Origin of the sequence: Roseococcus pinisoli, assembly GCF_018413645.1 — a bacterium.
GTDB lineage: Bacteria > Pseudomonadota > Alphaproteobacteria > Acetobacterales > Acetobacteraceae > Roseococcus > Roseococcus pinisoli.
In genome coordinates this window covers 663,264-719,675 of sequence record NZ_JAHCDA010000001.1, presented here as the reverse complement: position 1 = coordinate 719,675, position 56,412 = coordinate 663,264, and the positions used below count along the sequence as shown (strand labels likewise).

At 69.6% G+C, this 56,412-nt stretch carries 50 protein-coding genes (1 of these 50 cut by a window edge); 38 read left to right on the top strand and 12 right to left on the bottom strand.

Going from position 1 to position 56,412, the window contains the following annotated elements; all coding sequences use genetic code 11:
• Positions 1–136 precede the first annotated feature (136 nt).
• From pstS to KHU32_RS03375, 13 genes are all read left to right on the top strand, one after another.
• Complete coding sequence (gene pstS / locus KHU32_RS03435; RefSeq protein WP_213668626.1) at positions 137–1,198, top strand: phosphate ABC transporter substrate-binding protein PstS; 1,062 nt, start codon at positions 137–139, stop codon at positions 1,196–1,198.
• 58 nt (positions 1,199–1,256) lie between these two features.
• The gene (gene pstC / locus KHU32_RS03430; protein WP_314074023.1) at positions 1,257–2,216 is read left to right on the top strand and encodes a phosphate ABC transporter permease subunit PstC; all 960 of its coding nucleotides are present in this window, start codon (positions 1,257–1,259) and stop codon (positions 2,214–2,216) included.
• Between the two features lie 10 nt (positions 2,217–2,226).
• Entirely contained in the window at positions 2,227–3,147 is a 921-nt protein-coding gene (gene pstA / locus KHU32_RS03425) for a phosphate ABC transporter permease PstA (RefSeq protein ID WP_213668624.1), read from the top strand.
• A gap of 65 nt (positions 3,148–3,212) precedes the next feature.
• Positions 3,213–4,004 carry a phosphate ABC transporter ATP-binding protein PstB gene (gene pstB, locus KHU32_RS03420; RefSeq protein ID WP_213669650.1) on the top strand — a complete coding sequence of 264 codons (792 nt, stop codon included), beginning with the start codon at positions 3,213–3,215 and terminating at the stop codon, positions 4,002–4,004.
• An 11-nt stretch (positions 4,005–4,015) separates the two neighbouring features.
• On the top strand, positions 4,016–4,738 hold the full coding sequence (gene phoU, locus KHU32_RS03415; RefSeq protein ID WP_213668623.1) for a phosphate signaling complex protein PhoU: 723 nt from the start codon (positions 4,016–4,018) through the stop codon (positions 4,736–4,738).
• A 12-nt stretch (positions 4,739–4,750) separates the two neighbouring features.
• Positions 4,751–5,467, top strand: a complete 717-nt coding sequence (phoB, locus tag KHU32_RS03410; RefSeq protein WP_213668622.1) for a phosphate regulon transcriptional regulator PhoB — start codon at positions 4,751–4,753, stop codon at positions 5,465–5,467.
• Positions 5,468–5,823: 356 nt separating this feature from the next.
• Positions 5,824–7,908, top strand: a complete 2,085-nt coding sequence (locus tag KHU32_RS03405; protein WP_213668621.1) for a 3-hydroxyacyl-CoA dehydrogenase NAD-binding domain-containing protein — start codon at positions 5,824–5,826, stop codon at positions 7,906–7,908.
• Between the two features lie 11 nt (positions 7,909–7,919).
• The gene (locus KHU32_RS03400; RefSeq protein WP_213668620.1) at positions 7,920–9,122 is read left to right on the top strand and encodes an acyl-CoA dehydrogenase family protein; all 1,203 of its coding nucleotides are present in this window, start codon (positions 7,920–7,922) and stop codon (positions 9,120–9,122) included.
• Positions 9,123–9,128: 6 nt separating this feature from the next.
• Entirely contained in the window at positions 9,129–10,274 is a 1,146-nt protein-coding gene (locus KHU32_RS03395; protein WP_213668619.1) for an acyl-CoA dehydrogenase family protein, read from the top strand.
• A gap of 240 nt (positions 10,275–10,514) precedes the next feature.
• Positions 10,515–11,729, top strand: coding sequence for an ABC transporter substrate-binding protein (locus KHU32_RS03390; RefSeq protein WP_213668618.1), 1,215 nt, complete (start codon positions 10,515–10,517; stop codon positions 11,727–11,729).
• Positions 11,730–11,743: 14 nt separating this feature from the next.
• Positions 11,744–13,576 carry an ABC transporter permease gene (locus KHU32_RS03385; RefSeq protein ID WP_213668617.1) on the top strand — a complete coding sequence of 611 codons (1,833 nt, stop codon included), beginning with the start codon at positions 11,744–11,746 and terminating at the stop codon, positions 13,574–13,576.
• Entirely contained in the window at positions 13,573–14,328 is a 756-nt protein-coding gene (locus KHU32_RS03380; RefSeq protein ID WP_213668616.1) for an ABC transporter ATP-binding protein, read from the top strand. Before KHU32_RS03385 ends, KHU32_RS03380 begins: the two co-directional genes overlap by 4 nt.
• Complete coding sequence (locus KHU32_RS03375) at positions 14,328–15,029, top strand: ABC transporter ATP-binding protein (RefSeq protein WP_213668615.1); 702 nt, start codon at positions 14,328–14,330, stop codon at positions 15,027–15,029. Before KHU32_RS03380 ends, KHU32_RS03375 begins: the two co-directional genes overlap by 1 nt.
• A gap of 4 nt (positions 15,030–15,033) precedes the next feature.
• Here KHU32_RS03375 and KHU32_RS03370 read toward each other — a convergent pair whose 3' ends face one another.
• Both KHU32_RS03370 and KHU32_RS03365 read right to left on the bottom strand, forming a co-directional pair.
• Positions 15,034–16,203, bottom strand: coding sequence for a hypothetical protein (locus KHU32_RS03370; protein ID WP_213668614.1), 1,170 nt, complete (start codon positions 16,201–16,203; stop codon positions 15,034–15,036).
• Entirely contained in the window at positions 16,200–17,105 is a 906-nt protein-coding gene (locus tag KHU32_RS03365; protein ID WP_213668613.1) for a hypothetical protein, read from the bottom strand. Before KHU32_RS03365 ends, KHU32_RS03370 begins: the two co-directional genes overlap by 4 nt.
• A gap of 246 nt (positions 17,106–17,351) precedes the next feature.
• Here KHU32_RS03365 and KHU32_RS03360 point away from each other — a divergent pair, with 246 nt between their 5' ends.
• Positions 17,352–18,677 carry a bifunctional heptose 7-phosphate kinase/heptose 1-phosphate adenyltransferase gene (locus KHU32_RS03360; protein ID WP_408887835.1) on the top strand — a complete coding sequence of 442 codons (1,326 nt, stop codon included), beginning with the start codon at positions 17,352–17,354 and terminating at the stop codon, positions 18,675–18,677.
• Between the two features lie 50 nt (positions 18,678–18,727).
• On the opposite strand, the gene KHU32_RS03355 is transcribed toward KHU32_RS03360, so the two are convergent.
• On the bottom strand, positions 18,728–19,366 hold the full coding sequence (locus KHU32_RS03355) for a glutathione S-transferase family protein (RefSeq protein WP_213668611.1): 639 nt from the start codon (positions 19,364–19,366) through the stop codon (positions 18,728–18,730).
• 113 nt (positions 19,367–19,479) lie between these two features.
• On the opposite strand from KHU32_RS03355, the gene KHU32_RS03350 reads away from it, so the two are divergent.
• Positions 19,480–20,040: a lipid-binding SYLF domain-containing protein gene (locus KHU32_RS03350; RefSeq protein ID WP_213668610.1), complete on the top strand. Its 561-nt coding sequence runs from the start codon at positions 19,480–19,482 to the stop codon at positions 20,038–20,040.
• A 46-nt stretch (positions 20,041–20,086) separates the two neighbouring features.
• Here KHU32_RS03350 and KHU32_RS03345 read toward each other — a convergent pair whose 3' ends face one another.
• From KHU32_RS03345 to KHU32_RS03335, 3 genes are read right to left on the bottom strand one after another with little or no spacing between them, the layout of a single operon-like run.
• Positions 20,087–20,710 (bottom strand): DUF1345 domain-containing protein, encoded by a 624-nt coding sequence (locus KHU32_RS03345; RefSeq protein ID WP_213668609.1) that lies wholly within the window; start codon positions 20,708–20,710, stop codon positions 20,087–20,089.
• A gap of 5 nt (positions 20,711–20,715) precedes the next feature.
• Positions 20,716–21,690, bottom strand: a complete 975-nt coding sequence (locus tag KHU32_RS03340; RefSeq protein ID WP_213668608.1) for a threonine ammonia-lyase — start codon at positions 21,688–21,690, stop codon at positions 20,716–20,718.
• Positions 21,687–22,793, bottom strand: coding sequence for an NAD(P)/FAD-dependent oxidoreductase (locus KHU32_RS03335; RefSeq protein ID WP_213668607.1), 1,107 nt, complete (start codon positions 22,791–22,793; stop codon positions 21,687–21,689). The genes KHU32_RS03340 and KHU32_RS03335 overlap by 4 nt, the downstream gene beginning before the upstream one ends.
• A gap of 131 nt (positions 22,794–22,924) precedes the next feature.
• Here KHU32_RS03335 and KHU32_RS03330 point away from each other — a divergent pair, with 131 nt between their 5' ends.
• The 10 genes from KHU32_RS03330 to KHU32_RS03285 all read left to right on the top strand — a co-directional run bounded on the left by KHU32_RS03330 (position 22,925) and on the right by KHU32_RS03285 (position 33,041).
• The gene (locus tag KHU32_RS03330) at positions 22,925–24,268 is read left to right on the top strand and encodes an ABC transporter substrate-binding protein (protein WP_249680522.1); all 1,344 of its coding nucleotides are present in this window, start codon (positions 22,925–22,927) and stop codon (positions 24,266–24,268) included.
• Between the two features lie 64 nt (positions 24,269–24,332).
• Positions 24,333–25,268 (top strand): carbohydrate ABC transporter permease, encoded by a 936-nt coding sequence (locus KHU32_RS03325; protein ID WP_213668605.1) that lies wholly within the window; start codon positions 24,333–24,335, stop codon positions 25,266–25,268.
• Positions 25,268–26,173, top strand: a complete 906-nt coding sequence (locus KHU32_RS03320) for a carbohydrate ABC transporter permease (RefSeq protein ID WP_213668604.1) — start codon at positions 25,268–25,270, stop codon at positions 26,171–26,173. Before KHU32_RS03325 ends, KHU32_RS03320 begins: the two co-directional genes overlap by 1 nt.
• A 70-nt stretch (positions 26,174–26,243) precedes the next feature.
• Positions 26,244–27,332, top strand: a complete 1,089-nt coding sequence (locus KHU32_RS03315; protein ID WP_213668603.1) for an ABC transporter ATP-binding protein — start codon at positions 26,244–26,246, stop codon at positions 27,330–27,332.
• A gap of 130 nt (positions 27,333–27,462) precedes the next feature.
• Positions 27,463–28,548 (top strand): malate/lactate/ureidoglycolate dehydrogenase, encoded by a 1,086-nt coding sequence (locus KHU32_RS03310; protein WP_213668602.1) that lies wholly within the window; start codon positions 27,463–27,465, stop codon positions 28,546–28,548.
• Entirely contained in the window at positions 28,545–29,222 is a 678-nt protein-coding gene (locus KHU32_RS03305; RefSeq protein WP_213668601.1) for a hypothetical protein, read from the top strand. The genes KHU32_RS03310 and KHU32_RS03305 overlap by 4 nt, the downstream gene beginning before the upstream one ends.
• Before the next feature lie 69 nt (positions 29,223–29,291).
• The gene (locus KHU32_RS03300; protein WP_213668600.1) at positions 29,292–30,248 is read left to right on the top strand and encodes a Bug family tripartite tricarboxylate transporter substrate binding protein; all 957 of its coding nucleotides are present in this window, start codon (positions 29,292–29,294) and stop codon (positions 30,246–30,248) included.
• A 140-nt stretch (positions 30,249–30,388) separates the two neighbouring features.
• On the top strand, positions 30,389–31,378 hold the full coding sequence (locus tag KHU32_RS03295; protein ID WP_213668599.1) for a Bug family tripartite tricarboxylate transporter substrate binding protein: 990 nt from the start codon (positions 30,389–30,391) through the stop codon (positions 31,376–31,378).
• 80 nt (positions 31,379–31,458) lie between these two features.
• On the top strand, positions 31,459–32,667 hold the full coding sequence (locus KHU32_RS03290; RefSeq protein ID WP_213668598.1) for a pyridoxal-phosphate-dependent aminotransferase family protein: 1,209 nt from the start codon (positions 31,459–31,461) through the stop codon (positions 32,665–32,667).
• Between the two features lie 131 nt (positions 32,668–32,798).
• Positions 32,799–33,041 carry a DUF2171 domain-containing protein gene (locus tag KHU32_RS03285; RefSeq protein ID WP_213668597.1) on the top strand — a complete coding sequence of 81 codons (243 nt, stop codon included), beginning with the start codon at positions 32,799–32,801 and terminating at the stop codon, positions 33,039–33,041.
• 52 nt (positions 33,042–33,093) lie between these two features.
• On the opposite strand, the gene KHU32_RS03280 is transcribed toward KHU32_RS03285, so the two are convergent.
• Positions 33,094–34,638 (bottom strand): serine hydrolase domain-containing protein, encoded by a 1,545-nt coding sequence (locus KHU32_RS03280; RefSeq protein WP_249680520.1) that lies wholly within the window; start codon positions 34,636–34,638, stop codon positions 33,094–33,096.
• Between the two features lie 54 nt (positions 34,639–34,692).
• Here KHU32_RS03280 and KHU32_RS03275 point away from each other — a divergent pair, with 54 nt between their 5' ends.
• The 5 genes from KHU32_RS03275 to KHU32_RS03255 all read left to right on the top strand — a co-directional run bounded on the left by KHU32_RS03275 (position 34,693) and on the right by KHU32_RS03255 (position 38,786).
• Entirely contained in the window at positions 34,693–35,283 is a 591-nt protein-coding gene (locus tag KHU32_RS03275) for a NeuD/PglB/VioB family sugar acetyltransferase (protein WP_213668595.1), read from the top strand.
• Positions 35,284–35,464: 181 nt separating this feature from the next.
• Positions 35,465–36,847, top strand: coding sequence for a S41 family peptidase (locus KHU32_RS03270; protein WP_213668594.1), 1,383 nt, complete (start codon positions 35,465–35,467; stop codon positions 36,845–36,847).
• 12 nt (positions 36,848–36,859) lie between these two features.
• On the top strand, positions 36,860–37,906 hold the full coding sequence (locus tag KHU32_RS03265; RefSeq protein WP_213668593.1) for a divergent polysaccharide deacetylase family protein: 1,047 nt from the start codon (positions 36,860–36,862) through the stop codon (positions 37,904–37,906).
• Positions 37,903–38,382, top strand: coding sequence for an RNA pyrophosphohydrolase (locus KHU32_RS03260; protein ID WP_213668592.1), 480 nt, complete (start codon positions 37,903–37,905; stop codon positions 38,380–38,382). Before KHU32_RS03265 ends, KHU32_RS03260 begins: the two co-directional genes overlap by 4 nt.
• Before the next feature lie 20 nt (positions 38,383–38,402).
• Complete coding sequence (locus KHU32_RS03255; protein WP_213668591.1) at positions 38,403–38,786, top strand: DUF6157 family protein; 384 nt, start codon at positions 38,403–38,405, stop codon at positions 38,784–38,786.
• A 66-nt stretch (positions 38,787–38,852) separates the two neighbouring features.
• Here KHU32_RS03255 and KHU32_RS03250 read toward each other — a convergent pair whose 3' ends face one another.
• On the bottom strand, positions 38,853–39,185 hold the full coding sequence (locus tag KHU32_RS03250; protein ID WP_213668590.1) for a hypothetical protein: 333 nt from the start codon (positions 39,183–39,185) through the stop codon (positions 38,853–38,855).
• An 85-nt stretch (positions 39,186–39,270) separates the two neighbouring features.
• Between KHU32_RS03250 and KHU32_RS03245 the strand changes: the two genes are divergently transcribed.
• Both KHU32_RS03245 and KHU32_RS03240 read left to right on the top strand, forming a co-directional pair.
• On the top strand, positions 39,271–40,116 hold the full coding sequence (locus KHU32_RS03245; RefSeq protein WP_314075981.1) for an AAA family ATPase: 846 nt from the start codon (positions 39,271–39,273) through the stop codon (positions 40,114–40,116).
• A gap of 4 nt (positions 40,117–40,120) precedes the next feature.
• The gene (locus KHU32_RS03240) at positions 40,121–41,308 is read left to right on the top strand and encodes a vWA domain-containing protein (protein WP_213668588.1); all 1,188 of its coding nucleotides are present in this window, start codon (positions 40,121–40,123) and stop codon (positions 41,306–41,308) included.
• Positions 41,309–41,367: 59 nt separating this feature from the next.
• Here KHU32_RS03240 and KHU32_RS03235 read toward each other — a convergent pair whose 3' ends face one another.
• The 3 genes from KHU32_RS03235 to KHU32_RS03225 all read right to left on the bottom strand — a co-directional run bounded on the left by KHU32_RS03235 (position 41,368) and on the right by KHU32_RS03225 (position 45,036).
• Entirely contained in the window at positions 41,368–42,510 is a 1,143-nt protein-coding gene (locus KHU32_RS03235; RefSeq protein WP_213668587.1) for an extracellular solute-binding protein, read from the bottom strand.
• The gene (locus KHU32_RS03230) at positions 42,507–43,790 is read right to left on the bottom strand and encodes a glycosyl hydrolase family 8 (RefSeq protein ID WP_213668586.1); all 1,284 of its coding nucleotides are present in this window, start codon (positions 43,788–43,790) and stop codon (positions 42,507–42,509) included. Before KHU32_RS03230 ends, KHU32_RS03235 begins: the two co-directional genes overlap by 4 nt.
• Before the next feature lie 112 nt (positions 43,791–43,902).
• A complete protein-coding gene (locus tag KHU32_RS03225) occupies positions 43,903–45,036 on the bottom strand; it encodes a zinc-dependent alcohol dehydrogenase family protein (RefSeq protein ID WP_213668585.1) in 1,134 nt (377 codons plus the stop codon).
• Positions 45,037–45,116: 80 nt separating this feature from the next.
• Here KHU32_RS03225 and KHU32_RS03220 point away from each other — a divergent pair, with 80 nt between their 5' ends.
• Positions 45,117–45,902 carry an N-acyl homoserine lactonase family protein gene (locus KHU32_RS03220; RefSeq protein ID WP_213668584.1) on the top strand — a complete coding sequence of 262 codons (786 nt, stop codon included), beginning with the start codon at positions 45,117–45,119 and terminating at the stop codon, positions 45,900–45,902.
• Between the two features lie 54 nt (positions 45,903–45,956).
• Here the strand turns inward: KHU32_RS03220 and KHU32_RS03215 are convergent, their stop codons facing one another.
• The gene (locus tag KHU32_RS03215) at positions 45,957–46,847 is read right to left on the bottom strand and encodes a fumarylacetoacetate hydrolase family protein (RefSeq protein WP_213668583.1); all 891 of its coding nucleotides are present in this window, start codon (positions 46,845–46,847) and stop codon (positions 45,957–45,959) included.
• Positions 46,848–48,012: 1,165 nt separating this feature from the next.
• Between KHU32_RS03215 and KHU32_RS03210 the strand changes: the two genes are divergently transcribed.
• The 5 genes in view from KHU32_RS03210 to KHU32_RS03190 are tightly spaced (at most 40 nt apart) and all read left to right on the top strand, a layout consistent with a single transcriptional unit that may run on beyond the window.
• Complete coding sequence (locus tag KHU32_RS03210; protein ID WP_213668582.1) at positions 48,013–48,810, top strand: cellulose synthase operon protein YhjQ/BcsQ; 798 nt, start codon at positions 48,013–48,015, stop codon at positions 48,808–48,810.
• Positions 48,807–53,444: a UDP-forming cellulose synthase catalytic subunit gene (bcsA, locus tag KHU32_RS03205; protein ID WP_213668581.1), complete on the top strand. Its 4,638-nt coding sequence runs from the start codon at positions 48,807–48,809 to the stop codon at positions 53,442–53,444. Before KHU32_RS03210 ends, bcsA begins: the two co-directional genes overlap by 4 nt.
• Before the next feature lie 40 nt (positions 53,445–53,484).
• Entirely contained in the window at positions 53,485–54,471 is a 987-nt protein-coding gene (locus KHU32_RS03200; protein WP_213668580.1) for an alginate O-acetyltransferase AlgX-related protein, read from the top strand.
• Positions 54,468–55,160, top strand: a complete 693-nt coding sequence (locus KHU32_RS03195) for an ABC transporter permease (RefSeq protein ID WP_213668579.1) — start codon at positions 54,468–54,470, stop codon at positions 55,158–55,160. Before KHU32_RS03200 ends, KHU32_RS03195 begins: the two co-directional genes overlap by 4 nt.
• A gap of 28 nt (positions 55,161–55,188) precedes the next feature.
• Positions 55,189–56,412 carry the beginning of a cellulose biosynthesis protein BcsC gene (locus KHU32_RS03190; RefSeq protein WP_213668578.1) on the top strand. 2,679 nt of this gene lie beyond the right edge of the window, so the window shows 1,224 of its 3,903 coding nt (coding positions 1–1,224); it begins with the start codon at positions 55,189–55,191; its stop codon lies beyond the right edge, outside the window.

The following is a 56,412-nucleotide window of genomic DNA, read 5'->3' as shown; positions in this document are numbered from 1 at the left end:
TCGGAGGGCCTACAACTGGCCCCAAAGGTCTGTGTCACATAAGCTTCACAAATGTGAAACACCTTGGTCTTCCTGAGGGCATATCCGCTGGGCCCGAGAGGATGGGGGCCTATCGCCCCGCCTCGTTCCGATGGAGATGTCTGTGAACCGACGCAACCTTCTGGCTCTCGCCGCCGGCGTGGCGGCGACGCCCGTGCTGGCCCGCCCGAGCTTCGCCCAGCTCGCCCCCATCACCGGCGCCGGCGCCAGCTTCCCCCGTCCGGTCTATGAGCGCTGGGGCCAGGCCGCCCGCGAGGGCGCGGGCGTGCAGCTGAACTACCAGTCGATCGGCTCGGGCGGCGGCATCAACCAGATCACCAACCGCACCGTCGATTTCGGCGCCTCCGACGCCCCGCTCTCGGCCGACCAGCTCCGCGAGCGCAGCCTGCTGCAGTTCCCGACGGTCCTGGGCTCGGTCGTGCTGATCGTGAACCTGCCGGGCGTGGCCGACCAGACGCTGAAGCTGACGCCGGAAGTGCTTGCCGACATCTTCCTCGGCCGCATCACGCGCTGGAACGACGCCAAGATCGTCGAGCTCAACCGCGACCTGCGCCTGCCGAACCTGCCGGTCTCCCCGGCCTATCGCGCCGACGCCTCGGGCACGACCTTCGTGTTCACGACCTACCTCTCGCGCGTGTCCGACGCGTGGAAGTCCGGCCCCGGCGCCGCGACGAGCGTCCAGTGGCCGGTCGGCAACGGCGCGCGCGGCAATGAGGGCGTCTCCAACGCCGTCCGCAACACGCCGGGCGCCATCGGCTACACCGAGAATGCCTATGCGACCGTGAACCGCCTGGTCACGACGCAGCTGCGCAACAAGGCCGGCAACTTCGTCCGCCCGACGATGGAGGCCTTCCAGGCCGCCGCCGCCGCCGCCGACTGGACGGTGCCGAACTTCGCGGCCGACATGGTGGACCTGGCCGGTGCGACCGTGTGGCCGATCGTCTCGCCGACCTTCATCCTGCTGCCCACCAACCCGACCGCCGAGCGCGTCACGGGCAGCCTGAACTCGATGAAGTTCTTCGACTGGGCCTTCAAGAACGGTGGCGAGGCCGCCCGCCGGCTCGAATACATCGCGCTGCCGGACGCCGTGCACACGGCCATCCGCGCCAGCTGGAGCGCCGTGAAGAACCCGTCCGGCGCGTCGATCTGGACCGCCTGACGCTCTGAGGCATTGACCGGGGGTGGGCCCAGCCCGCCCCCCTGCAAGAGGTTCCCGCGTGCAGCAATCCGCCACTTCCTCCGTCCCGCGCGCCAGTGGCGCCGCCGGCGACAAGATCTTCGAATGGTTGTGCCGCGGCGCCGGCCTGCTGGTTCTGGCGCTCCTGGGCGCCATCATCCTGACGCTCTTCATCGGCGGCCTGCCGGCCTTCCGGGAATTCGGCGTCTCCTTCCTCTGGTCGACGGACTGGAACCCGGTCGAGGGCCGTGAGAGCTACGGCGCCGCCGTGGCCGTGCTGGGCACGGTGATCACCGCGATCCTGGCCATCCTCATCGCCGTGCCCGCCGCCTTCGGCATCGCCTTCTACCTGACGGAGCTCGCGCCCGAATGGATCCGCGGCCCCGTCGGCACCGCGATCGAGCTGCTGGCCGCCATCCCCTCGATCATCTTCGGCATGTGGGGCCTCTTCATCCTGGTGCCCATCATCCAGAACTACATCCAGCTGCCTTTCGGCGAGGTGCTGGGCGCGATCCCGGTGATCGGCGTGATTTTCGAGAGCAACAACTTCGCCGGCACCTCGCTCTTCGCCGCCGCGGTCGTCCTCGCGATCATGATCCTGCCCTTCATCGCGGCCACGATGCGCGACGTCTTCCTGACCGTGCCGGCCGTGTACAAGGAGAGCGCCTACGGCCTCGGCTGCACGCGCTGGGAAGTGATGAACAAGGTCGTCATCCCCTACACCCGCGTCTCGGTCGTCGGCGGCATCATGCTCGGCCTCGGCCGCGCGCTGGGCGAGACCATGGCGGTGACCTTCGTCATCGGCAACGCGAACCGCATCGCGACCTCGATCTTCGATCCCTCGACCACCATCGCCTCGGTGGTCGCCATGGAGTTTCCGGAGAGCCTGATGGGCAGCCTCAAGCAGTCCTCGCTGCTGGCGCTGGGCTTCCTGCTCTTCGTCATCTCCTTCATCGTGCTGGCGACCTCGCGCTGGCTCCTCCGTTCGCGGCTGAAGTGAGGCGCGCCCCATGAGCTCCACGACCAGCCTCACTGGCCTTCAGATGGCGGCCGCCCCCGCCAAGGACCAGGCGACCGCCCGTGCCCTCGGGCGCCGCCGCCGCGCGGTGGACGGGATCGTCCGCTGGGCCTGCATCGGCTCGACGATCATTGGCCTCATCTTCCTGGCCTCCATCCTTGCCACGCTGATCTATCGCGGCTTCGGGGCGCTCGACCTCACGGTGCTCACCCGCGAGTTCGAACCGACCACCTATGGCGATCCGGACGCCATCCGCGGCGGACTTTTCCACGCGATCGTCGGCTCGCTGATCCAGACGGCGATCGCCACCGTCGTCGGCACGCCGATCGGGCTGCTGGTAGGCACCTACCTCGCGGAATATGCGCGCGGCTCGAAGCTGGGCGAGGCCATCCGCTTCGTCTCGGACGTCCTGCTCTCCGCCCCGTCCATCCTCATCGGTCTCTTCATCTACCAGATGGTGGTGCTGCCGATGGGCGGCTTCTCGGGCCTTGCGGGCTCGCTGGCGCTGGCCATCATCGTCATCCCCGTCGTCGTCCGCACCACCGAGGACATGCTCACGCTGATCCCCAACACGCTGCGCGAGGCCGTGGTGGGCCTGGGCGCGCCGAAATGGAAGATGATCACGCTCGTGACCTGGCGCGCGGCCCTTTCGGGCATCGTGACCGGCGTGCTGCTGGCCTTCGCCCGCATCACCGGCGAGACGGCGCCGCTGCTGCTGACCAGCTTCGGCAACAGCGTGACCAGCTGGGATCTGGGCCGCTCGATGGCGAGCCTGCCCATCGCCATCTATCAGCAGGCCAATTCCGGCTTCCCGGACCTGGTCGACATCGCCTGGGCGGGCGCGCTGCTCGTCACGCTCGGCGTGCTCTCCATCAACGTCATCGCGCGGGTTCTCCTGCGCAAGCGCAAGTAAGCCAGGAGAAGATCATGAACTCCGAAACCCAGATGACCGTCGATCCGAATGGCAGCTTCGGCGGCATGCAGGTTCGCTCCGATGCCGTCATCAACGTCCGGAACCGGATCGAGATCCGCAACCTCGACTTCTACTACGGTGCCGGCCTTCCCAAGGCGCTGAAGGGGATCAACCTCAACTTCCCCGACCGCCAGGTGACCGGCATGATCGGCCCCTCGGGCTGCGGCAAGTCGACGCTGCTGCGCGTCATGAACCGCATGTACAGCCTCTACCCCGGCCAGCGCGCCGAGGGTGAGGTGCTGCTCGACGGCGAGAACCTGCTGGACGCCCGCGTGGACCTCAACGAGCTGCGCTCGAAGGTTGGCATGGTGTTCCAGAAGCCCACGCCGTTCCCGATGACCATCTACGAGAACATCGCCTTCGGCGTGCGCCTGCACGAGAAGCTCTCCAAGTCGGAGATGGACCAGCGGGTGGAATGGGCGCTGAGCCGCGCCGCCATCTGGAACGAGGTGAAGGACCGCCTGCAGGCCAGCGCCATGGGCCTCTCCGGCGGCCAGCAGCAGCGCCTCTGCATCGCGCGCACCATCGCGGTGCGGCCGGAGGTCATCCTCTTCGACGAGCCGACCTCGGCGCTCGACCCGATCTCGACCCTCAAGATCGAGGAGCTGATCGACGAGCTCAAGAACGAGTTCACCATCGCGATCGTGACGCACAACATGCAGCAGGCGGCGCGCTGCGCGGACCAGGTGGCCTTCTTCTACCTGGGCGAGCTGATCGAGGTGGCGCCGGCGGCCGCGATGTTCACCGCGCCCAAGCACCCCAAGACGCAAGAATACATCACCGGCCGGTTCGGCTGAGGAGAAGCGACATGCCGACCAACCCGCGGACCCACATCGTCACGAGCTACGGCGACGAGCTCCGGCGCCTGCGCGACATGATCGCCCGCATGGGCGGCCTCGCGGAACGCCAGGTGGCCGATTCCGTCGATGCGCTGATGCGGCGCGACAGCGTCCTCGCCGCCGAGGTCGTCGCCCGCGACGCGGCGCTCGACGGCATGGAGCGCGAGGTGGAGCAGTATTGCGTCCGCCTGCTCGCCCTCCGCCAGCCCATGGCCGCCGACCTGCGCCTGATCATCGCCTGCATGAAGATCAGCCAGGACCTCGAGCGCATCGGCGACTACGCCCGCAACGGTGCGAAGCGCGCGATCGTCGTCTCGCAGCAGCCCCGCATGGGCAGCCTGAACGGCTTCGGCCGCATGGCCGAGCTGGTGCAGGAGAACCTTAAGAGCGCGATCGACGCGCTGGTCGAGAACGACGCGGCGAAGGCCGATGCGGTCTGGGCCAATGACGAGCCGATCGACGGCATCTACAACGGCATCTTCCGCGAGATGCTGACCTTCATGATGGAGGATGCCCGCAACATCACGGCCGCGACGCACCTGCTCTTCATCGCGAAGAACCTGGAGCGGATCGGCGACCACGCCACCAATATCGCCGAGCGCGTGCATTTCGCGGTGCTGGGCGAGGCGTTGACGGATGAGCGCCCGAAGGCGGACATCTCCTCCTCCGCCGTGGTCAATCCTCCAGGCTAAGGAAGCATGCCGATGCCCGAAGGTTTCAACGGCGGGGGGAAGCCCACCATCCTGGTGGTCGAGGACGAAGCGCCGCTGCTCGCGCTGCTGCGCTACAATCTCGAGCGCCAGGGCTTCCATGTCGACGAGGCGACGGATGGACAGGAGGCGCTGCTGCGCATCTCCGAGGCCAAGCCGGACCTGGTGCTGCTCGACTGGATGCTGCCCGCCATGTCGGGGATCGAGGTCTGCCGGCAGATCCGCCGCCGCCCCGCGACGCGCGACCTGCCCGTGATCATGGTCACCGCCCGCACCGAGGACCAGGACGCCGTGCGCGCCCTGGACACCGGCGCGGACGACTACATCGCCAAGCCCTTCGCGGTGGAGGCGCTGCTCGCGCGGATCCGCGCCTTGCTGCGCCGGGCGTCCAACGTCTCGGCGAAGGGCAGCATCACCTATCTGGACCTGTCGATGGACCAGGATGCGCATCGCGTGACGCGGAACGGCCGCGCGCTGCACCTCGGCCCCACCGAATACCGGCTGCTGGAGTTTTTCCTCTCGCATCCGCGCCGCGTCTTCACGCGCGAGCAGCTGCTGGACGCCGTCTGGGGGCGCGACATCCATGTCGAGCTCCGCACGGTGGACGTCCACATCCGCCGCCTGCGCAAGGCGATCAATGCCGAGGGCGAGGTGGACCTGATCCGCACCGTTCGCTCGGCCGGCTACGCGCTGGACGCAGATAACGGCTGACCAGGAAGGGGGCTCTGCCCCCTTCGCCGGCTCCTGATGGCCGCGGGACGCCTCCAGGGCGTCCCTCTCGCCGATTCCCACCCCCTCTCCCACACGCAACCTGGTGCCCTCTTTCCGGCCGGGCGGCCCCGCCGGACGTCTCACGGCCGTCCGTATCGGTCCTAATGCCGGCGCGCCGGAGCGCTTTGCCGACCATCCGGTCGGTCGGGGGTCGAGGGGAATACGGCCTTTTCCCTTGGGTTCCGCGATATCGATGAAACTCGTTGCGTCGGCGCGGCCCGGCGGCCGTTGACAGGCACGACGCCTCGGAAGGAAAGTCCCGCAACGACCTATTCTTGGAACGAGGAAGCCAGTCCATGGCCGAAGAGCGCTTTGTCGAACACGCGCGCGATGGGGACATCCATGTCCTCCGCATTGCGAATCCCCCCGTCAACACGCTCCGGACCGGCGTCCGCGAGGGGCTTCACCTCGGCATCCGCGCCGCCGTGAAGGAAGGCGCCCGCGCCATCGTGCTGATCGGCGACGGCCGCATGTTCTCCGCCGGCGCGGAGATGACCGAATTCGGCAAGCCCCGGCAGCCGCCGAGCCTCCCCGAGGTCTTCGACGAGATCGAGAACTGCAAGGTGCCGGTCGTGGCCGCGATCCATGGCTCGGCGCTCGGCGGCGGGCTGGAGCTGGCGCTCGCCTGCCACGCGCGCGTGGCCCTGGCCTCGGCGCAGGTGGGCCTGCCCGAGGTGAAGCGCGGCTTCGTGCCCGGCGCCGGCGGCACGCAGCGCCTGCCGCGCATGATCGGTGGCGAAGCCGCCCTCAAGATCATCGTGACCGGTGAGCCGATTTCGGCCGGCGAGGCGGTGAAGCTCGGCTTCATCAATGCCATCGTGGACGAGCCGCTGGAGGCCTCGGCCGTGGCCTGGGCGCGTGCCCATGCCGGCGACACCTTCACCCTCGCGCGTCACCGCACGGACAAGATCAAGGGCGCCGACCTGGCCGCCTTCGACGCCGCCGCCGCCGCGCTGCTGAAGCGCTCGCGCGGGCAGGAGAGCCCGAAGGGCTGCGTGACCGCCGTCCGCGCCGCGCTGACCACCAGCTTCGACGAAGGCCTGGCGATCGAGCGCGAGCAGTTCCAGCGCCTCGTCTCCGGCGAGCAGAGCCAGGCGCTCCGCCACGTCTTCTTCGGCGAGCGCGAGGCGCAGCGCATCCCGGGCATGCCCGAGGGCACGAAGTCCCTGCCGGTGAAGAACGCGGTCGTGATCGGCGGCGGGACCATGGGTGGCGGCATCGCGATGAACTTCGCGAACAACTACATCCCCGTCACCATCGTCGAGACGACGCAGGAGGCGCTGGACAAGGGCCTCGCGCGCTGTGACGCCAACTGGCAGCGCACGCTGAAGAGCGGCCGCCTCAGCCAGGCCGAGTACGAGAAGCGCCGCTCCTTCCTGAAGGGCAGCACCACCCTCGACGTGGTCAAGGACGCGGACCTCGTGATCGAGGCCGTGTTCGAGAACATGGAAGTGAAGAAGGAGATCTTCGCGAAGCTGGACAAGCTCGCGCGGCCGGGCGTCGTGCTCGCCTCCAACACCTCCACGCTTTCGATCGACGAGATCGCCTCGGCCACCAGCCGCCCTGAGCTCGTCATCGGCATGCACTTCTTCTCGCCGGCGAATGTGATGCGCCTGCTGGAGAACGTCCGTGGCGCCGCGACCAATTTCGACGCCATCGCGACGGCGACGGAAGTGGGCAAGCGCATCGGCAAGCTGCCGGTGCTGGTCGGCAATTGCGACGGCTTCGTCGGCAACCGCATGACCGGCAAGCGCACCCCGCAGGTCGAGAAGCTGCTGCTGGAAGGCTGCCTGCCCCAGGACATCGACCGCGTGATGGAGACCTATGGCATGGCCATGGGCCCGCTCGCGACCGGTGACCTCGCCGGCCTCGACATCGGCGCGGCCGTCCGCAAGGCGCGCGGCACCGTGGCGCCGATCGCCGATGCGGTCGTGGCGCTCGGCCGCTTCGGCCAGAAGACCAGCAAGGGCTGGTACATGTACGACGAGAAGCGCACGCGCCTCGTCGATCCCGAGGTCGAGGCCATCATTCTCGACGTCGCGGAGAAGCTGCAGGTCCGCCGCCGCAAGATCGAGGATCAGGAGATTCTCGAGCGCATGCTGCTGCCGATGGTGAACGAGGGCGCGCGCATCCTCGAGGAAGGCGTGGCCTATCGCGCCGTCGACATCGACGTGGTGTTCTGCAACGGCTTCGGCTGGCCGGCCTGGCGCGGCGGCCCGATGTTCTGGGCGGACCGCATGGGCCTGAAGAACGTCCGCGACCGGCTCGAGCACTATGCCGAGCTGACCGGGGACGCCAACCTGAAGCCGGCCAAACTAATCGAGCAGCTCGCGGCTGAGGGCGGCAACTTCGCCTCCTTCGGCGTCAAGCGCGCGGCCTAGGAGACGCATCCATGGAACTTCGCTTCACTGATGCCGAGGTCGCTTTCCGCGAGGAGGTTCGCGCCTTCCTCGCGGCCGAGCTGCCGGACGCCACGCGCCAGCACCTGATCTCGGGCAAGTCGCCGACCAAGGAGATGGTCGTCGAATGGCAGCGCAAGCTGAACAAGAAGGGCTGGGCGGCGCCGGAATGGCCCGCCGAATACGGCGGCCCCGGCTGGTCGCCCGCGCAGAAGTACATCTTCCGCGAGGAGCTGCAGATGTGGCCGGCGCCCATGCCGCTCGGCTTCAACATCAACATGTGCGGCCCGGTCATCATCCAGTTCGGCACGAAGGAGCAGAAGGAGCGCTTCCTGCCCCGCATGCTCAACCTCGACGACTGGTGGTGCCAGGGCTTCTCCGAGCCCGGCGCCGGCTCCGACCTCGCGGGCCTCAAGACCAAGGCCGTCCTCGAGAACGGCGAATGGGTGATCAACGGCCAGAAGACCTGGACGACGCTCGCCCAGCACGCGGACTGGATCTTCGTGCTCGCCCGCACCGATCCCAACGCGAAGAAGCAGGAGGGCATCTCCTTCTTCCTCGTCGATATGAAGACCCCCGGCATCACGGTACGCCCGATCATCACGATCGAGGGCGGGCATGAGGTGAACGAGGTCTTCTTCGACGACGTGAAGGTCCCCGCGAACCTGCTGGTCGGCGAAGTCAACAAGGGCTGGGACTGCGGCAAGTTCCTGCTGGGCAACGAGCGCTTCGGCCAGGCCCGCGTCGGCGCCTCGCGCGAGCGCATCCGCCGGCTCAAGGCCATCGCCAAGGAGACGATGGATGGCGGCCGTCCCCTCATCGAGGATCCGGAGTTCCGGCGCCAGGTGACGGAGATGGAAGTCGAGCTCAAGGCGCTCGAGATGTCCGTCATGCGCGTCATCGCCAACGAGACCAAGCGCGCCGGCACCGGCAAGCCCGATCCCACGACCTCGGTCCTCAAGATCAAGGGCACGGAGATCCAGCAGGGCGTGTCGGAGCTTCTGATGAAGGCGGCCGGCCCCTATGCCTGGGTCGACGGCGATCCAGATGCCGAGGGCACCAACGAGTGGGATGTGGCGCCTGACTGGGCCTTCGGCCTTGCCGGGATCTACTTCAACTGGCGCAAGCAGAGCATCTACGGTGGATCCAACGAGATCCAGCGGAACATCATGGCCAAAGCGTTCCTGGGGCTCTGAAAACACATGGATTTTGATCTCAACGAGTCCCAGGCCCTCCTGCAGGACAGCATCCGCAAGAGCCTGACCGCGAAGTACGGCTTCGAGAATCGCAAGGCCTATATGGCCAGCGAGACCGGCTGGAGCCGCGAGATGTGGGCGCAGTATGCCGAGCTCGGCCTGCTGGGCCTGCCCTTCTCCGAAGAGGATGGCGGCTTCGGCGGCGGTCCCGAGGAGACGATGCTCGTCGCCGAGCAGATGGGCCGCCACATCACGCTGGAGCCCTGGTTCAGCACGGTCGTGCTGGGCGGCGGCTTCCTCCGCCACGGCGCCGACGCTGCGCTGCGCGGCGAGCTGGTGCCGGCCATCGCCGCGGGCGAGGCGCTGATCTCGCTCGCCCAGGTCGAGCGCCAGTCGCGCTATGACCTCTTCGACGTGACGACCACGGCGAAGAAGGACGGCGAGGGCTACGCCATCACCGGCCGCAAGGGCATGGTGCTGCACGGCGACACGGCCGATTGGTTCGTCGTCTCGGCCCGCGTTTCCGGCGGCCAGCGCGACAAGGGCGGTATCGGCCTGTTCCTCGTCTCGGCGAAGACGCCGGGCGTGGACGTTCGTGGCTTCCGCCTGGTCGATGGCGGCCGCGCGGCCGAGGTGGACTTCACCAATGCCCGCGCCCATGCCGTGCTCGGCGACGCCGAGGGCGGCCTGCCCATCCTCGACCGCGTGGTGGACGAGGCCATCGCGGCCCTCGCCGCCGAGGCGATCGGCGCGATGGAGGTCGTCCACAACATGACGCTGGACTACCTCAAGACCCGCCAGCAGTTCGGCAAGGTCATCGGCACCTTCCAGGCGCTGCAGCACCGCGCCGCCGACATGCTCGTGGCGCTCGAGCAGTCGCGCAGCATGGCCTATTTCGCGACCATGGCCGCGCAGGGCAGCGATGCCGTGGAGCGGCGGAAGAACATGCACGCGGTGAAGGCCCAGATCGGGCGTTCGCAGCGCTTCGTGGGCCAGCAGAGCATCCAGCTGCATGGCGGCATCGCCATGACGATGGAATACGGCGCGGGCCATTACTTCAAGCGCCTGACCGTGAACGAGGCGATGTTCGGCGACACCGACCATCACCTCCGCGCCCTGGCCGATGCCGGGGGCCTCGTCCAGGCGGCCTGACAGATCCGGCGCCCGGGCGCGGGGAGGTCTTCGGGCCTCCCTGCGTCGGGGCGCCAGATCGCCTTCCTCGCTCGGCCATTGCGGGCCGATCGCGCATCGGACTATCCCTCGCGCAAAGCGCCTGGTCGACCTTCCCTGATGGCAGGGGATAACCGCCTCTAAAGCGCTGATTTTCCGGATTTTGCATTGCGGCATTGCTCGCCGCTTGCTTGGATGCCGCCGTCATCCTGGAGCCTTGCCATGTCTTTCGTGCTTCCCCGCCGCACTGCGCTGCTGAGCGCCGCGGCCACGCTGGCCGCGCCCGCCGCGATCGCGCAGGAGGGGCCGATCCGGATTGGCGAGATCAATTCCTACTCGGCTCAGCCGGCCTTCCTCGCGCCCTACCGCAACGCCTGGGCGCTGATCCAGCATGAGGTCAACGCGGCCGGCGGCATCAACGGCCGGCGGATCGAGACCGTCTTCCGCGACGATGCCGGCAAGCCGGAGGATGCCGTCCGCCACGCGGGCGAGCTCCTGAACAACGAGCGCGTGCATATCCTCGCGGGCGGCTTCCTCTCCAATGTCGGCCTTGCGCTCAGCGATTTCGCGAACCAGAACCGCCGCCTCTTCGTCGCCTCCGAGCCGCTGACCGATGCGCTCGTCTGGTCGCGCGGCAATCGCTACACCTACCGCCTGCGCTGCAGCACCTACATGCAGGCCGCCATGCTGGTGGAGGAGGCGGCCAAGCTGCCGCCGATGCGCTGGGCCACCGTCGCGCCGAACTACGAGTACGGCCAGTCCGCCGTCCGCTGGTTCAAGGAGCTGCTGCTCCGCGCCAAGCCCGGCACGACCTTCGTGGCCGAGCAGTTCCCCGCGCAGGGCCGCATCGATGCCGGCGCCACGGTGCAGGCGCTGGCCAGCGCCAATCCGCAGGCTATCTTCAACGTGACCTTCGCCACCGACCTCACGAACTTCGTGCGGCAAGGGACCACGCGCGGCCTCTTCGAGGGTCGCACCGTCGTCTCCATGCTGACCGGCGAGCCGGAATATCTCGGCCCCCTGGGCGACGAGGCGCCGGAGGGCTGGATCGTCACCGGATATCCCGTGGCCGATATCCAGAATCCCGGCCACGTCCGCTTCCGCGATGCCTATCGCGCCCGCTTCAACGAATTGCCGAAGCTGGGCAGCATCGTGGGCGCCGATACCGTGACGGCCATCGCCGCCATGTTGCGCAAGACGGGCTCCACCGAGACCGAGCACATGGTGGACGGCATGTCGGGCCTCACCTACAGCGGCGCCTTCGGCGAGGCGGAGTCCGAATTCCGCGCCCTCGACCACCAGGCGACGATGGGGGCCTATGTCGGCAAGACCGGCCTGCGCGACGGCCGCGGCGTCATGCTGAACTGGCGCTATTGCGACGGGAAGAACTACCTGCCGACCGACGATGTCGTGCGGTCCATGCGTCCGCAGGGCTAGCCGGCGCCGCGTCCTTGGAGAACCTCCTGGTCCAGGGGCTGAGCGGGCTGGCCACCGCCTCCTCGCTCTTCCTTGTCGCCTCCGGCCTCACGGTGATCTTCGGCGTCACGCGCATCGTGAACTTCGCGCATGGCAGCCTCTACATGCTGGGCGCCTACCTGTCCTGGACGCTGGTCACCCAGCTTCCGCGCGGGCATCTGGGTTTCTGGGGCGGGGTGGCCCTCGCCGCGCTGATCGTGGGCGTCGTCGGCGTGCTGATCGAGGTGCTGCTGCTGCGCCGGATCTACAAGGCGCCGGAGCTGTTCCAGCTTCTCGCCACCTTCGGCGTCGTGCTCATCGTGCAGGATGTCGCGCTGCTGATCTGGGGGCCGCAGGACCTGCTGGGCCCCCGCGCGCCGGGGTTGCGCGGTGCCACCATGGTGCTGGGCGTGCGCTTCCCCCTCTACGAGCTCTTCCTGATCGCCGTGGGGCCGGTGGTGCTGGCGCTGCTCTGGCTGCTCTTCAACCGCACGCGCTGGGGCACGCTGGTGCGCGCCGCCACGGCCGACCGCGAGATGGTCGGCGCGCTCGGCGTGAACCAGCGCGCGCTCTTCACCACGGTCTTCTTCCTGGGCTCGGTCCTGGCCGGGCTGGGCGGCGCGCTGCAGATCCCGCGTGAGAGCGTGAACCTGCAGATGGACCTCGTCGTCATCGTCGAGGCCTTCGTGGTGGTGGTGGTCGGCGGGCTGGGCTCGCTGCCCGGCGCCTTCCTGGCCGCGCTGCTGATCGGCGAGCTCCAGGCCTTCGGCATCCTGATCTTTCCGCGCATCACGCTGGTCCTGGCCTTCCTGGTGATGGCCGTCGTGCTGGTGATCCGCCCGCACGGGCTGCTGGGCCGCGCGCCCTCCACCGCCCATGCCGCCGCGGCGCCGGAGCCGCCCTACCTCCCGGCCTCGCCCTGGCGACGGTGGGCGGGCCTCGGGCTTCTCCTCCTCGCGGTGATCGTGCCGCCCTTCCTCGGCGACTACGCGCTGATCGTCTTCACCGAGATCGCGATCATGATGCTCTTCGCCGCGAGCCTCCATTTCATCATGGGGCCGGGCGGCATGGCGAGCTTCGGCCACGCGGCCTATTTCGGCTTCGGCGCCTATGGGGCGGCCCTGCTGGTGCGGCACTTCGCCGCGCCGATGGAGCTCGGCCTGCTCGCTGCCCCCTTCATGGCGGGGCTCGGCGGCCTCGTCTTCGGCTTCTTCTGCGTGCGGCTTTCCGGCGTCTATGCGGCCATGCTCACCTTGGCCTTCGCGCAGATCGCCTGGTCCACCGCCTTCCAATGGGTGGAGATGACGGGCGGCGACAACGGCATCCTCGGCGTCTGGCCCAGCGCCTGGGCGCAGTCGAAGCTGGTCTTCTACTACCTTTCCCTGGCGCTCTGCGTGGGGGCGGTGATGCTGCTGCGGCGCGCCATCTTCGCGCCCTTCGGCTACGCCCTGCGCGCGGGGCGCGACAGTCCGCTGCGCGCCGAGGCCATCGGCATGGACGGCTTCCGGATCCGCTGGTTCGCCTTCATCCTCGCGGCCGTTGCGGCGGGCATCGCGGGCGGGCTCTTCGCCTATTCCAAGGGCAGCGTCTTCCCGACCTATATGAGCATCTCGCGCAGCGTGGATGGGCTGCTGATGGTGCTGCTCGGCGGCGTGAAGACGGTGAGCGGCCCGATCGCGGGCGCGCTGGCCTATACCTGGCTGCATGAGCAGCTCATGCGGGCCTTCGACCTGTGGCGCCTGTTCCTCGGGATCATCATCCTGGCGCTGGTGCTCTTCTTCCCGCAGGGCCTCGCCGGCGCGCTGGGGCGCCGGGAGGGGCGGTCGTGACGCTCGAGGTCCGCGACCTGCACAAGAGCTTCGGCGGCGTCCAGGCGGTCTCCGGCGTGTCGCTGAGCGTCGCGGCCGGCGAGCTTCTGGCGCTGATCGGCCCGAACGGCGCGGGGAAATCCACCTGCTTCAATATGCTGAACGGCCAGCTCCGTCCCGACCGCGGCTCGGTAAAGCTGCGCGGGCAGGAGATCACAGGCCTCGCCCCGCGCCGGATCTGGCGGATGGGCGTGGGCCGCACCTTCCAGATCACCGCGACCTTCGGTTCCATGACCGTGCTGGAGAACGTGCAGATGGCGCTGCTGAGCCACGCGCGCCGGCTCTACGACATCTGGAATCCGGTCTCGAAGCAGGATCCGGCGCGGGCCATGGCGCTGCTCGATCGGGTGGGCATGGCGGGCCAGGCGGCGCGGCCCTGCGGGGTGCTGGCCTATGGCGACCTCAAGCGGGTGGAGCTGGCGGTGGCGCTGGCCAATGACCCCTCCCTCCTGCTGATGGACGAGCCCACGGCGGGCATGGCGCCGGCCGAGCGCGTGGCGCTCATGGAACTCGCCGCCCGGATCGCGCGCGAGGGCGGCATCGCCGTCCTCTTCACGGAGCACGACATGGACGTCGTCTTCGCCCATGCGGACCGCATCCTGGTGCTCGACCGCGGCAAGCCCATCGCCGAAGGCCTACCCGCCGAGGTCCGCCGCGATGCGCGCGTGCGGGAGGTCTATCTCGGCACCGGCGCGACTCACGGCTACAGCTGATGCTCGACGTCACGGACCTCCACGCGCATTACGGCCGGGCGCATATCCTCCAGGGCGTGACGCTGCGCGCGGGCGAGGGCGAGGTTCTGGCGCTGCTCGGCCGCAATGGCGCGGGCAAGAGCACGACGATGAAGTCGATCATGGGCCTGCTGCGCCCCACCTCCGGCGCGGTGCGCTTCCGGGGCGAGGACATCGCCGGCCGCGAACCCTTCGAGATCGCGCGCCGCGGCATCGGCTATGTCCCCGAGGAGCGCCGCATCTTCACCGAGCTCTCCGTTCTGGAGAATCTGGAGGTCGGCCGCATGCCGGCGCGCGAGGGCCTCGCGCCCTGGACGGCGGAGCGCGTCTTCGCCCTCTTCCCCAGCCTCGGCGCCATGCGCAAGCGCCCGGGCGGCCGCATGAGCGGCGGCGAGCAGCAGATGCTCACCATCGGCCGCACGCTGATGGGCAATCCCCGTCTCATCCTGCTCGACGAGCCGAGCGAGGGCTTGGCCCCCGTCATCATCGAGCGCATGGCCGAGGCCATCCTCGCCCTCAAGCGCGAAGGGCTGACGGTGCTTTTGAGCGAGCAGAACCTGCATTTCGCGCGCCTCGTCTCCGACCGCGCCTGCGTGCTGGAAAAGGGCGCGATCCGCTGGGAAGGCCGCATGGAGGCGCTGATGGCCGACGAGGCCGCGCGCGCGCAGTACCTCACGGTCTAGGGGATCAAAGGCGCGCCTCCAGCACGCGTCCGCCGAAGAGCGTGATGCCGCGCTGCCAGGCCCAGGCGACGGCGACCGGCGCGTCGGCGCCGATCAGCACGATGCGCGAGCGATCGGCCGGCAGCGCCGCGTCCCAAGTCGCGCGCAGGGCGCCATCCCCGGAGACCAGTTGCGGCCGGAAGCGGAGCCGCAGCAGCGGGAGATCAAGGCGCGAGGCGGGAAGCAGCGGCAGCAATTCCGGCTCCATCTCGTCGAGGCCCAGCCGCCAGCCGCGCCGATCCGCCAGTTCGCGGGCGAGCGCGAAACCGGCCGGGTCCAGCAGCATCTCCTCGACCGGAATGCAGACCACGAGGTCGCGCCGGCCGCGCGGTCCGAGCACGGCTTCGAGCCGCAGGAACTCCGCTTCCGTCACCGTGCCGAGGCCAAGCGGCAGGCAGGCCGCGCCCAGCTTCCTCGCCTCTTCCGGCCGGGAGAGCTCGGCCAGGATCCGGCGCTCCGCGGCGTGGCGGAAGCGGCGCGCGAAAGCTGGATGGGCGGCGAGCGCCCGACCGGGAAGGAGCGCAGCGGCGATATCCGGCACATGCGGGCGGAGCTCGGTCCAGATCGGCTGGGGCTCCTCGTCGCCGGCCACCAGCCGCCAGATCGTCTGCCGGCGCAGATAGGCGGAGAGATTGGCCGTCGCCAGCGCGCGGAGCGCCGCGTCCATCTCGGCGGACGAGGGGATGGGCAGCGCTGCTGCGATTTCCTGCGCCGCGACTGGCAAGGCCTGCAGCCCCAGCGCCGCCTCCAGCAGGCTCAGCATCCGGGCCGATTCTGCCGGCAGCCGCAGGAGGGGCATGGCGCTGTCCCGCGCCATTTCGGGCAGCACGCGGCAGACGCTTTTTCGCACCTCGTCGAGATGCTCGCCGGGCGGGGGCGAAAGCACGACCAGGTCGCCGCCGGGAAGCTCGTAGAGCCGGGCCCGTGTCGGGCGCAGCACGGGCGCCAGCACCTCGCGCACCAGGCGGTGATGGCGCGGGTCGCGCAGCCGGGCGGGCAGCAGCGAGAGGCGCAGGTAGAGCGCCCGCCGCTCCACGCCGGAGGCCACGCATTCCCGGGCGAGCGTCACCAGGGCCATGGCGTCGCGCATGGGCGCGCTGCCCTCCCAGAACAGGTCGGGCGCGGCCTGGCTCATGGCGTCTGGACCTCGTGCAGCACGCCGGGCCTGCGGGCCCAGTCGGGCACGGGCTGGCCCAGGAGGATCAGCTGGGCCGGGAGCTGTCTGGGAGGCACCGCGGAGACCGGCACGGCCCAGGCGGCACCTGGCGCCTCCACCCAGTCCAGGGCGCGGGCATCCGTCGCTACCAGGCCCACCGCCCAGCCGGCGGCGCGAAGGCTTGCCTCGGTCGAGGCGAAGCGCGCGGGATCGGCGCGCGAGACCAGCGGCAGCAGGGCGAGGGCGCCGATCCCGCTCCCCGTCGCCGCCCCTTTCGAAAGGCCGCCCTGCGGCAGATCGAGGATCAGCCGGAGCTCGGGCCAGAGCGCGGGAAGGGCGCTTCGCTGGGCGGGATCGGCGAGCGCGGCCAGCAACCGGCGACAGATCCATTCGCGCGCCAACGCTTCCAGCCCGGGATCCGGCAGGCCCAGCGAGACGGGAGCCAGCCGCTGCGCGACGGGGCGTTCGCTGGTGCCCTCCGCGAAAAAGGTGAGACGGGACAGCTCCGTGACCGGCAGGGCGGCGCATCGCGCCTCCAGCGCCGCAAGGGTGGGTAGTTCCCCGGCGGGGGAGGCGTTGCGGCAACGCGCCTCGGCCTGCGCGCGTCCTTCGGGGAGGGGCCAGCTTTCGGGCATCTTCCCGGTCAGCTCCGCGATGAGCTGGCCGGCCCGGAGACCAGGCGCCGCCTGCGCCCCCACCAGCAGGTCGCCGCCCGGCAGATGCAGCACCTGCCCACCGCCCAGCACCGCGGCCTCCTCCAGCAGGGCGCGCGCCACTTGCCGTACTGCCAGGGGGCCGCGCGCGGGATTGAACAGGGCCAGGCCGCCGGCCGGCGCCGCGGCGAGGGCGGTTCGCCAATCCACCGAGACGGGAAAAAACATGAAATCCGCGGCCCTTCCTGCGCCACGGCCCATTTTCCGTCGGCAAAACTTAATGAATCGCTAGGCTGGCATTTCGGCAGACCTCGGCAAGAAAGAAGCGCACGACAAAAATCCGGATGAAACCGTTACGAGCTTTGTCACATTTTATTGCGGCCGTTCATGTCGTGCGCTAGGCCATCGCCAATGCCAGAGACTCCTTCTTCGCCCATTCATGACGCGGCGACACCCGCGCAGTTGTCGGAGGCGGTGCGAGGCTTGGCGCGTGGCACCGTCCTCGTCGTCGGGGACGCCATGGTGGACCGCTATGTCTACGGCACGGTCGATCGCGTCAGCCCCGAAGCCCCCGTGCCCATCCTCACCGTCGAGCGCGAGGTCGCGCTGCCCGGGGGCGCCGGCAATGTCGTGCGCAACCTCACCGCGCTGGGCGCGGCCGTGGCCTTCGTTTCCGTCGTGGGCGACGACCAGGCGGGAAGCGACCTCACCGGCCTGATCGGCGGCCAGCCGCGCGTCGAGCCCTGGCTGCTCGTGCAGGGCGGCCGCGCCACCACGATGAAGACGCGCTTCGTCGCCGGCGGCCAGCACCTGCTGCGCACCGATCGGGAGCAATCCGCTCCCATCCATCCCCGCCTGGCCGATCGCCTGGTCAAGATCGCGTCCGACGCGGTGGCCGCGACCACCACCCTCGTGCTCTCGGACTACCGGAAGGGCGTGCTGGCGGGCGATATCCCGGCGCGCCTGATCGCCTCCGCCAAGGCGGCCGGCCGCCGCATCGTGGTCGACCCGAAGGGCGGCGATCATGGGCGCTTCGCGGGCGCCGACCTCATCATCCCCGAACCGGCCGAGCTCGCCGGCGCGACGGGCATGCCCGTGCATGATGAGGCGAGCGTCGCCGCTGCCGCGAGCGCGCTGCGCCGGGCGCATTCCTTCGGCGCCGTGCTGGTGCCGCGAGCGCCGGAAGGCCTCACCCTGCTCGAGGTCGAGGCCGACGGCACCGAGACGATCCGCCATTTCCGCGCCGAGGCCTCCGAGGTGCATGACCCGGCGGGCGGCGGCGATGCCGTGGTCGCGGTCGTGGCGGCCGGCATGGCCACCGGCCTGTCGCTCGCCTCCGTGGCGCGGCTGGCCGCCCTCGCGCTGGGCATCGTTAGCCGCAAGTCGGGCATCGCGCCCGTCCGGGCGGAGGAACTGCTGGAAGGGCTGACGCCCGGCCGCGGCGCGGCGCGCAAGCTCGTCTCCCTGCCGCTCGCCGCCGAGGTGATCGAACGCTGGAAGCATCGCGGCTGGCGCATCGGCCTGCTGCAGGTGAATGGCGAGCCCTGTCCGCCGGCCCTGACCGAGCAGGCGCGCCGCTGGTGCGACCGGCTGCTGGTGGGCGTGGCGGGCGAAGGCGAGGCGGCGGACAGCCTTGCAGAGCGGCCGGAAGTCGATCTGGTCGCGATCGGTGCCGATAGCGGCGGCGAGGAACTGCTGCGCCTGCTGCGCCCGGACGTGCTGGTCGCCAGCCATGCCGGCGGCGGCGAACTGGCGGCCCTGCTGCGCGAATGGGGCGGCGAGGTCCGCGTGACCCCCTGATCGAGGGCCCGGTCCGGCACACCGTGCCGGACCGGGCGCCTCCTGCTACTTCAGAACAGCTCAGGCGCGACGAAGCGCTGGAAGCCCGGCCGCTCGCCGAGGCGGGCGAACCAGGTCTCGAGCTTCGGGAATTCCGGCATGTCCGAAACCCGCACCTCAGGCCCGAACCAGCGCCGCGCGTAGCAGCCGAGGATGATGTCGGCCAAGGTCAGCGTGTCGCCGTCGATGTAGCGGCGCCCATCGCCCAGGCGGTTCTCCAGGATGGCCCAGCACTTCGCGCTGCCCTCCACGGCGCGGCGCACGGCCTGCATGTCGCGCTTCTCGGCCGGCGTCCGCACCATGCCCCAGAAGAGATCCCGCTCGACCGGCGAGAGGGTGGAGAGCTGCCAGTCCAGCCAGCGGTCCACGCTGGCGCGGCGGCCCGGCTCCGTCGGGTAGAGGCCCTTGGCGTCGCCGCCGGCCACCAGGCAGAGGTAGCGGCAGATGGAATTGCTCTCCCACAGCTCCACCTCGCCATGCCGGAGGGAGGGCACGCGGCCATTGGGGTTCAGCGCCCGGTATTCGGGCGTGTCGACCACGCCGTGCTCCATACCGGCATCGCTGCGCTCGTAGGGGAGGCCGAGCTCCTCGAGCACCCACAGGGGCTTCCAGACGTTGGTGCTGTTCGCGCGGCCGAGAATCCGGATCAAGTCGCTTTCTCCCAAGGCAATGGCGCGCAAGGTCGCCCGGCCTCGGGGCGGGTGCAACCTCCCCCCCACGGGAGCGTTTGTGGTCCGTGCTATCCGAGCAACAGGAGTCTCCCATGCAACGCCGACAGCTGGCTCGTGCCGCCACCTTGCTTCCCTTCCTCGCCGCCGCGCCACTGGTCGTTCCCCGGCGCGCCGAGGCCGCCACCCGCAGCGAGATCAACGCCGATGTCAGCGCCTCGCTGGTGCGCCTGCATCGAATGGAGAATGCCGCGCCGCTCTTCCGCAGCGCGAAGGCCGTGCTGGTGTTTCCCCGCATCGTGAGCGGCGGCTTCATCGTCGGCGGCCAGTTCGGCGAAGGCGCGCTGATGCGCGGCGAAACCAATGCCGGCTACTTCAACATCGCGGGCCTGTCCTTCGGCCTGCTGGCCGGCGCCCAGGCCGCGGGCCTCGCCATGTTCTTCATGACGGACGAAGCCCTGCGCGCGCTGATGAACGCCGAGGGCTGGGAAATCGGCACCGGGCCGAGCGTCGTGGTGCTCGACCGCGGCGTGCAGGCCAATGCGACCTCCACGACGCTGACGGAGCCGGTCTATGCGATCACCTTCAACCAGCAGGGCCTGATGGCCGCGATCGCGCTCAACGGCACGAAGATCACGCGTATCAACCCGACCTGATTCGGGTATCCGGGCTGGGCGCGGCTTGCCGCTGCCCGGCCCTCGTTCAACCGGCCAGGCTCAGCACCGTGCTGACGGCGGAAGCCAGGATCACGGTGTTGAACCAGAAGGCCGTCATGCCGTGCAGCAGCACGATGCGCCGCATGCGCGGCGTATTGGTGGTGGCGTCGCTGACCTGGAAGGTGCAGCCGACCACGAAGGCGAAATAGAGAAATTCCCCAAAAGAAGGCTCGTCCTCGCCGCCCGGGAAGTCCAGCCCTTCGCCCGTCATCCAGAATTCGTGGGCATATTCCTGCGCGAAAAGCAGGTGCAGGTAGAACCACGCCGCGATGATGACGAAGATCGAGAGCACCTGCTCCGTCGCGCCCTGGTTGCGGGTGGCGAGCAGCAGGGCGACGATCAGGAGCGAGGCCGTCGCCACCAGCAGCGCAAGCGTGAGCACGACCGCGCGGCCCTCCGCCAGCTGTTGCGCCCGGCGGCGCATGGTGTCGGGGTCCGCATCACCGAGATAGGCGAAGAGCAGCGCGGCATAGGCGCCGACATTGGCGCACCAGCCCAGCATCCCCGCCTGCCGCAAAGGCAGGACGAGGGACAGGACACCAAAGACAAGCAGGCCCGCCGCCAGCGCCCGCAGCAGGAAGCTGTGCCGGAGCGTGGCGGCGAGCGGCATGGGGATCAGGCTGCCATGGCCTGGCCGAAGACGGCGGCGTCCACATTGCCGCCGCTGAGGATCAGCGCCGTCACCCGGTCCCGCGTCTCCAGCTTGCCGGCCAGCAGCGCGGCCAGCGAGACCGCGCCGCCCGGCTCCACCACCACCTTCAGATGCGTGAAGGCGAAGCGCATGGCCGCGAAGACCTCCGCCGGGGTGACCGACAGCCCGTCGGCGACGCGCGGGGAGTTGATCGCGAAGGTCAACACGCCCGGCACCTTGGAGAGCAGGGAATCGCAGAGACCCGCGCCCTTGCCGTCGACCGGCACGCGCTCCCCGGCGCGCAGGGACTGGCCGTAATCGTCCCAGCCCTCGGGCTCGACGGCATAGATCTTCGCCTGGGGCGCCAGCGCCTTGGCGGAGAGCGCCGAGCCCGCCAGCAGGCCGCCGCCGCCGGTGTTGATGGCGAACTGGTCGACCTTCAGCCCGGCCGCCTCGGCATCCTCCAGCAGTTCGAGCAGCGCGGTGCCCTGGCCGGCGATGACGTCCGGGTGGTCGAAGGGCGGCACCACCGTCGCGCCGCGCTTCTGCGCGAGCTCGGCGGTCAGCGCCTCGCGGTCGGTGTTGTGGCGGTCGAAGAAGTGGATCTCGGCGCCCCAGGCGCGCGTGGCCTCGACCTTCACCGAGGGCGCGTCCTGCGGCATGGCGATCAGCGCCGGCATGCCGAGGGCGTGGCAGGCCGCGGCCACGGCCTGGCCGTGATTGCCTGAGGAATGCGTGACCACGCCGCCCTTGCGGGCCGCCTCGCCGAGGCGCAGCGAGGCATTGGTCGCGCCGCGGAACTTGAAGCTGCCCGTGACCTGCAGCGGCTCCGGCTTGACGAGCACCACGCCGCCGGCGGCCGCGTCGAGCGCGCGGTGGCGCAGCATGGGCGTGCGGCGGATGCGGCCCTTGAGCCGCTCGGCCGCGGCGCGAACATCGTCGAAATCGGGAAGGGTCATCGGGCGAACCTCAGTGGATTGGTGGGCGCGACGGCGGGAAGGATGTCCGCGTCGAGGGTGTCGCCCCGGATCAGCTGGGCGAGCAGTCGCCCCGCCGCCGGCGCGGTCTGGATACCATAGCCGCCCTGGCCGCAGAACCAGTGGAAGCCGGGCTGTTCGGAGGGGCCGATCGCGAGGCCGCGATCCGGCGTGAAGGTGCGCAGCCCCGCCCAGCGGTGCTCCACGCGGGTCACCGGGATGTCGAGGCATTGCTGCATCCGGTCGATGGCGATGGCGACGTCGAGCTCGTCAGGCTGCGCGTCCATGGGCTCGCTGTCGGTCTCGTCGGCCGGGCTGACCATGAGCTTGCGCCGCGCCTCGGGCCGCACGTACCAGGAATGGTTCACGTCCACGACCATCGGCCAGTCCGCCGTGTCGTAGGGGCCCGGATCGATGATGAGGGCCGTGCGGCGCTTGGGCTGCAGGCCGATGGGCGCGACGCCCGCGATCCCCGCCACCACGTCGCCCCAGGCGCCGGCCGCGTTCACGATCACGGGCGCCGAGTGGACGGCGCCATTGGCCGCCTCGGCATGCCAGAGGCCGTTCTCGCGCCAGATCCGGCCGACGCGGTGGCGCAGCGTCAGCGTGCCGCCATTGCCGCGGATCTGCTTCAGGAAGCCCTGGTGCAGCGCGGCGATGTCGATGTCGAAGGCATCGTGCTCGATCGCGGCGCCGGCCAGGGCATCGAGCCTGAGCGCCGGCACCAGCGCCTTCGCCTCGGCGAGGCTGAGGGGCACGCGGCCATGCTGCAGCGTCTGCTCCAGATCCGCGAGGTCCTCCGCCTTTGCCACGTTGAGCACGGGGCGCGGATGGGCGAGCGGCACCTCCGTGAAGCCCGGCGGGGGCTCCTCGAGGAAGTCGCGCGAGGCGCCGGTCAGGATCTGCGCGTCCTCGCTGCCATAGCTGAGGATCCAGATCGCGGCGGAGCGCCCCGTCGTGTGATAGCCGGCGGTCTCCTCGGCCTCGAGGAGCGCCACGCGATGCGTGGTGGAAAGATGGGCGCCCGCGGTGGCCCCGGCGATGCCGGCGCCGATGACGAGGGCATCGAAACTCTGCGTGTTCATTCCGCTATCTTCATACCTGCTGAGGATTGCAGCAATCGGTTGCGCTGCCCGGCGCAGACCGCCTAACCTCGGGACGGCGGCGCAGACCGCACAAGAAAACACAGGGATGGTTCAAGATGGCAGGGAACGGGATGACCCGGCGCACAACGCTGCGCTCGGGGGCCGGAGTGATCGCCGCAGGCGTCCTCTCGGCTCCGATGGTTCACGCGCAGGGCACGGGCGGCACGCTCCGCTGCGGTTTCTGGGACCACTGGGTTCCCGTCGGCAACGACGTGATGCGCCGGCTCTGCGCCGAATGGGGCCAGCGCAACCGCGTGGACGTGCAGGTGGACTTCATCACCTCGGTCGGCAACCAGAACCTGCTCACCATCGCCGCCCAGGCGCAGAGCCGCTCGGGGCATGACATCCTCAGCTTCCCGACCTGGGAGCCGGCGGCGCATGCCCGGCTGCTGGAGCCGGTGGACGACGTGATCGGCCGCCTGGTCGCCAAATACGGGCCGGTGAACCCGATCGGCGAATACCTGGCCAAGCGGGACGGCAAGTGGGTCGCGATCCCGGCCGTTTCCGGCAGCCAGCAGAAGCCGTCCCTCGCCCGCTTCGACCTGCTGAAGCAGCATGCGGGCATCGACGTGCAGGCCATGTATCCGGCGGCGAACCAGACCGGCCCCGGCGTCGACCAATGGAACTGGGACAACTTCCTGATCGCCGCCGAGAAATGCGCGCAGGCCCAGGTGCCTTTCGGCCTGCCGCTGGGCAGCTTCAGCGACGCGGTGGACTGGGTCGGCTCCATGTTCCGCAGCTTCGGCGCGACGCTGGTCGACGAGCGCGGCAATGTGACGGTGCGCAGCAACCCCGCGGTGCGGCAGGTGCTGGAATATGCGGTCCGCCTCTGCCGCTTCCTGCCCAATGACGTCTATGCCTGGGACGATGCGTCGAACAACCGCGCCCTGATCTCGGGCCGCTCGGCGCTCATCTTCAACCCGCCCTCGACCTGGGCGGTCGCCCGGCGCGACGCCCCCGCGGTGGCGGAGAAGTGCTGGACCTTCCCCATGCCGGCGGGTCCGCAGGGCCGCTTCACGCCCTACCTGCCGTATTTCTGGGGCATCTGGAGCTTCAGCCGCGCCAAGCCGGCGGCCAAGGCGCTGCTGGAATTCCTCTCCGAGCGCGAGCAGGCCGAGGCTCAGACGACGACGAGCTCCGGCTACGACATCCCGCCCTTCAATACGATGACGGACTTCAAGATCTGGGAAACCGAAGGCCCGCCCACGGGCGTGGTCTTCAACTACCCGGTCAAGCCGCATCACCACGCCCAGCAGAACATCGCCTTCGCGCCGGCCCCGGCGGAGATCGCGGTGCAGGGCTACAATCAGGCGGTCAACACCAAGATGATCGCCCGCGTGGCCCAGGGCGGCGAAACGATCGACCAGGCGCTCAACTGGGCGGAGCGCGAGCTGCGCAACTTCGCCCGCGGCTAACGCCGGCATCTCGGGCGGGGGCGTCGTCCCCGCCCACCTTTGATGCAGGGCAGGAGACCTCCAAATGTCCGCCGACACCCTCTCCGTCGACACCCGCCTGGCGCCGCAGCCCGGGACGGGCAGCCTGAGGCGCTTCACGCGGCGCCGGTCCACCATCGCTTTCCTGATGACCCTGCCGCTTCTGCTGGTGATCGTCTGCCTCGTCGCCTATCCGGCCGCCTATGGCGTCTATCTCTCGACGCTGAACCGGACGATGGAACGCAGCATCGGCCTCGGCAATTTCGAGATCCTGTTCGACACCGACACCTTCTGGAACGTGGTCTGGCAGTCCTGCATCTTCGCCATCACGGCGGTGATCGCGAAGGCGCTGATCGGCTTCTGGCTGGCGCATATGCTGCATCACATCCCGACCAAGGGGCAGCGCAAATGGCGCGGCATGCTGCTGGTGCCCTGGGTCATTCCGCCCGCGCTGTCCACGCTCGGCTGGTGGTGGATGTACGACCCCTCCTACAGCTCCATCAACTACCTGATCTCCATCGTCGGCGCGCCGCCGGTGCCCTGGCTCGGCGAGCCGATCTGGGCGCGCGCGGCCATCATCATCGTGAACGTCTGGGTGGGCGCGCCCTTCTTCATGATCATGTACCTCGCCGCGCTGAAGAGCGTGCCGGAGCAGCTCTACGAGGCCGCGGCGATCGACGGCGCCACGGGCTTCCAGCGCCTGCGCTACGTCACCGTGCCGATGATGGCGAACATCATCTCCATCACGGTGCTGTTCAGCCTGATCGTGACCTTCGCGAATTACGACATCGTGCGCGTGCTCACGAATGGCGGCCCACGTGACCTCACGCATGTCTTTGCGAGCTACGCCTTCCAGGTCGGCATCCTGAGCGGAAACATCCCGCGCGGCGCGGCCGTCTCCCTCTTCATGCTGCCGATCCTCGCGGTCTGCGCCTTCTTCGTGCTGCGCGGCGTGACCCGTCGGAACAAGGAGCAAATGTGATGTCGGCTGCGACCGCTTCGAAAGATGTCGCCAAGGGCAGCGGCATCTACAGCAAGGCCGGGAGCCTCTCGAGCGAGAGGCGCTGGGCCCTCTGGACGGCCTATGCCTCGCTGATCCTGGCCACGATCATCTTCCTCGCGCCCCCGGTCTACATGTTCATCACGAGCCTGAAGGGCAGCGCCGAGATCGCGAACATGCAGGGCAATCCCTGGCTGGTCCGCAATCCGACGGCGGAGAACTACACCGCGCTGCTCGGCAACACGATGTTCCTGCGCTTCTTCCTGAACAGCTTCATCATCACCGGGCTGGTCGTGCTGATCACCATGGTGATCTCGGTGCTGGCCGCCTTCGCGCTGGCGCGCATGCGTTTCTTCGGCAGCCAGTTCCTCGCGACCGGCGTCTTCCTCACCTATCTGGTGCCGGACACGCTGCTCTTCATCCCGCTCTACCAGATCGTGGGCGGGCTGGGGCTGCTGAACTCCATCTGGGGGCTGGTGCTCGTCTATCCGACGCTGACCGTACCGTTCTGCACCTGGATCATGATCGGCTACTTCGCCTCCATTCCGAAGGAGCTGGACGAGGCGGCGCTGATCGACGGCGCCAATTGGATGCAGATGCTGACGAAGATCTTCATCCCCGTCGCGATGCCCGGGATCATCGCGGCGACCATCTTCGCCTTCACCGTGTCCTGGGCCGCCTTCGTCTATCCGACGGCCTTCGTCACCACGCCGGACCAGATGCCGCTGACGATCGGCATCGTCTCGCAGCTGGTGCGCGCGGACACCTTCGCCTGGGGGCAGATCATGGCCGGCGCGCTGCTTGCGGCGCTGCCGCCCGTCGTCATCTACGCGTTCCTCATGGACTACTACATTGCCGGCCTCACCGCCGGCGCCACCAAGGGCTGAAGCCCGCCCGATCGCCGTCGTGCCCCAGGTGCGACGGCGTGGACCGGCCGGGCCAACAGGGGAATCTTTTATGGCGCAAGTCTCGCTTCGCAAGATCGTCAAGATGTACGAGGGCGACGTCCAGGCGGTGAAGGGCATCGACCTGGAGATCGAGGATCACGAATTCGTCGTCCTGGTCGGCCCCTCGGGCTGCGGCAAGTCCACCACGCTGCGCATGATCGCGGGCCTCGAGGAAATCTCGTCGGGCGACATCGCGATCGGCGGCACGGTGGTGAACGACATCCCCCCGCGCGACCGCGACATCGCGATGGTCTTCCAGAACTACGCGCTCTATCCGCACATGTCGGTCTTCGACAACATGGCCTTCGGCCTGACGTTGCGGAAGTTCCCCAAGGCGGAGATCAAGCGGCGCGTCGACGAGGCGGCCCGCATCCTCGACATCACGCCCCTGCTCGACCGCAAGCCCAAGGCGCTTTCCGGCGGCCAGCGCCAGCGCGTCGCCATGGGCCGCGCCATCGTGCGCGACCCCAAGGTCTTCCTCTTCGACGAGCCGCTCTCCAACCTGGACGCCAAGCTGCGCGTGCAGATGCGCACCGAGATCAAGAAGGTGCACCAGACCGTGCGCACCACCACGGTCTACGTCACGCATGACCAGGTCGAGGCCATGACCCTGGCCGACCGCGTGGTGGTGATGAACCAGGGCCTGATCGAGCAGGTCGGCCCGCCGCAGGAGCTCTACCATCATCCGGCGACGCGCTTCGTGGCGGGCTTCATCGGCAGCCCCGCGATGAACTTCCTCCCCGCGCGGGTGGAGAATGGCGCCGTGCACCTGCCGGGCGGCGCGGTGCTGCCCATCCCGGAGGCGCGGCGCGCGCGCTATGCCGGCGCGCCGGGGATGGACCTGCTGTTCGGCATCCGCCCGGAGCACCTGACCGACCATCGCCCCGGCCTGCCCAACCGCGCCGACATCACCATCACGCCCGAGGTCATCGAGCCCATGGGCATGGAGACCCTCGCGCATTTCCACCTGGGCGAGGCGCGCGACTGCTGCGCGCGGCTGGAGCCCACCGTCCTGGCCGAGCCCAACGTGCCGATCGTCCTCTCGGCCGACATGAACAACATGCACCTGCTGGACGCCAAATCGGGCCGGGTGCTCTAGGACCAGCCCCTGGCGAGGCCCCCCAGGGCGGAGCCTCCGCCCGTGGGGTCCTCGTCCGGCAGGCGCCGCCGGAGGTCTGGACGCGCCCGCGGCCCGAGTGCAATTTCCTGGCCAGAAGAGGAACACGCACATGGCCGAGCCCGACTACGTCTTTATCCCCGTGACCGAGCTGGAGAACTTCGTCACCAGGATCTTCTCGGCCTCCGGCTGCAGCGCGGAGGAATCCGCGCGGATCTCTAACCATCTGGTCGGCGCCAACCTGTCGGGGCATGACAGCCATGGCGTGGACCGCGTGCCGCGCTACGTCGAGTGGAAGCGGGCGGGCTATGTCCTCCCCGACCAGAAGATCAGCGTGATCAGCGACGGCGGTGCCTTCGCCCTGCTCGACGGCAATTTCGGCTTCGGCCAGACGGTCGCGAAGCAGGCCACCGAATTCGGCATCGCCCGCGCCCTGGAGAAGGGCTCCTGCATCGTCGGCATGCGCAATGCCGGCCATATCGGCCGGACCGGCGACTATGCCGAGATGGCGACGGCCCAGGGCCTGATCTCGATCCACTTCGTGAACGTCGCCGGCTCCGTGCTGGTCGCGCCCTTCGGCGGGAAGGAGCGCCGCTTCTCCACCGCGCCGATGAGCATCGGCGTTCCGCTGCCCGGCGGCCCGGTCATCCTCGACTTCGCGACCTCCTTCGTGGCCGAGGGCAAGGTGCTGGTCGCCTCCAACGGAGGCAAGGCGCTGCCCGACACCGCGCTGATCACCGCCGATGGCGAGATGTCCGGCGATCCGCACACCCTCTACGGACCCTATGCGCAGGTCGGCCCCCGTTCACCGAGCAACGGCACGGGCGCGATCCGCGCCTTCGGCGATCACAAGGGCTCCGGCCTCGCGCTGATGTGCGAGCTGCTGGCGGGCGCCCTGACGGGCGGCGGCACCTCCGGCCCGATCACCGAGCGCGGCCGCATCGCCAACGGCATGCTGTCCATCTACCTCTCGCCGCAGCATTTCGGCGACGAGGACGCCTTCCACCAGGCGGCCGCCGACTACCTGGCCTGGATTAAGTCCTGCGCCCCGGCCGTGGCGGATTCGCCGGTCCTCGTCCCCGGTGAGCCGGAGAACCACCGCCGCGCCGCGCGCACCGTCTCGGGCGTGCCGCTGGCGCGTGACGCCTGGCAGAGCATCCTCGACACGGCGGCGTCGCTCGGCATCAACGGCCCGTGAGCACCTCGCTCTACGAGACCTACCGGGCCATCCGCGAGCGCATCCTGACCGCCGCCGCGCGCCGCATCCCGCGCGCGTCGGCGGCGTCCCAGGCGCGGGCGCTGGGCTTCGGCTGGAAGGATGACGAGGTCCAGGTCGCCAACGAGGCGCAGTTCCAGCTGGTGCTCGACCTCGGCGTCTTCGGGCCGATGGGCGGGCATTCGCGGGCGCTCGACCGCGAGGCCAAGGCCGGTGAGTACCCCGAGGGCAGCGAGGAGGCGGCCGTGCTGGCCGCGCTCTCGCGGGCCCATTTCACGCTGTTCCGCGTCGTCCGGCCGCATCCCGAAGGGGGCGTCGAGGCGGACGACCTGCTGCGCGGCACCAAGCTGCGCATCGAGGACCGGATGCTGGCGCAGGACGGCATGGAGGGCACGGCCTTCGCCGGGCGCCTCATGCGCCTGGGCGGCTTCGAGATGACCTGCGGCGCGATCTCACCGCTCACGGACGAGGTGATCGAGACGCTGCTGGGCCGGCCGGTGACGCCGCTGCCCACGCCGCGCTTCCTGCCGGTCATCACGCCCCTGATGGACGAGGATGTGGCGGCGCTGCGCGGCGCGGCCGGCGCCTCGGAGTTCCCGGTGCGGGTCTATCGCGCCTCGCTGGATCACGGGTTGTTTGGAGCGGTGCCGGAGTAGGCACCGACTTCTTCGTAACGCCGCAAGACCGACATGCCGTGGCAACATGCTTTCGGCATGTCGCGCGGCATGAAGCGACGCTCCCTCCTCGTCCTTGCGGGCCTTTTCCTCCCCACCGCCGCGCTGGCCTTTCCCGAGCGCGGCATCACCCTCATCGTGCCTTTCGGGCCGGCGGGCAGCACGGATATCGCCGCGCGCCTCCTGGCTGATCGTCTCTCGGCCCGGCTCTCGGCCCGCGTGGTGGTCGAGAACCGGGCGGGCGCCGGCGGCGCCGTCGGCAGCGAGGCCGCCAAGCGCGCCATGCCGGACGGCCATACCCTGCTCTTCGCCTCGGCCAGCTCGCATGGCGCCAATCCCGCCGTCTTCCAGGATCTCCCCTATGACGCGGTCCGGGACTTCGACGCGGTGGCGCTGACGGGTGTGACGCCGCTGGCCCTCGCGGTGGCACCGAACGGCCCTCGCGACCTCGCCGCGCTGCGCGGTGCCCTGGCGGAAGCGCCGGGCACCTATGGCTCCGCCGGGGCGGGCAGCATCACGCATCTGGCCGCCGAGCTCTTCCTGGCGCGCACGCAGCTGCGTGCCGAGCACATCCCCTATCGCGGCGGCGGCCCCGCCCTGGAGGCGCTGGCGCGCGGCGAGGTTTCCTTCGTGTTCGAGACGCTGGCGAGCCTGTCCGGCATCGCGCGCGACGGCCGCGTGCGGCTGCTGGCCGTGGCGACGCCCGCCCGCACCCCGACCTGGCCCGAGCTGCCGACGCTGGAGGAAGGCGGTCTCGCGCCCTTCGACGTCTCGACCTGGAACGCGCTGCTGGCGCCGCGCGGCACGCCGCCCGCGCGGATCGCGACGCTGGCCGCCGCCGTGCAGGACTGCCTGGCCGAACCCGCGTTGGCCGAGCGGCTGGCCGGCCTCGGCGTCGCCGTGCCCCCGCCGACGGGGCCGGAAGCGACGTCGCGCTTCATCGCGGCCGAGGTCGCGAAGTTTCGCGGCATTGCCGAAGGCGCGGGGCTCCGGCTCGAGCGTCCCTGACGCGCCTCCCGCGTCGGGCGGCGGCGGGAACGGGCAGGGCGGACACCATTCGCCTTGCCTTGCCCTGCGCATCGTGACGGCTTGCGTCCGCGCGAGGCCTCGGGCTTGATCGACCCAACAAAAACCAGGGGGATCATCCGTTGTTCCGAAGATTCGCGCTCGCCGCGTCCTGTCTTGCCGTGCTCGCCTCGCCGCTCGGCGCGCAGACCTATCCGGAGCGTGCCATCACGCTCGCGACCGGCTTTGCCCCGGGTGGCAGCACGGATATCGCCTCGCGCCTGATCTCGGAGCGCTTCGCGGCCCAGATCTCGCCCGGCGCACGCATGGTGGTGGAGAACCGGGCCGGCGCCTCCGGCGTCGTGGCCTCGGACTGGCTGCGCCGCCAGGCACCGGACGGGCACACGATCATGTTGGTCGAAGTCTCTTCCCATGCCATCGCGCCGGCCGCGCTGGAGGGCGGCACGCCCTATGACCCGATGGCGGATTTCACGCATATCGGCATGGTCGGCACCGCGCCGCTCATCCTCGTCTCCAACCCGAACTTCCCCGCCCGCACTGCCTCCGAAGCGGTCGCGCGGCTGCGCGCCTCGCGTCCCGAGGAATTCGCCTATGCGACCTCGGGCGTCGGCTCCATCCCGCATCTCGCGGTCGAGGTGATGGCGCTGGCGCTGGGTGGCGCGCGCTTCACCCACGTCCCCTATCGCAGCGGCGGTCTGATGCTGACCGCGATCCACCAGGGCGAGGGCCAGTTCGGCATCGCCGTGCTGGCGAGCGCGGCGGGCCAGGTGCGGGACGGGATGGTGCGCGGCCTCGCGGTGACGAGCCGCGAGCGCTTCCCCTCCTTCCCCGATGTGCCGACGCTGAACGAGGCCGCGATGCCCGGCTTCGAGATGACGACCTGGAACATGATCGTGGGCCCGCCGAACATGCCGCCCGCCCTGGTCGCGCAGATCAACCGCGCGCTGGTGGCCGCGGTCTCGGACGCGTCGCTGCGCGACCGGCTGCTGGGCGCCGGCGTCTCGGCCTGGACCGAGCCGAACACGCCGGAGACGACGCGCGCCTTCATGGCGGCCGAGGTGGCCAAGTACCGCGACGTGGTGGCGCGCACGGGCATCCGCCTGCAGCGCTGATCAACGCCGGGGCGGCGTTGATCAGCGCGTGGTTCCGGCCAATACTGGCCGGAACGAATTCGCAGGAAAGTCACGAGAAAATGGACGGTCACACTGCCCCGATCACCGCGCGTCCCATGGCGCGCGGCCGGCTTTTCTTCGCCAATCCGGGCCCGACGAACATCCCCGATTCCGTGCTGCTCGCGACCGCGCGCGCCAGCATGGACTTCAACGATCCTGCCTTCATGGCCGTCTACGATGCCTGCTTCGCGGGGCTGAAGAAGGTCATCAAGACCGAGCAGCACCTGTTCATGTACACCGCCTCCGGCCATGGCGCCTGGGAGGCGTCGCTGGTCAACACGCTCTCGCCGGGCGACCTCGTGCTGATCCCCGAGACGGGCCATTTCTCCGCCTCCTGGACCAAGATGTGCAGCACCCTCGGCTTCCGCACGCAGCCGGTCGCCGCCGATTGGCGCCGCGGCGTCGAGATGTCGGCGATCCGCGAGGCGCTGGCCGCCGACACGGCGCATGAGATCAAGGCCGTCTGCTGCGTGCACAACGAGACGGCCGCCGGCACTCGCCTGCCGATCGACCAGGTCCGCGCCATCCTCGATGAGCTGAAGCACCCGGCGCTGCTGATGACGGACACGATCAGCTCGCTCGGCTGCTTCGATTTCCGCATGGACGAGTGGGGCGTCGATGTCTGCGTGGGCGGCAGCCAGAAGGGCCTCATGCTGCCCACGGGCTTCAGCTTCACCGGCGCCTCCGAGAAGGCGATGGCGGCGCACCGGGCCAGCACCCATCCGCGCCACTACTTCGACTGGACGGAGATGCTGGCGCGCAAGCAGAAGAGCTTCGTCGGCACCGTGCCGGTCACGCTCTTCTACGGCCTGCAGGAGGCCCTGCGGCTCATCCTCGAGGAGGAAGGGCTGGAGAACGTCTTCAAGCGCCATGCGCGACTGGCGAAGGCCGTGCGCGCCTGCGTGCAGCATTGGTCCGGCAATAACGGCCCGCAGCTCTTCTGCCAGAATCCCGAGCGCTATTCCGACAGCGTGACCGCGATCCTGATGCCCGAGGGCACCGATGCCGAGGCCGTGCGCAAGATCGCGCTGGAGCGGTTCAACGTCTCCACCGGCGCGGGCCTTTCCAACCTGTCGGGCAAGGTCTTCCGCATCGGGCATCTCGGCGACCTCAACGAGCCGATGATCCTGGGCACGCTGGCCTCGGTCGAGATGGCGCTGGGCCTGGCGGGCATTCCCCATGCCAAGGGCGGTGTCCAGGCGGCGATGGACAGCCTCACCCAGCCGTAACTCCCTCTCTTGGGCCGGGAGTGACCACCCCATGGCGCTGACGTAAGGCGCCGTGGGGCAACCTGGCTGCCGACGGGGCGTTCCTCTCAGTAACGGTGCTGTCTCGGCGCCGAAGCAGAAAGGAAACCCAGATGAACAAGGCGGACATCAAGGAGCACATGCAGGTCGTCGGTTCTTGCGGGAACCCGGTCGGCAAGGTGGATCATCTCGACGGCGACCGCATCAAGCTCACGCGGGACAGCGATCCCCATGGGCAGGGCCATCACCATTACTTGCCGCTGAGCCAGGTGAAGGGCGTCGAGGGCGATAAGGTCGTCCTGACGGTCAATTCGGGTGAGGCCAAGAAATCGCTGCAGACCCAGGCTCCCGGTTAACCCCGAAGCCTCCCAAGTGCGGCCCGCTATTCCTTGGCGGGCCGCATTGCGTTCAGGCGCGCTCGAAGACCAGGCCGCGGGCACGGCCCGCATTGACGGTCAGCGCCCTGCCATCCTCCGATACCACGACATCGGCCCAGGCCGGAAACAGCGACGACGGGATGTGCACGCGCAGGTTCCGCGGCGTCAGCGCCTCCACGCGCCAGGGCGCCACGGCCGTCCGCACGGGGCCGGCGGCTTGGACGCTCCCGCCCTCGATGTGCCAGCGCGTGGCCAGCTCCGGGCAGCTCCAGTTTCCATCCAGCATCGGCGCGGGCACGGTGGAGGCGCGGCGGAAGTTGCGCCGCCGCCCGGCATCGAATTCGACTTCCAGTACCCCGTCGCGCGGCGGTGCCGCGATGAAGGGAAAGCTGCCGCGCAGGGCGGCGAGCCGCCCATCCGCCGTGGGCGCCAGCGCATAGGGCACGCCGTGCATGCGGGCCACGCCGTCCTCGCCGAAATCCAGTGAAAGCCCGTCCTCCTCGCAAAGCCAGGTGCCCACCATGGAGGCGCGGTCGATCGCCGGCGGCTCGGCCAGCAGGTCCGCATCGCCGGCGAGCGCGGCAGCGGCGGCGGCATTGGCGAAGGCGGCAGGATCGAGTGCGGCGTTGTTGGCGATGGCTACCACCGTCAGCCCCTTGGCCGGGATCCGCAGATAGGCGGTCTTGTAGCCGGGCCAGAGCCCGCCGTGGCTGACGGTGTCCAGCCCGCGCCAGGCATCCGCCTGGAGGCCGCGCGCATAGCGCCCCGGCTCGCCGTTGGGGAAAGGGACCAGTGCCTCAAGCTCGGCCGCGAGGTGGCCCAGCGCGCCCTTCGCCATGGCGTCCGCCCAGAGCATCAGATCCTCGACGCAGGAGACCAGCCCGCCCTCGCCGCCCAGCGGGAAGCCCTGCGTGGCCCGGACGAAGCCGCCGCCCTCCGGTAGGTAGCCGGTCGCGAGGTTCGGGATCGGGGTCGCGACGCTGGGCGTGTGCCGCGTCCGCGTCATGCCGAGCGGGGTGAAGAAGCGCGTCTCCAGGAAGGCCGCGAGGCTCTGGCCGGAGAGGCGCTCCACCACCTGCCCGAGCAGCCGGAAGCCGCTGTTGCAGTAGAGGTAGCGCGTGCCGGGGGGGAAGTTCAGCGTCGACTGGCGGGCGATGGAGGCATCCAGCTCCTCCTCGGCGAGGGGCGTTCCCAGATCCACGCCGCCGAGGCGGTTGAGCTCCAGCATGTCCCGCAGGCCCGAGGTGTTGCGCATCAGATGGTCGAGCGTGATGCTGTCCAGGATGGCTGGCAGTTGCGGCAGGTGCCGCCTGATGGGATCGCTGGGGGCGAGGCGCCCTTCCCGGGCGAGCAGCAGGATGGCGGCGCAGGTGAACTGCTTGGAGACGGAGGCGATGCGGAAGTTGGTGCCGGGCCCGATCGGCACGCCCAGCTCGACCGAGGCGAGGCCGGCCGAGCGATGCGCCAGGATCCGGCCATCGCGCGCCACGCCGATGGTGGCGCCGGGCGCGCCGGCCGGCAGGTCGAGCAGGCGGTCCAGGCAACGTTCGAGTCGAAGCAGGTCGAGATCGGTCATGCTTAGGGGTTCCTCCGGTTCGTCGATCTTAGGCACAGTCGCATTGGGGGCGGAATGCGGGTCCTGATCCTGGGCGCGGGCGGGCATGGCCGCGCCGTTTGCGAGGCGGCGCTGGATGCGGGCTTCGAGGTGGCGGGCTTTCTCGACGGAAGGGCGCCGCTGCCGGCAGTGTTGGGCCTGCCGGTGCTCGGCACCGAGGCGGCGCATGAGGGCGGGCCGCTGCTGATCGCTTTCGGCGACAATGCCGCGAGGCTGGCGGCGGCCGCCCGGCTGCGCGCCCCGCTGCCCGTCCTGCTGCATCCCAGTGCGATCAAGGCACGGAGCGCCGAGATCGCCGAGGGGGCGGTGGTCATGCCGCGGGCCGTGCTGGGCGCCCAGGCGCGGATCGGCCGCCTGGCGCTGGTGAACACGGGCGCCATCGTCGAGCATGATGTCGAGCTGGGGGAGGGGGCGCATATCGGGCCCGGCGCGATCCTCTGCGGCGGCGTGCGGATCGGGCCGCGTGCCATGGTCGGTGCCGGGGCGGTCGTCGCGCCCAATGTCAGGGTCGGCGAGGGCGCCGTGATCGGCGCCGGCGCGGCCGTGACCACCGAGGTGGACGCCTTTTCACGCGTGGCCGGCGTGCCGGCACGAATTATTTCGTGACAAAGACTTACCGGCCGTTTCGCGATTTTTGCCCCGCCCGGCTTCGCGCTGGTAGATGAAGGATTAAGCTTTTCCTTCGCCAATGGTGTAGAAAAGCGGGATACGCCGGTGGCCGATCGGCGTCCTGCTTGGCTTGGCCGGCGGGGCAAGGCGTATGGGATCGTAGGAAGAGGCTACCTGTATGAAGCTCAGGGTCGGGACCACCGCCGCCGTCGCGGCCGCCTTTGCGGCCGGGATCATCATCGGTCCGCAGGTTGCCGCCTGGGCGCAAGCGGATGGCGGCCGAGCCGAGACCTACCGGCTGCTGCAGCTGTTCGGGGACGTCTTTGCCCGCGTGCGGGCCGAATATGTCGAGCCGGTGCAGGACCGCGACCTGGTCGAGAATGCCGTGAACGGCATGCTCACCGGCCTCGATCCCCACAGCGCCTACCTGAACCCGCGTAATTTCCGCGACATGCAGGTGCAGACGCGGGGCGAGTTCGGCGGCCTCGGCATCGAGGTGACGCAGGAGAACGGCTATATCCGCGTCATTTCCCCGATCGACGAGACGCCGGCCGCCCGTGCGGGCGTGAAGCCCGGCGACTTCATCACCCACCTCAACGGCACCAGCACCCAGGGCCTGACCCTGCAGGAGGCCGTGGAGCAGATGCGCGGCGAGCGCGGCACCGCGATCCGCCTCACCATCCGCCGCGAGGGCGAGGCCCGCCCCGTCGAGGTCTCCATCACGCGCGATGTGATCCGCCCGCAGGTGGTCCGCTACCGGCTCGAGGGCAACGACGTCGCCTATATCCGCGTCACCTCCTTCAACGAGCAGACCGACACCAACCTCCGCCGCGCCATGACGGCGCTTCGCCAGCAGGCGGGCGGCAACCTCAAGGGCGTGGTGCTCGACCTCCGCAACAACCCGGGCGGCCTGCTCGACCAGGCGGTCCAGGTCGCCGACGACTTCCTCGACCAGGGCGAGATCGTCTCCACCCGCGCCCGCCGTCCGGAGGATGCGCAGCGCTGGAACGCGCGCTCGGGCGACATCGCCAACGGCCTGCCGATCGTGGTGCTGGTGAATGGCGGCAGCGCCTCGGCCAGCGAGATCGTGGCCGGCGCCCTGCAGGACCATCGCCGCGCGGTCGTCCTCGGCACGCGCAGCTTCGGCAAGGGCTCGGTGCAGACCGTGATGCCGCTGGGCGGCAATAACGGCGCCATCCGGCTGACCACGGCGCGCTACTACACGCCCTCCGGCCGCTCCATCCAGTCGACCGGCATCGAGCCGGACATCGAGGTGCGCGCCGCGCGGCAGGATCCGCAGACCGCCTCGGCCAATCCGCGGGACCGCGAGGCCGATCTGCGCCGCGCGCTCCGCGCCGAAGGCTCGGAGACGCAGAACGGCGCGACGCCGCTGCCGCCGCTGAACCTGCCCGCCGCCATCACCGAGCGCGTGCAGCGCCAGCCGCCGGAAGGCTTCCCCGCGCTCGACCCCACGAAGCCGGAGACGGATTTCCAGCTCCAGCAGGCGACCTCGCTGGTCCGCGCCATGGCGGCCCAGCCGCAGCGCCGCGCCCAGCGCTGAGCACGTGATGGCGTGAGCGAGGCTTCTGCGCGCGGCAGCCGCGGTTGGCGCTGGCTGGGGCTGTTCTGGGTCCTTGTCCTGCTGGTTTTCGGCGGGGGCGCCTGGCGCCTCGCCGTGCTGGGGCCGCCCGATGGCCCTCCTGTCGCGGCCGCCGAGCCTCCCGCGCCGCTCGATCCGGCGCCGCCCCTCACCCTCGGTCCGCTGCAGGCCCGCCTGCCGCCCGTGCTGCAGCGCTACATCGACCCCAACCTCATCGAGGCGAGCCCCGTCGGCCTGCTGCCCAAGATCGGCGGTGACGGGCAGATGCCGCTGCGCGCCTATGCGCGGGACTTCCCGGCCAGCGAGACGCGGCCGCGCGTCGCATTGATCGTGGGCGGCATCGGCCTGTCCAACGCGCTTTCGGAAGAGGCCATCGACACGCTGCCACGGACCGTCGCGCTGGCCTTCAGCCCCTATGCCGCCCGCGCCGAGCCCCTGATCGAGCGCGCGCGGGGGCGCGGCTTCGAGACGCTTCTTGCCCTCCCGATGGAGCCGGCGGGTTTCCCGCTGCACGATCCCGGCAATCGCGCGCTGATGACCACGCTGCCCTGGACCGCGAATGCCGAGCGGCTGGACTGGCTGCTGGCCCGCTATCCCGGCCATGTGGGCGCGGTGGGCGCCCTGGGCGCCATGCGGGGCGAGCGCTTCGCCTCCCTGGCCGACCCCTTCTCGCGCCTGCAGATCGCCCTGGCGGATCGTGGGCTGCTGTATATCGACCCCCGCCCCGGGGCGGGGGACCCGCAGCGCGCCTGGGGGCGGGCGGTGGACGTCGTCGTGGACGATCCGCCACAGCGGGTCGAGATCGACGCGCGCCTGGCGGAGCTGGAGCGCGTGGCGCGGGCACGCGGCGCGGCGTTGGGTTATCTTGGCGAGATCACCCCCGTCGCGCTGGAGCGCCTTTCGGCCTGGGCCGCGGGGATCGAGACGCGCAGCGTGGTTCTCGCACCCGTGACGGCGGTGATGCGCCGCGCGGAGGGTGCTACAGGCGGCGCCAGACGCCCGGAGACCGCCTCTCGATGAAATTGCCCTATCGGCCGAATGTCGGCGCCGTCCTGTTCAATGCGGAGGGGCTGATCCTGGTCGCCCGCCGCGCCGACATGCCCAATGCGGAAGGGGCCGCGGGCGGCTGGCAGCTGCCGCAGGGCGGCGTCGATCCCGGCGAGGACCTGCGCGCCGCGGTCCTGCGCGAGCTCGAGGAGGAGATCGGCACCGCCAAGGCCGAGATCATCGCCGAGCATCCGGAATGGCTGAATTACGACCTGCCGGCCGAATTGCAGGGCAAGGCCCTGGGCGGGAAGTATCGCGGCCAGACCCAGAAATGGTTCGCGCTGCGCTTCACCGGCACCGATGCGGATATCCGCCTCGACCTCGACCCGCATCCGGAATTCGACGCCTGGCGATGGGCGCGGCTGTCGGAGCTGCCGGCGATGGCGGTGGCCTTCAAGCGCGAGATCTATGTGCGGCTGGCAGCGGATTTCGCGGCTTTCGCACGATAGCCGGTTGAGGGCGCGGGGCGATGCACACCACCAATTACCGCGACACGCTGATCACCATGTCGGGCGATTGCCCGGTGACCGTGGCGACGCCGCCCACCAAGGAGGAAACGGTGGCAGGGCGGCAGTTTGCGCTGCTTTCCGCCGCGCCCTATGCCATGACCTCGGACCAGATGCTCCTCGCCGTCGAGAATGACCGCAAGGGCGCGGTGACGGCCGAGGCCTTCTTCGCGAAGCCCCAGGCCTGCCTGCGCGCCTCGCCGCTGGTGAAGAAGCATGGCTATGGGCTGCACCACGATTCCGAGGGGCGGGTCGCGCTCGTCGCCGTCGAAAGCCCGGATTACGCGCGGTTGTTGGCCGATGCCTCGGTCGTGAAGCGTCCGGGGATGCGCAGCGCGCGCGGCTGAGCCGCAGAGCATGGTCTTTCGAGCATCTTTACCCGACCAGCTGAGGCCATCTGATCGGGCGACGCTCTAGAAAGCCTCGAAAAACAGCTTGCTGGCCATGCCCAGGCCCAGCAGCGCCAACGCCATCGAGGCCGCCGGCCACCAGGTCCGCGCGCCTTGGGTCGCCACCAGCGCATTGGCGCAGAGCGAGCCCACGATCGCCACCACCGGCTCCGACCAATGCAGCTTCCAGAAGCCGAAGACGATCAGCGCCAGCCACATGACGAAAGAGAACAGGCCGAGCAGGCTGAAGGCACGGTCCGCCGGCGGGTATTCCGGCCGCATCTCGGGGATGTTGCACCGGTTCTGGATCATTCCGGCTACGCCGAGAAACAGCATCGCGAGAAAATAGAGGTTCATCCCAACCCTTATGTCCGAGCCTCCGGCTCTTGCGAAGGCCGCCCGACCGGGCGAACACTCTGCGGACTGCCCGAAAGGATCCCGCGTGAAGAAATTTGCCAGCACCGAACGCTATATCGCCCCGCGCGAGCTGGAGGTGGCCGTCAACGCCGCGGTGGCCCTGCAGCGCCCGCTGCTGGTGAAGGGCGAGCCGGGCACGGGCAAGACGGTGCTGGCGCAGGAGATCGCCCGCAGCCTCGGCCTGCCGCTCATCGAATGGCACATCAAGTCCACGACCAAGGCGCAGCAGGGCCTCTACGAATATGACGCGGTGAGCCGCCTGCGCGACGGCCAGCTCGGCGACGAGCGCGTGCGGGACGTGTCCAACTACATCCTCAAGGGGAAGCTCTGGGAGGCCTTCACCTCCGAGACGCCGGTCGTGCTGCTGATCGACGAGATCGACAAGGCCGATATCGAGTTCCCGAACGACCTGCTGCTCGAGCTCGATCGCATGCAGTTCCACGTCTACGAGACGCGGGAGACGATCGTGGCGCGGCAGCGGCCCATCGTCATCATCACTTCCAACAACGAGAAGGAGCTGCCGGACGCCTTCCTGCGCCGCTGCTTCTTCCACTTCATCCGTTTCCCGGACCGGGAGACGATGGAGCGCATCCTGCACAGCCACTATCCGGACCTGCGCGCCGACCTGGCGCGCGAGGCGCTGAACGTCTTCTTCCAGATCCGCGAAGTGGGCGAGCTGAAGAAGAAGCCCGCGACCTCCGAGCTGCTGGACTGGCTGAAGCTGCTGATGATCGAGGACATGCCGGCCGAGGCGCTGCGCTCCAGCGATTCCAAGGTGGCGATCCCGCCGCTCTACGGCGCGCTGCTGAAGAACGAGCAGGACGTGCATCTCTTCGAGCGGCTGGCCTTCCTGAACCGCGCCCGCAGGTAATCCCATGTTCGCGCCCTTCATCCAGGAGCTGCGGAAGGCCGGCCTGCCGGCTTCCATCACCGAATGGCTCATGCTGATGGGCGCGATGAAGGAGGGCGTCGCCGACTACGATCTCGACGACTTCTACTACCTGGCGCGCGCCACGCTGGTGAAGGACGAGCGTCACCTCGACCGCTTCGACAAGGCCTTCAGCCAGTTCTTCAAGGGTCTCGAGCCCGAGACGACGGTGACCGGCGAGATCATCGAGCGCGAGCTGCCGGCCGAATGGCTGAAAAAGCTGGCCGAGCGCCTTTTCTCCGAGGAGGAGAGCGCGAAGATCGAGGCGCTGGGCGGCTTCGACAAGCTGATGGAGACGCTGAAGGAGCGCCTGGCCGAGCAGAAGAAGCGCCACCAGGGCGGCAATCGCTGGATCGGCACCAACGGCACCTCGCCCTTCGGCGCCGAGGGCTACAATCCCGAGGGCGTGCGCATCGGGCAGGAGGGCAGCCGCAACCGCCGCGCCGTGAAGGTCTGGGACAAGCGCGAGTTCCGCGACCTCGACGATGATGCCGCGCTCAGCTCGCGCGCCATGAAGCTCGCGCTGCGCCGGCTGCGCCGCTTCGCGCGCCAGGGCGAGGCGAACGAGCTCGACGTCAACGGCACCATCGGCGCCACCGCGCGCAATGCCGGCACGCTCGACATCAAGATGCAGGCCGAGCGCCGCAACGCCGTGAAGGTGCTGTTGCTGCTGGATATCGGCGGCAGCATGGACGACCACATCCGCGCCTCGGAGGAGCTCTTCTCCGCCGCGAAATCGGAGTTCAAGCACCTCGTCCACCTCTACTTCCACAACTGCCCCTATGAGCGGTTCTGGAAGTCCAACCGCCGCCGGCACGAGCAGCAGATCCCGACCTGGGACGTGCTGCGCACCTATGGGCCCGACTGGCGCGTGGTCTTCGTCGGCGACGCCTCCATGTCGCCCTACGAGGTGGTGGAGCCGGGCGGCAGCGTCGAGCACTGGAACGAGGAATCCGGCAAGGTCTGGATGAAGCGTATCACCGGCCACTTCCGCCGCGTCGCCTGGCTCAATCCGACGCCTGAAAAGCACTGGGGCTATACGACGACGATCGGCATGCTCCAGGACGCGGTCGAGGGACGCATGTTCCCGATGACGCTGGAAGGGCTCGACGGGCTCGCGAAGGCGCTGCGCTAAGCATCATCCGGCCGGGTAAAGGCGCGCGCGAAGACAAGAAGCTCCAGCCGCCTTCGGGCTCAGCGGCCGTCATTATGCGTCGCGCCGATCTCCTCATCCCAGCGACCCAGCACAAAGGCCAATTGGTCGGCCGGCAGCGGGGATAGCCGACGCCGCGCGGCCATGACGGCCGTCGCCATGGGCAGCGCGCGGTCCCAGGCGGCTTTTTCCGCATCGGTCCTTGGCGCCGGCCCGTCTATCCCGAATTCCGGCCCCGCGGGCAGCAGGCCCCGGCCGAAGGCGAGTGTCTGCATCTCCGGCCGCAGGAGGAAGCTCGCCAGGGCCTCGATATGAACCATCCGTTCGGGCGGAACATGGTTCGGGACGACGAGAAACAGGCCGCGCGGGATCGCCGGCGCGATGTCGAAGCTGGCAAGGCGCGCATCCTCGGGCAGGCGGCCACTCATGCGTCCCTGCAGGAAGGCGCCCAGCGAGACCGGCAGCAGGTCGATCCCGCCCTCGCTGAACTCCTGCATCGCCTCCCCGCTTCCGCTCGCATAATAGGCGACGTAGGGATCGATCTCCCGCATCCAGCGCCAGGATTGCTCCCAGCCGCTCTGCGCGTCCGACGGATTGCGGTCGCCGAGCAGGTACGGCAGCGCCATGACGAATTGCTGCCCGAAGGCGGCAGCCGATGGCCGGGGATAGAGGAAGCGCTGGGGATTCTGGCGCGCGTAGTCCAGCAGGGTGGCGGCGCCGCGCGGCGGTTCCGACAGGACCGAGCGTCGATGAAGCAGGAACGGCCCGCCGGGGTCGGCGCTGACGACGATCGCCTCCTCACCCGTGAGCGGCCGCATCTGCGCCGCGAGCCCCCCCATGGAGGCATGGTTGGCCTCGCGCAGCCCGGCCGGAAGAACCCGCCACAGGCCGCGCGTCTTCCCGAGCGCGAGCGCGGCCGCGCCGACAAGGGCCACGTCCGGGCGCTCGGTCTGCAGGTCGTCCTGGAGCGCCGTGCTGACCCAGTCGACGTCCTGGGCCTCCGTGCCGATATCGACCCGGAGATGGGGGTATTGCTTGCTGAACTCCGCCAGGGCCGGCATCAGGCTGGGCGCCCACCGGCTCGGGAACGACAGGCGGAACGCTGCCGAAGGCTGGGCTTCTGCCGTGGCGGCACGAAGCGTCAGGGCGCTGCCCAGTAGCGCGCGGCGACCGGGACCGCTCACCGGGGCGGCACCAGGCCGCGCAGGCCGGACGGCACGCCCCGTACCTGGGACGGCTCCAGGAAATCAGGGCGGGACCACCGTGCCTCGGTCACGGGGTTCGGATCCTCCCGGTCCTCGCGGCGTATCCGCGTCAGGACGGCACGCCCCAACTCCGTGAACCACCTGTTTTGCGGCGGCGGGGGACTTGCTTCCGGCGGCTCCAGGGCGGGCGGTTCCGGCGGCATGGTCTCGGCAATGCGGGCCTGCAGGACGAGGGCGGCGCCGAAGTAATCCGGCGCATCCGCCACCCGCAACGGCCTCCCCGAAGCTTCGCCCAGGCGGGCGCGGGTCAGGGCATGAACCGCCCGGGTCCCGGCATGCCCGGCATAGGGCGGCATCTGGCCCGAGCGCAGGTCGATCCAGGCGGGAGGGCGATGGGGATTCTCGGGATTGGCCCAGAAACGGTTGGCGGCCGAGAGCGTGGGCGCATCGACCCGCTGCCAGGCGAGGTTCAGCGGCACGCGCACGGCATCCCACGAGAAGCGCGGGGGCCAGCCCGGCGCGATGGCCGGCCGCTCGTCCGAGCGGCCCAGGAGCAGCCAGTCGGGCGGCAACTGCGGCTGGCCGAAGGCGGCCTCGCGGATCAGTTCCAGCCCATCACGCTCCAGCCGGGCCCAACGCCGGTCCGGCACGACGCGCGAGAGGGCGCGCAGGGCGGGAAAGGCGTAGTAGGAGAGGTTCACCACGATGCCTTCGGCGCGCTGGAAGCCGGAGATGCCGGGAAGCAGCACCAGCCGGTTGCCGACCTCGACGGTGCAGCAGTTCAGGATCGCGGTGGCGACGCGTGCTGCCGCCGCCCGATAGTCGGGAACGTCCCAGCGCTCGCTGGCCATGAGCAGGGCCCAGGCGATGAAGATGTCCCCGTCGGTCGCGTTGTTGGGGTCGGAGACGGGAAAGCTGCTGCGCGGATCGTATCGCCAGGAAAACAGCGCATCCTGCCGGCGCGAAAGGGTGCGCTGCGTCCAGCCCCAGATGCGCTCGAAGGCGGCACGGTCGTTGAAATAGACGGCGAAGAACATGCCGTAGCCCTGGCCCTCGCTGTGCGAGATGCCCTGGTTCGCCGTGTCGATGATCCGGCCGCCCGGCGCGACATAGCGGCGGCTGAAGGCGCGCCATTCGGCATCGGCCGGTGCCTGCGCCGGTGCCTGGGCGGCGGCCGGGAGCGGCGACAGCGCGAGCAGGAGAAAGCAGAAGCCGCGGGCCAACCGCCCACCTGCCCGACCCTGCCGATTGCGTGCCATATCCGCCTCTATTCTTCCGTCTCTGCCACCCTGGCCCGGCACGATGCATGGTCAGCCGTCGCGATCCCTCAGCGTGGCGGTCCTCGCCCGACAAACGCAAGGGGATTGAGAGCTAGCCGTTCGGCCGCAGGATCTGCCGCAGCACCGTGCCGTCCGACAGGCGGTCGAAGCCGAGATTGATCTCATCCAGGGAGACGAAGCCGCTCTTCAGCCGGTCCACGGGCAGCTTGCCGCGCCGGTAGAGCGACAGCAGCATCGGCAGGTCCCGCTGCGGGACGCAGCTGCCCATGTAGCTGCCGCGGATGCTGCGCTCCTCGCTCACCAGCGCCGCGTGCAGGTAGGAGAATTTCGAGGCGACGTTCGGCAGGCCCGCGCTGATGGTGCTGCCGCCGCGCGCGGTGATGGCATAGGCCAGTTCCAACGCTGGGATGCTGCCCGCGGTTTCGATCACCGTGTCCACGCCGCCCGCCGTCGCGTCGCGCACGGCCGCCGCGCAGTCGGCATTCCCGGCGAGGAAGGTATCGGTCGCGCCCCATTCCTTCGCGAGCTCCAGCTTCTGCGTGCTGGTGTCGACGGCGATGATGCGCGAGGCGCCGGCGGCGACGGCCGCCATCAGCGCGTTCATGCCCACGCCGCCGAGGCCGACGATGGCGATCTCCTCGCCCGGCCGCAGCCGCGCGGTGTTGAGGACCGCGCCAGCGCCCGTCATGACCGCGCAGCCGAAGATGGCCGCGTCCTCGAGCGGAATGTCGGGGTCGATCTTCACCAGGCTGTCGCGCATCACCACGGCGAATTGCGCGAAGAGCGAGAGGCCGGAATTGTGGTTGATGGGCTCGCCGTTCAGCCGCTTCAGGCGCTTCGCGCCCGACATGAGCGTGCCCTTGGCGCGCGCGTCGAAGGAGGAAGCGCAGATGTTCGGCCGCCCCCGCACGCAGTAGCGGCACTCGCCGCAACTGGTCACGAAGAGCGCGACCACGTGGTCGCCCGGCTTGAGCCCCGTCACCCCCTCGCCCAGCGCGCGCACGATGCCGGCGCCCTCATGGCCGATGATGATGGGCAGCGGGCGCGGCCGCTGGTTCTCGACCGTCGAGAGGTCGGAATGGCAGAGGCCGGCGGCGGCAATCTCGATCAGCACCTCGCCGGGGCCGGGCGGATCGAGCTCGACCTCCTCAATCTGCATGGGCTGCGTCTCGGCATAGGGGCGCGGCAGGCCCTGGGCGTGCAGAACGGCGGCCTTCATGCGCATGCGGAAACTCCTCCCGGATTTTCCGCAGGCTGGACGCGGACCCGATGTCTGTCCAGCATCCGGGCAGGGAGAGACGCACAATGACCTGGGACCTCTACGCCATCCGCTACGCCACGAATCCGCGGAAGAAGGCGCGCGACAATTTTGTCATCGCCCCGGCCGATCCGCATGACGCGCTGATGCCCATGGACTACTTCGTCTGGGCCGCGGTGAAGGACGGCCGTGCGATCCTGATCGACAGCGGCGCCGACAAGGCCCTCTGCGAGACGCGCGGCAATGACTTCCTGCGCTGCCCGACCGAGGGGCTCAAGGAGATCGGCGTCGACGCGACGAAGATCGAGACGGTCATCAGCACGCATCTGCACTGGGACCATGCGGGCAACTTCTCGCGCTTTCCGCGCGCGCGCTTCCACGCCCAGGCCTGCGAGATCGCGCATGCGACGGGCCCCTGCATGTGCAAGCCCTTCATGCGGCGCGCCTATGACGTGGAGCAGATCGTGGACTTCGTGCGCCTGGTGCATGGCGACCGCGTGCAGTTCCATGAGGGCGAGGGCGTGGTGGCAGACGGCATCACCGTCCGCCATGTCGGCGGGCATGCGGCGGGGCTGCAGGTGGTGCGGGTGCACACGAAGCGCGGCTGGGTCGTCCTCGCCTCAGACGCGATGCACTACTTCGCCAATGGCGAGACGGGGAATCCCTTCCCGGTGATCGTGAACGTGAAGGAATATCTCGACGGGATCGCCATGCTGCCGAGCCTGGGCGAGGGCAGGGACCATGTGATCGCGGGCCATGATCCGCTGGTGCGGTCGATGTACCCGGAAGCGGCGCCGGACGTGTACCGCCTCGACGTGATGCCGGCGGGCTGACGGCCCGCCGGTGCGGGGATCGCGGACGCCAAGGCGGCCGCGATCCGGACCGGTTCAGCCGACCGGGTTGGTCAGCTCGCCGATGCCTTCGACGGCGATCTTCACCACGTCGCCGGTCTTCAGGACCTGCGGCGGCACCATGGCATAGCCGACGCCCTCGGGCGTGCCGGTCATGATCACGTCGCCGGGCAGCAGGGTGAAGCCCTTCGAGAGGTGATGGATGATGTCCTTCACGTCGAAGATCATCTTGCTGGTGCGGCTGGACTGGCGCTGCTCGCCGTTGATCCAGAGCTGGATGGCGAGGTCGGAGGCGTCGAGGTCCTCGGCGGGGATGATCCAGGGGCCGAGGGGGCAGGACTTGTCCAGCGACTTGCCCTTGAACCACTGGCCGTAGCGGCGCTGCAGATCGCGGCCGGTCACGTCATTGGCGATGGTCCAGCCGAAGACGTGGCTGAGCGCGTCCTCCTTCGAGATGTTGGCACCGGGCTTGCCGATGATCAGCGTCAGCTCGGCCTCGTAGTCCAGCCATTCGGTCACGCCGGTGGCGCCATGGTCGGGGATGGTGTCGCCCGGGGCGATGACGCTCTCGGGCGCCTTGGTGAAGAACTGGGGAAACTTCGGCAGCTCGCTGCTGGTGATGCCGCGGGTGCGGTCGCCCTCGGCGACATGGTCCATGTAGTTGCGGCCCACGCAGAAGATGTTGCGCGCCGGACGGGGCAGGGGGGCCAGCAGCTTGGTCGAGGCCAGGGCCACGCGGGCGGCGGCCGGCGGCGCGGCGACCTTCGCGCGGATGGCGGCGACGGCAGGCGCGCCCTCGGCGATGACGGCCGCGAGGTCGGCATAGGGAAGGCCGGCAGCCTGGAGGTCGAGAATCTCGGCGTCGCCCAGCATGGCGCCGGGGCGCGGGCCGGCCGCGCTGGAGAAGGTTACGAGCTTGAGCGTCATCTGGCGTTCCTCGGATAGGACTTTCCTCAGGGGAAGGTCTCATCGGCGAAATGACAAGCCCCGGCTGGAACGATCATTTAAAAAATAAGACAATTCATCATTAATGATGAATTCCATCTCGGAATCGCTGATCTGTTCTCCTGAGGCCTGAACGGGTGTTCTACGACCTCATTACACCCGAATTCTGGATACCAAGGATATGGTTGGGATCCGAAAGGAGCTTGCCGGGTCCAGTATTTGGAGGGTCGGCGGCTGCGGGACGCACGCGACACAGCATGGCTTGACGGACGCAGTCCTTCAGGAAAGGTTAAAACGTCGAAAAAATGGTTTGCCGGATCGCGGTTTGTGGGCATTCTCCGGTCGGATTTTAACTGAAGGTGTAACTGGCGATGGCGAACGAACCCGACGTGGCGCGAGTCGCTGCGGCGTTTAACGCGCCTGGGCTGCGTTATCGAAGCTTCGGCAATATGCCGGTGCGGACCGATGCGCCGCGCCGTGAGGCCTCGTCCCAGAGTCCCGAGGTCGTGCTCCGCGAGCTTCGCTCCACTTCCGCGGCGGTACGCCTGGCCGAGGGTGAAGCCAGCCTTCCGCCGCGTGCGTCTGCGGCCATGGACGTCGAAGGCGATACGGTAACCTTCCCGGCTTCGGGATTCACGCCGGCCCCCGTTGCCCCGGCGCCCGCGCCGCCTCCTCCGGCGATGGCGCCCCTGCACGTGGCGCCCACCTTTCCCGTCCAGCCGGCCGTGGCAGCCGCCCCTCCATCCGCACCCATCCCTCCGCCAAGCTTCTTTCCGCCAGCCCCGGTCACGGCCGCGCCGTTGCCGATGCCTGCCCCTACCCTCGATGCCGGCCTGGCAGTGCCGCTTCCCCTCGTGGCGCCGGCAGGGCCTGCCGTTCCGGAATTCACCCTGTTGAATTCGATCCAGGCCGCGCTGGAGTCCCCGCCCGTGGCCGCCCGACCGACGCCAGAGGGCACGTTGGCCCGGCTACGCCAGCAAGTCGCCTCGCCTGCCGGGGCAGTTCAATCGGCCGATCCCGCCGTGACATTTCCATTAGGTGAGGCTATCCGTTCGATGGCCGGGGCCTCCCCGTCGCCGGCACCCCCCAATGATACGTTCGGCGCCGCCCCGCGGTCGTCTTCGCCCTTCTAGACGCCGGAGGCATAATGCCCCTTATCTGCTTTGCGTCCCCTAAGGGCGGTGTCGGCAAGACCACCTTGGCGGCGAATGTTGCCGATGCGCTGCAGCGCCGAGGCCGTCGTGTCCTGGCTATCGATTTCGATGCGCAGAACGCGCTGCGCCTGCACTTCGCGCTGCCGATCACCGACACCTCCGGCTTCATGAGCCAGCTGCCCCAGCGACCCGACTGGCGGACGTTGGTTCGCCGGACGTCCTCGGGCGTTTTCCTCCTGCCGCATGGCGCCACGGATGTGCGTGGGGCCCTCAACCTCGCCCAGGCGCTCGACCGGGAACCGGAGCTTCTCGCCGCGCCGATGCGCGAGATCCTGGCCGACCCCAACCTCGTGGTGATCGCCGATACCCCGCCCGGCGCCTCGCATGCGCTCAGCATCCTGGCCCCGATGTCGAACATGGTCTGCGCTGTGCTGCTGGCCGATGCCACCAGCGCGGCGCTGGTGCCGGAGATCAGCAATGGCAGCTTCCTGGGAGGCGGCACCATAGCCAACCTCATGGCAGGTCGGCTTCGCGTCATTCTCAACGGGATCGAGCCCAAGTCGCGCCTGTCGAGAGCGGTCTCGGAAATGTTGACGAGGCATCTCGGCCCTCGCCTCCTCGGCGCGATCTGCCGGGAGGAAATGATGGCCGAGGCGGTTGCCGCGCAACGCTTCCTGCTCGATGTCGCGCCTGGCAGCCAGGCGGCCCTGGATCTGCAGGAAACCACCACCGCCATCGAGGCGGCGCTGGGCGCCGCGCCCGAGCTTTTCGCCGCCCGGGGGGCCATGTGAACGAAATAGCCGCCCATCGCGAGCATCTCGCGCGTCTTCCCTTCATGCGGAACAAGTGGATCGGCTGGCTGGTCACGCTTGTTGGCCTGGTCGCCGCGGCGACCGTCATCACGGTTCCCATGCAGCCTGAGCAGCAGATCATCTTCGCGCTGGGTGGTTTCTTCTTCTACCTGGTCTTCGGCCGCTTCGGCGGGCGCACGGCGACGCTACTGCTGGCGCTGCTCTCTACCATCGTCTCCCTGCGCTACATCTTCTGGCGCATGACGGAGACGCTGGATTTCAGCACCTTCCTGCAGACTTTCTTGGGCACCGGACTGCTCCTGGCCGAGGTCTATGCGGTCATCGCGCTGATCCTGTCCTACTTCCAGACGCTCTGGCCGCTCGAGCGCAAGCCGGCGCCCATGCCGGCCAATGTCGACGAATGGCCGGTCGTGGATGTGTTCATCCCCTCCTACAACGAGCCGCTGGACGTTGTTCGGCCGACCATCTTCGCCGCGCTCGCGCTGGACTGGCCGGCCGAGAAGCTGAACGTCTATCTGCTGGATGACGGCCGTCGCGAGGATTTCCGCCGCTTCGCCGCCGAGGTGGGCTGCGGCTATATCACGCGTTCCGACAACAAGGGCGCGAAGGCCGGCAACATCAACAACGCGCTGGCCCAGACTTCCGGCGAATTCGTCGTCGTCTTCGACTGTGACCACGTGCCCACGCGCGGCTTCCTGCAGCTCAGCCTCGGATGGATGCTGCGCGACCACGGCCTCGCGATGGTGCAGACACCGCATCACTTCTACTCGCCCGATCCCTTCGAGCGGAACCTGGCCTCCGGCCAGCGCGTGCCGAATGAGGGTTTGCTCTTCTATGGCCTGATCCAGCAGGGCAACGACTTCTGGGGCGCCACCTTCTTCTGCGGCTCCTGCGCGGTCATGCGGCGCAGCGCGCTCGAGGCCGTGGGCGGTGTGCCGACCGAGACGGTGACCGAGGACTGCCACTGCTCGCTGCGCATGCAGAAGCTCGGCTGGCGTACGGCCTATCTGCGCGTGCCGCTGGCCGCCGGCCTCGCGACCGAGCGGCTGATGCTGCATATCGGCCAGCGTATGCGCTGGGCGCGCGGCATGATCCAGATCATGCGGCTGGAGAACCCGCTCTTCGCCCATGGCCTGAGCCTGCCCCAGCGCCTTTGCTACTTCATGGCGATGTTCCATTTCCTGTTTCCGCTGCCGCGCTTCGTGTTCCTGACGGCGCCGCTGGCCTTCCTCGTCTTCGGCGAAAGCATCATCGCGGCGTCGCCTCTGGCCATCGTCGCCTATGCCGGGCCGCATATCGTCCATTCGATCGTGACGAACTCGCGCATCCAGAAGAACGTGCGCCATTCCTTCTGGTCCGAGATCTACGAGACGGTGCTGACCGTCTATCTGCTGCCGGTCACGCTTGCGACGCTGCTTGATCCCAAGCGCGGCCGTTTCAACGTCACCGACAAGGGCGGCACGCTCGAGGAAGGCTATTTCGACCTGCGGGCCGTGGGGCCGAACATGGTCCTCGCCACGGCGCTGATTTTCGGCGTCCTGCTGGGCGTCTGGGGCCTCTCGACCAATCCGGTGTCCAGCCTGGAGTTCCAGGCTTATGCGCTGAACGTCATCTGGGCGGCCTTCTGCCTCATCACCGTGCTGGCCGGCCTCGCCGTCGGCCGAGAGCGTCGACAGGTCCGCGAGCGCGCGCGTGTCGCGGCGGAAGTCAGCACCACGATTGTCCTGGCCGACGGTCGCCGCATCCCGGGTATCTCGGAGGATATGTCGCTCGGCGGTGCTGCGCTGCGCATGGAGACGCCCGAGCAGATCGGTGAGGACCAACTGGTGATGGTGGAGCTCGACGCCGGTTCGCAGATCGTCCGGGTGCCGGCCGAGGTGCTGCGCTGGCAGGGCGGCCGCGTGAACCTGCGCTTCCTCCCGCAGGACATCCACGATGAGGGCGCCATCGTGATCGCGACGCTCGGGCGTGCCGACGCCTGGGTCGATTGGGACGACATCCGCGCCGACCGTCCGCTGCGCTCGCTGAAGGAAGTATTCGTGTCGATTGGTGGCCTCTTCTCCGGTGGTTCGCAGTTCAGCTTCCGCCGTCGTCAGCGGCGGCATGCCGATCCCTCTGACCGGCCGCCCATGGCGCCGCCCCCGGGCACTGGCCAGGCTCCCCGCCGCCCCGGCGTGCCGGCGGCCATCAGCGGTGCGCTGCTGCTGATGCTGTCCGGCCCGGCGCTGGGCCAGACGCGCACGCCCGGCTCCCCGCTGAACCCGGCGGGCTCCGCCGCCCCGGCCGCACCGGCGCTCTCGCCGCCGCCTGGTGCGCTGCCCGCGCCGCCCGGCATTGGCTCGCCGGCGGCGCCGGTGCTGTCGCCCTCGCCACTGCTACCGCCGATCCTCTCGCCTCAGCCGACAGCCGCTTCGCCGGCCGATCAGGCGCCTGGCACGGACGGCGCCTTGCCGACGCAGGCCGAGGGCCAGGAGGCCCCCACCGGCCGCACCGAAACCCGGACGCTGCGCCAGCTCGGCCTGCGCGGCCCCATGCAGATGCGCGGCGTGTCCGACCTGCAGGGCATCCTCTTCGGCGTGCGCGGCGACGAGGTGGTGACCTCGGCACGGCTCACTTTGCAGGGCGCGACCTCACCCGCGCTCATTCCCGAGCTCAGCCAGATCGCCTTCACGCTCAACGAGCAGTTCGTCGGCACCGTCCAGCCGGACCGTTCGCGGCCGGCCTTCGGCCCGCTCGAATTCCCGATCAATCCCTTCTTCTTCGCCGACGTGAACCGGCTGAACTTCCGCTTCACCGGCCGCTACGCGATCGAGTGCAACGACCCGCTCTCCGGCCTGCTCTGGAGCACAATCTCCGACAACTCGACCCTCTCGCTGCGGCTGGAGCGGCTGCCGGTGACGCGCGACCTTGCGCGCCTGCCCGAGCCCTTCTTCGACCCGCGCCTGCTGCGCGAGCCCCTGTCGCTGCCCATCGTCCTGCCCGAGACTCCGAGCAACGAGGCGCTGCGCTCCGCCGCCATCGTAACTTCGTGGTTCGCGGTGCAGGCCGACTACCGCGGCGCCAACTTCCCGGTGGCGACGGGCCTGCCGCCCCAGGGCAACGCGATCGTCGTCACCACCAGCGTCGATGCGATCCCGGGCCTCGTGCTGCCGCGCCTCGAGGGGCCAACGCTGGCCATCGTGGCCAATCCTTCCGACCCGCACGGCCTGCTGCTGGTCATCGCCGGCCGCAACGGCCAGGAGGCGGTGGCCGCGGCGACCGCGCTCGGCGTGGGCCGCGAGGCCCTCTCCGGCGAGATCGCGACCATCCAGGAGCAGCTGGTTCCGCCCCGCACGGCCTATGACGCGCCGCGCTGGGTGCGCACGGATCGTCCGCTGCGCTTCGGCGAGATCATGGATCCCTCCGAGCTGCAGGCCTTCGGCTATGTGCCCGGCCCGATCGCCGTGCCGTTCCGCACCGCGCCCGATCTCTACACGCCGCGCGAGCGCGCCCTCTCCGCGCTCGTGCGCTTCCGCGCCCCGCCGGGCCCGATCATGGACGTCGCGGTCTCGCGCCTCGATGTCGCGATCAACGACGTCTACCTCCGCTCCGTTCCCCTGCGGGCGGCGGATCTGACCTGGCCCCTGAGCTGGATCCAGCGGCAGTTCGTTTCGCCGGAGATGGACGAGGCACAGATCGCCCTGCCCAGCTACATGCTCTTCGGCCAGAACGAGCTGCAGCTGCGCTTCGACATGCGCCCGCTGCATCGCGGCGACTGCATCGCCGTGCCGGGCGACATCCGCGCCTCGGTGGATCCGGACAGCACGATCGACCTGACGGGCGCCTACCGCTTCACGACGCTGCCGAACCTGGCCTTCTTCGTGAGCTCGGGCTTCCCCTTCACGAAGTTCGCCGACCTCTCCGAGACGGCGGTGGTGCTGCCGGAGCGGCCGAGCCAGCAGGAGCTGGAAGCCTTCTTCACGATGACGGGCCGCATCGCGGCGCTGGTCGGCTATCCGCCCGTGAACATGCAGGTGATCCGACCCGGCGCGCTGCAGGAGAATGCCGACAAGGACCTGATCGTGATCGGCACGCTCGGCCGGCAGCCCGCCCTGCAGACCCTGCTGCGCGACGCGAGCCCGCTGCGGGCCGACGGCAATCGGCTCACCGTGCAGCTGAACGACGGCATGGGCGATTTCCGCAACCTCTTCGGCGGCGACCGCCGGGGCGAGCTGGAGCGCGTCTCGGCGCAGCTGGCGGCGCCGGGCGAGGCACTCGGTGCGCTCATCGGCTTCGAGAGCCCGCTGCACGCAGGCCGCTCGGTCGTGGCGTTGACGGGCTCCAGCCCGGCGGGCCTCGAGAACATGGTCGCCGCGCTGCGCGACCCCGAGCAGGTGCCGCGCGTGCAGGGCGATCTCGCGCTGCTCTCGGGCGGCCGGGTCGCGGCTTATCGCGTCAACCGGACCTACGAGGTCGGCCAGCTGCCGCCCTGGCTGTGGCCGGAATTCTACCTGGGCAACAACCCCTGGTACCTCCTCGGCGTCCTGTTCGTCGTGCTGATCCTGGTGCCGGCGCCGCTTTACTGGATCCTGCGCCGCCGTGCGGTGCGGCGCCTGCGGGAGCGCTCGGCGTGACGAGCCGGCCGGTATCCAGCGTCTGGGTGGGGCGCGGCTCATGACGGCCGCGCGTCTCCCCCGTCGCGGCCTGCTGGCGGCGCCGCTCGTCGCGATGGCGGCGGCACCGGCTGTCGCGCAGCAGCAGAGCGGGCTGGTCCAGATCGGCACGCAGGGCTGGCTCTTCCCGGTCTGGGACCGCATCGACGGGCTGGATCAGGCGGCGCTGCGCGACACTGTGCAGGTGGTGTCCAACGCCGTCACCGCGCTGCGCGGCGGGCGGATGGACGTCGTCATGTGCCTGGTGCCCTCGCGCAAGCGGCTCATGCAGCGCTTCCTGGCGCCGGGCGCGCGTCCTTCGCCGGAGGCTGCGCGCCGCTACAGCGTGACCCTCGAGGAAGTGCGGCGCGCGGGTGCCCTGGCGCCCGATCTCGACGCGCATTTCCGTGAGGTCATGCAGCGCACGCCCGAGCGCCAGCTCTTCTGGAAGACGGACACGCATTGGACGCCGGTCGGCGCCGAGGTCGCGGCCATCGAGGTCGCGCGGCAGATGCGCGAGCGGCTCGGCCTGCCGCGCAGTGACCTTCCGGGCACGCGGCTCGGTGACCTGCGGGCCATGACGCTCGCGGCGGGCGATCTCACGCCTTACGTCGGCCAGGCGCAGCGCGCCTCCTATGGCGCCGAGGAATCCTGGATCCGGCAGGTGCTCGCCCCCGAGGGCGCGGCCGCGCTGCTCGACGACGACAAGACCGACGTGACCATCATCGGCACCAGCAACGTGCAACCGCGCTTCGGCTTCCAGCCCGTGCTGTCCAATCAGGTTCTCCGCCCCGTGGCGCTGTCCTGGAAGCCGAACAGTGTCGGCCCGTACTTCACGCTGCTCGAATATCTCAAGAGCGAGGATTTCCGCCGCAACCGGCCGCGCGCGCTGGTCTGGAACCTGCTGGAACCCGACATGGTGACCTCGACCAACAATCCGGCCTGGGGTCAGGCGGCGATGGCGCCCACGACCTTTATCTCCGAGATCCGCCGGCTCGTGGCGGCATGAGGCGCCTTCTTCGTGCGACGCTAGCGGCGGCATTCCTCGCCCTCGCTCCCGGCCTCGCCTTCCAGGCGCAGGCGCAGAGTCAGGTTTACGACCCGGTGCCACCGCGCGGCTCGGCCTATCTCCGCCTCGTGAACGGCCTGGGCGGCGAGGTGCAGGCGCGCCCTGACTTCCTGCCGGCACAGCGGCTCGGTACCGAGCCGGCGCAGCGCATCATGGCCTATACGGCGGTCGAGAACGTGGCCGGCCGGACGCTCCGGCTCGAGTTCCAGGAAGGCCAGCACCGCGGCAACGCGACGCTGCGGGTCGAGCCTGGCAGCTTCAACACCGTGCTGCTGCACCGGACGGCGGACGGCATCGGCGCCACCGCGGTGGTGGACACGGCCGATTTCAACCAGACGCGCTCGCGCATCGCCTTCTACAACGCCCTGCCGGATTGTCCGGCCGCCAGCCTCGCGCTGCTGCCTTCGGGCCCGGCGATCTTCGAGGGTGTGGCGGCACTGGGCACCCGCGCCCGCAGCGTGAACCCGGTGACGGCGCGTGTCGGCGCGAGCTGCGGCGACCGCGCGGCGGCGCCGATCGAGCTGCAGGGCCTCGAGGCGGGCGGCATGTACAGCATCTGGCTCATGGGCTCCGGCAGCGATGTCCGCGGCTTCATGACCCGCGACACGACGGCACGGTATCAGCGATGACGGGCGGGGCATGATGAAGGAAAGGCCGATGATGCCGCACCGGAGCCGTAAGGGCGCGCGTCAGGACACTCGTCGTTCGTCCGCCGCCTACGTGGCCTTCGCCGCGCTTCTCGCCGCGACGGTGCCGGCCCAGGCGCAGGCGCCGGCCGATGTCCGCACCTCCGGCGGCTCGGCGGCGAACAACCTCGTGGAGCAGGCGCAGTTCTGGCAGCAGCAGGGGCACCCGGAGCGGGCCCTGCAGGCCTATGAGCGCCTGCTGGCCGTGGAGCCCAACAACCTCGACGCGCTGAGCGGTGCGGTGGAGACGGCGGCCGTCAGCAACCAGACCGCCGCCGCGCAGCGCCATCTGCAGCAGTTCCGCCGTATAGCGCCGCAGGATGCCCGGCTGACCCGCCTCGGCGATCTCGTGCGGCTTCTCAACGACGATGCCGAAGCCCTGGCGGCGGCGCGCGCGCTGGCCGCGGCGGGCCGCGGCGCCGAGTCGGTGGAACGCTATCGCCAGGTCTTCCGCGACGGCCGCGTCCCTGCGGCGCTGTCCTCCGAATATTACCAGGTGCTGGCCTCGTCCTCCGAGGCCGGCTACCGCGAGGCCGTGCAGGCGCTCAACCGGCAGGTCGCGGCCGCGCCGAACGACACGCGCCTCGCGCTGACCTATGCCCAGATCCTGACCTATCGCGAGGACACCCGCGCCGAGGGCGTCGACCGCCTGCAGCAGCTGGCCCGACGCCCCGCCATGCGCGAGCCGGCGCGGCAGGCCTGGCGGCAGGCGCTGTTATGGCTCGGCGACGAGGCCGAGACGGCCGTCCGAGTCCAGGCCTATCTGTCCGCCTTCCCCGGCGATCGCGAGCTCGAGGCGAAGCTGCAGGCCGCGCAGGGCGGAATTGCGCCTGGACCCGAAGCGCGCATCGTCGGCTGGGCGGAGATCGACCGCCGGGATTATGCCGAGGCCGAACGCCGCTTCAACGCGGCCCTCGCTCTCGACGAGAATGATGCGGAGGCCGTGTTGGGCCTCGCGGTGCTGCGCAAGATCCAGAACCGGATGGACGAGGCGCGCCGCCTGCTGGAGCGCGCGGTCGCCCTGGCGCCGGATCGCGCCGCGGAGTTCACGCGGTCCGTCGGCGACCTCAGGCCCTATTCCACTCGCGCGACCGGCACCGGCGGCGGCGGCTATGTCTCGCCGCCGACGGCCCAGGGCTGGCGTGCGCTTCAACGCGGCGACCTGGACGCGGCGGACCGTCTGGCGCGCCAGGGA

What these genes read in the sequence shown, in the direction of transcription:
- pstS (WP_213668626.1), top strand. Translation starts at nt 137, where the DNA reads ATGTCTGTGAACCGACGCAACCTTCTGGCTCTCGCCGCCGGCGTGGCG.
- pstA (WP_213668624.1), top strand. Translation starts at nt 2,227, where the DNA reads ATGAGCTCCACGACCAGCCTCACTGGCCTTCAGATGGCGGCCGCCCCC.
- pstB (WP_213669650.1), top strand. Translation starts at nt 3,213, where the DNA reads ATGCAGGTTCGCTCCGATGCCGTCATCAACGTCCGGAACCGGATCGAG.
- phoU (WP_213668623.1), top strand. Translation starts at nt 4,016, where the DNA reads ATGCCGACCAACCCGCGGACCCACATCGTCACGAGCTACGGCGACGAG.
- phoB (WP_213668622.1), top strand. Translation starts at nt 4,751, where the DNA reads ATGCCCGAAGGTTTCAACGGCGGGGGGAAGCCCACCATCCTGGTGGTC.
- KHU32_RS03405 (WP_213668621.1), top strand. Translation starts at nt 5,824, where the DNA reads ATGGCCGAAGAGCGCTTTGTCGAACACGCGCGCGATGGGGACATCCAT.
- KHU32_RS03400 (WP_213668620.1), top strand. Translation starts at nt 7,920, where the DNA reads ATGGAACTTCGCTTCACTGATGCCGAGGTCGCTTTCCGCGAGGAGGTT.
- KHU32_RS03395 (WP_213668619.1), top strand. Translation starts at nt 9,129, where the DNA reads ATGGATTTTGATCTCAACGAGTCCCAGGCCCTCCTGCAGGACAGCATC.
- KHU32_RS03390 (WP_213668618.1), top strand. Translation starts at nt 10,515, where the DNA reads ATGTCTTTCGTGCTTCCCCGCCGCACTGCGCTGCTGAGCGCCGCGGCC.
- KHU32_RS03375 (WP_213668615.1), top strand. Translation starts at nt 14,328, where the DNA reads ATGCTCGACGTCACGGACCTCCACGCGCATTACGGCCGGGCGCATATC.
- KHU32_RS03370 (WP_213668614.1), bottom strand. Translation starts at nt 16,203, where the DNA reads ATGAGCCAGGCCGCGCCCGACCTGTTCTGGGAGGGCAGCGCGCCCATG.
- KHU32_RS03365 (WP_213668613.1), bottom strand. Translation starts at nt 17,105, where the DNA reads ATGTTTTTTCCCGTCTCGGTGGATTGGCGAACCGCCCTCGCCGCGGCG.
- KHU32_RS03350 (WP_213668610.1), top strand. Translation starts at nt 19,480, where the DNA reads ATGCAACGCCGACAGCTGGCTCGTGCCGCCACCTTGCTTCCCTTCCTC.
- KHU32_RS03345 (WP_213668609.1), bottom strand. Translation starts at nt 20,710, where the DNA reads ATGCCGCTCGCCGCCACGCTCCGGCACAGCTTCCTGCTGCGGGCGCTG.
- KHU32_RS03340 (WP_213668608.1), bottom strand. Translation starts at nt 21,690, where the DNA reads ATGACCCTTCCCGATTTCGACGATGTTCGCGCCGCGGCCGAGCGGCTC.
- KHU32_RS03335 (WP_213668607.1), bottom strand. Translation starts at nt 22,793, where the DNA reads ATGAACACGCAGAGTTTCGATGCCCTCGTCATCGGCGCCGGCATCGCC.
- KHU32_RS03330 (WP_249680522.1), top strand. Translation starts at nt 22,925, where the DNA reads ATGACCCGGCGCACAACGCTGCGCTCGGGGGCCGGAGTGATCGCCGCA.
- KHU32_RS03325 (WP_213668605.1), top strand. Translation starts at nt 24,333, where the DNA reads ATGTCCGCCGACACCCTCTCCGTCGACACCCGCCTGGCGCCGCAGCCC.
- KHU32_RS03320 (WP_213668604.1), top strand. Translation starts at nt 25,268, where the DNA reads ATGTCGGCTGCGACCGCTTCGAAAGATGTCGCCAAGGGCAGCGGCATC.
- KHU32_RS03315 (WP_213668603.1), top strand. Translation starts at nt 26,244, where the DNA reads ATGGCGCAAGTCTCGCTTCGCAAGATCGTCAAGATGTACGAGGGCGAC.
- KHU32_RS03310 (WP_213668602.1), top strand. Translation starts at nt 27,463, where the DNA reads ATGGCCGAGCCCGACTACGTCTTTATCCCCGTGACCGAGCTGGAGAAC.
- KHU32_RS03300 (WP_213668600.1), top strand. Translation starts at nt 29,292, where the DNA reads ATGAAGCGACGCTCCCTCCTCGTCCTTGCGGGCCTTTTCCTCCCCACC.
- KHU32_RS03290 (WP_213668598.1), top strand. Translation starts at nt 31,459, where the DNA reads ATGGACGGTCACACTGCCCCGATCACCGCGCGTCCCATGGCGCGCGGC.
- KHU32_RS03285 (WP_213668597.1), top strand. Translation starts at nt 32,799, where the DNA reads ATGAACAAGGCGGACATCAAGGAGCACATGCAGGTCGTCGGTTCTTGC.
- KHU32_RS03280 (WP_249680520.1), bottom strand. Translation starts at nt 34,638, where the DNA reads ATGACCGATCTCGACCTGCTTCGACTCGAACGTTGCCTGGACCGCCTG.
- KHU32_RS03275 (WP_213668595.1), top strand. Translation starts at nt 34,693, where the DNA reads ATGCGGGTCCTGATCCTGGGCGCGGGCGGGCATGGCCGCGCCGTTTGC.
- KHU32_RS03270 (WP_213668594.1), top strand. Translation starts at nt 35,465, where the DNA reads ATGAAGCTCAGGGTCGGGACCACCGCCGCCGTCGCGGCCGCCTTTGCG.
- KHU32_RS03260 (WP_213668592.1), top strand. Translation starts at nt 37,903, where the DNA reads ATGAAATTGCCCTATCGGCCGAATGTCGGCGCCGTCCTGTTCAATGCG.
- KHU32_RS03255 (WP_213668591.1), top strand. Translation starts at nt 38,403, where the DNA reads ATGCACACCACCAATTACCGCGACACGCTGATCACCATGTCGGGCGAT.
- KHU32_RS03250 (WP_213668590.1), bottom strand. Translation starts at nt 39,185, where the DNA reads ATGAACCTCTATTTTCTCGCGATGCTGTTTCTCGGCGTAGCCGGAATG.
- KHU32_RS03240 (WP_213668588.1), top strand. Translation starts at nt 40,121, where the DNA reads ATGTTCGCGCCCTTCATCCAGGAGCTGCGGAAGGCCGGCCTGCCGGCT.
- KHU32_RS03230 (WP_213668586.1), bottom strand. Translation starts at nt 43,790, where the DNA reads ATGGCACGCAATCGGCAGGGTCGGGCAGGTGGGCGGTTGGCCCGCGGC.
- KHU32_RS03225 (WP_213668585.1), bottom strand. Translation starts at nt 45,036, where the DNA reads ATGCGCATGAAGGCCGCCGTTCTGCACGCCCAGGGCCTGCCGCGCCCC.
- KHU32_RS03220 (WP_213668584.1), top strand. Translation starts at nt 45,117, where the DNA reads ATGACCTGGGACCTCTACGCCATCCGCTACGCCACGAATCCGCGGAAG.
- KHU32_RS03215 (WP_213668583.1), bottom strand. Translation starts at nt 46,847, where the DNA reads ATGACGCTCAAGCTCGTAACCTTCTCCAGCGCGGCCGGCCCGCGCCCC.
- KHU32_RS03210 (WP_213668582.1), top strand. Translation starts at nt 48,013, where the DNA reads ATGCCCCTTATCTGCTTTGCGTCCCCTAAGGGCGGTGTCGGCAAGACC.
- KHU32_RS03200 (WP_213668580.1), top strand. Translation starts at nt 53,485, where the DNA reads ATGACGGCCGCGCGTCTCCCCCGTCGCGGCCTGCTGGCGGCGCCGCTC.
- KHU32_RS03195 (WP_213668579.1), top strand. Translation starts at nt 54,468, where the DNA reads ATGAGGCGCCTTCTTCGTGCGACGCTAGCGGCGGCATTCCTCGCCCTC.